Annotated in this window: 49 protein-coding genes, 1 tRNA gene and 2 pseudogenes; 22 read left to right on the top strand and 30 right to left on the bottom strand. The window is 67.5% G+C overall.

Annotation, left to right across the window (positions count from 1 at the left end):
• Positions 1–68 precede the first annotated feature (68 nt).
• The 5 genes from NF4_RS03980 to NF4_RS03965 form a co-directional block, all read right to left on the bottom strand.
• The gene (locus NF4_RS03980; protein WP_232330309.1) at positions 69–1,088 is read right to left on the bottom strand and encodes a TtfA family protein; all 1,020 of its coding nucleotides are present in this window, start codon (positions 1,086–1,088) and stop codon (positions 69–71) included.
• Between the two features lie 65 nt (positions 1,089–1,153).
• Positions 1,154–1,930, bottom strand: a complete 777-nt coding sequence (locus NF4_RS03975) for a DUF5666 domain-containing protein (RefSeq protein WP_063125935.1) — start codon at positions 1,928–1,930, stop codon at positions 1,154–1,156.
• Positions 1,931–2,306: 376 nt separating this feature from the next.
• Positions 2,307–2,870 (bottom strand): hypothetical protein, encoded by a 564-nt coding sequence (locus NF4_RS37480; protein ID WP_157119956.1) that lies wholly within the window; start codon positions 2,868–2,870, stop codon positions 2,307–2,309.
• A complete protein-coding gene (locus NF4_RS03970) occupies positions 2,867–3,733 on the bottom strand; it encodes a hypothetical protein (protein ID WP_063125934.1) in 867 nt (288 codons plus the stop codon). Before NF4_RS03970 ends, NF4_RS37480 begins: the two co-directional genes overlap by 4 nt.
• A 12-nt stretch (positions 3,734–3,745) precedes the next feature.
• On the bottom strand, positions 3,746–4,060 hold the full coding sequence (locus tag NF4_RS03965) for a type VII secretion target (protein ID WP_063125933.1): 315 nt from the start codon (positions 4,058–4,060) through the stop codon (positions 3,746–3,748).
• A 264-nt stretch (positions 4,061–4,324) separates the two neighbouring features.
• Here NF4_RS03965 and NF4_RS37475 point away from each other — a divergent pair, with 264 nt between their 5' ends.
• Positions 4,325–4,579, top strand: coding sequence for a hypothetical protein (locus NF4_RS37475; RefSeq protein ID WP_157119955.1), 255 nt, complete (start codon positions 4,325–4,327; stop codon positions 4,577–4,579).
• A 973-nt stretch (positions 4,580–5,552) separates the two neighbouring features.
• On the opposite strand, the gene clpB is transcribed toward NF4_RS37475, so the two are convergent.
• The gene (gene clpB, locus NF4_RS03960) at positions 5,553–8,144 is read right to left on the bottom strand and encodes an ATP-dependent chaperone ClpB (RefSeq protein ID WP_063125932.1); all 2,592 of its coding nucleotides are present in this window, start codon (positions 8,142–8,144) and stop codon (positions 5,553–5,555) included.
• 334 nt (positions 8,145–8,478) lie between these two features.
• Between clpB and NF4_RS03955 the strand changes: the two genes are divergently transcribed.
• A complete protein-coding gene (locus tag NF4_RS03955) occupies positions 8,479–9,636 on the top strand; it encodes a globin domain-containing protein (RefSeq protein ID WP_063125931.1) in 1,158 nt (385 codons plus the stop codon).
• Between the two features lie 65 nt (positions 9,637–9,701).
• A complete protein-coding gene (locus NF4_RS03950) occupies positions 9,702–10,484 on the top strand; it encodes an FAD-binding oxidoreductase (protein WP_063125930.1) in 783 nt (260 codons plus the stop codon).
• 18 nt (positions 10,485–10,502) lie between these two features.
• Here the strand turns inward: NF4_RS03950 and NF4_RS03945 are convergent, their stop codons facing one another.
• The 4 genes from NF4_RS03945 to dnaK form a co-directional block, all read right to left on the bottom strand.
• Positions 10,503–10,910, bottom strand: a complete 408-nt coding sequence (locus NF4_RS03945) for a heat shock protein transcriptional repressor HspR (RefSeq protein ID WP_063125929.1) — start codon at positions 10,908–10,910, stop codon at positions 10,503–10,505.
• Complete coding sequence (dnaJ, locus tag NF4_RS03940; protein WP_063125928.1) at positions 10,910–12,079, bottom strand: molecular chaperone DnaJ; 1,170 nt, start codon at positions 12,077–12,079, stop codon at positions 10,910–10,912. Before dnaJ ends, NF4_RS03945 begins: the two co-directional genes overlap by 1 nt.
• 171 nt (positions 12,080–12,250) lie before the next feature.
• Complete coding sequence (gene grpE / locus NF4_RS03935; RefSeq protein WP_063125927.1) at positions 12,251–12,961, bottom strand: nucleotide exchange factor GrpE; 711 nt, start codon at positions 12,959–12,961, stop codon at positions 12,251–12,253.
• A complete protein-coding gene (gene dnaK, locus NF4_RS03930) occupies positions 12,958–14,808 on the bottom strand; it encodes a molecular chaperone DnaK (RefSeq protein ID WP_030524812.1) in 1,851 nt (616 codons plus the stop codon). Before dnaK ends, grpE begins: the two co-directional genes overlap by 4 nt.
• A 487-nt stretch (positions 14,809–15,295) precedes the next feature.
• On the opposite strand from dnaK, the gene NF4_RS03925 reads away from it, so the two are divergent.
• The 3 genes from NF4_RS03925 to NF4_RS03915 all read left to right on the top strand — a co-directional run bounded on the left by NF4_RS03925 (position 15,296) and on the right by NF4_RS03915 (position 19,457).
• Positions 15,296–16,621, top strand: coding sequence for a hypothetical protein (locus NF4_RS03925; RefSeq protein ID WP_157119953.1), 1,326 nt, complete (start codon positions 15,296–15,298; stop codon positions 16,619–16,621).
• Positions 16,622–16,766: 145 nt separating this feature from the next.
• Positions 16,767–18,122, top strand: a complete 1,356-nt coding sequence (locus NF4_RS03920; RefSeq protein WP_063125925.1) for a S1 family peptidase — start codon at positions 16,767–16,769, stop codon at positions 18,120–18,122.
• 18 nt (positions 18,123–18,140) lie between these two features.
• On the top strand, positions 18,141–19,457 hold the full coding sequence (locus NF4_RS03915; RefSeq protein WP_157119950.1) for a S1 family peptidase: 1,317 nt from the start codon (positions 18,141–18,143) through the stop codon (positions 19,455–19,457).
• A gap of 513 nt (positions 19,458–19,970) precedes the next feature.
• Here NF4_RS03915 and NF4_RS03910 read toward each other — a convergent pair.
• Positions 19,971–20,702: a DUF8020 domain-containing protein gene (locus NF4_RS03910; protein WP_232330308.1), complete on the bottom strand. Its 732-nt coding sequence runs from the start codon at positions 20,700–20,702 to the stop codon at positions 19,971–19,973.
• A gap of 470 nt (positions 20,703–21,172) precedes the next feature.
• On the opposite strand from NF4_RS03910, the gene NF4_RS03905 reads away from it, so the two are divergent.
• Complete coding sequence (locus NF4_RS03905) at positions 21,173–24,553, top strand: (Fe-S)-binding protein (RefSeq protein ID WP_063125924.1); 3,381 nt, start codon at positions 21,173–21,175, stop codon at positions 24,551–24,553.
• A 118-nt stretch (positions 24,554–24,671) separates the two neighbouring features.
• Here the strand turns inward: NF4_RS03905 and NF4_RS03900 are convergent, their stop codons facing one another.
• A complete protein-coding gene (locus NF4_RS03900; protein ID WP_063125923.1) occupies positions 24,672–25,520 on the bottom strand; it encodes an LLM class F420-dependent oxidoreductase in 849 nt (282 codons plus the stop codon).
• Positions 25,521–25,573: 53 nt separating this feature from the next.
• Here NF4_RS03900 and NF4_RS03895 point away from each other — a divergent pair, with 53 nt between their 5' ends.
• Positions 25,574–25,993, top strand: coding sequence for a MerR family transcriptional regulator (locus NF4_RS03895; protein ID WP_063814493.1), 420 nt, complete (start codon positions 25,574–25,576; stop codon positions 25,991–25,993).
• A 74-nt stretch (positions 25,994–26,067) separates the two neighbouring features.
• On the opposite strand, the gene NF4_RS03890 is transcribed toward NF4_RS03895, so the two are convergent.
• Positions 26,068–26,499, bottom strand: a complete 432-nt coding sequence (locus tag NF4_RS03890; RefSeq protein ID WP_063125952.1) for a PPOX class F420-dependent oxidoreductase — start codon at positions 26,497–26,499, stop codon at positions 26,068–26,070.
• A 183-nt stretch (positions 26,500–26,682) separates the two neighbouring features.
• Here NF4_RS03890 and NF4_RS03885 point away from each other — a divergent pair, with 183 nt between their 5' ends.
• Both NF4_RS03885 and NF4_RS03880 read left to right on the top strand, forming a co-directional pair.
• Positions 26,683–27,459 carry a phytanoyl-CoA dioxygenase family protein gene (locus NF4_RS03885; protein ID WP_063125951.1) on the top strand — a complete coding sequence of 259 codons (777 nt, stop codon included), beginning with the start codon at positions 26,683–26,685 and terminating at the stop codon, positions 27,457–27,459.
• 54 nt (positions 27,460–27,513) lie between these two features.
• Positions 27,514–28,167 carry a Uma2 family endonuclease gene (locus tag NF4_RS03880; RefSeq protein WP_063125922.1) on the top strand — a complete coding sequence of 218 codons (654 nt, stop codon included), beginning with the start codon at positions 27,514–27,516 and terminating at the stop codon, positions 28,165–28,167.
• A gap of 102 nt (positions 28,168–28,269) precedes the next feature.
• Here the strand turns inward: NF4_RS03880 and NF4_RS03875 are convergent, their stop codons facing one another.
• From NF4_RS03875 to NF4_RS03865, 3 genes are all read right to left on the bottom strand, one after another.
• A complete protein-coding gene (locus NF4_RS03875) occupies positions 28,270–29,415 on the bottom strand; it encodes an acyl-CoA dehydrogenase family protein (protein WP_063125921.1) in 1,146 nt (381 codons plus the stop codon).
• Positions 29,415–30,647 carry an acyl-CoA dehydrogenase family protein gene (locus tag NF4_RS03870; protein ID WP_063125920.1) on the bottom strand — a complete coding sequence of 411 codons (1,233 nt, stop codon included), beginning with the start codon at positions 30,645–30,647 and terminating at the stop codon, positions 29,415–29,417. Before NF4_RS03870 ends, NF4_RS03875 begins: the two co-directional genes overlap by 1 nt.
• Before the next feature lie 219 nt (positions 30,648–30,866).
• A complete protein-coding gene (locus tag NF4_RS03865; protein WP_084532841.1) occupies positions 30,867–31,418 on the bottom strand; it encodes a YdcF family protein in 552 nt (183 codons plus the stop codon).
• Between the two features lie 257 nt (positions 31,419–31,675).
• Here NF4_RS03865 and NF4_RS03860 point away from each other — a divergent pair, with 257 nt between their 5' ends.
• Both NF4_RS03860 and NF4_RS03855 read left to right on the top strand, forming a co-directional pair.
• Positions 31,676–32,998: a UDP-glucose dehydrogenase family protein gene (locus NF4_RS03860; protein ID WP_063125919.1), complete on the top strand. Its 1,323-nt coding sequence runs from the start codon at positions 31,676–31,678 to the stop codon at positions 32,996–32,998.
• A gap of 156 nt (positions 32,999–33,154) precedes the next feature.
• Positions 33,155–34,849 carry a DUF7159 family protein gene (locus NF4_RS03855; protein ID WP_084532840.1) on the top strand — a complete coding sequence of 565 codons (1,695 nt, stop codon included), beginning with the start codon at positions 33,155–33,157 and terminating at the stop codon, positions 34,847–34,849.
• A gap of 397 nt (positions 34,850–35,246) precedes the next feature.
• On the opposite strand, the pseudogene NF4_RS03850 reads toward NF4_RS03855, so the two are convergent.
• The 3 genes and pseudogenes from NF4_RS03850 to NF4_RS03840 form a co-directional block, all read right to left on the bottom strand.
• Positions 35,247–36,509 (bottom strand): annotated as a pseudogene (locus tag NF4_RS03850) (YibE/F family protein); the annotation flags it as partial.
• Between the two features lie 323 nt (positions 36,510–36,832).
• On the bottom strand, positions 36,833–38,086 hold the full coding sequence (locus NF4_RS03845) for a pyridoxal phosphate-dependent aminotransferase (protein WP_063125917.1): 1,254 nt from the start codon (positions 38,084–38,086) through the stop codon (positions 36,833–36,835).
• 153 nt (positions 38,087–38,239) lie between these two features.
• A complete protein-coding gene (locus NF4_RS03840; protein WP_063125916.1) occupies positions 38,240–39,616 on the bottom strand; it encodes a helix-turn-helix domain-containing protein in 1,377 nt (458 codons plus the stop codon).
• 236 nt (positions 39,617–39,852) lie between these two features.
• Between NF4_RS03840 and NF4_RS03835 the strand changes: the two genes are divergently transcribed.
• Positions 39,853–40,299 carry a hypothetical protein gene (locus NF4_RS03835; RefSeq protein WP_063125915.1) on the top strand — a complete coding sequence of 149 codons (447 nt, stop codon included), beginning with the start codon at positions 39,853–39,855 and terminating at the stop codon, positions 40,297–40,299.
• 148 nt (positions 40,300–40,447) lie between these two features.
• On the opposite strand, the gene NF4_RS03830 is transcribed toward NF4_RS03835, so the two are convergent.
• Positions 40,448–40,960, bottom strand: a complete 513-nt coding sequence (locus NF4_RS03830; RefSeq protein ID WP_063125914.1) for a hypothetical protein — start codon at positions 40,958–40,960, stop codon at positions 40,448–40,450.
• 94 nt (positions 40,961–41,054) lie between these two features.
• On the opposite strand from NF4_RS03830, the gene NF4_RS03825 reads away from it, so the two are divergent.
• Complete coding sequence (locus NF4_RS03825; RefSeq protein WP_063125913.1) at positions 41,055–41,624, top strand: TetR/AcrR family transcriptional regulator; 570 nt, start codon at positions 41,055–41,057, stop codon at positions 41,622–41,624.
• A gap of 70 nt (positions 41,625–41,694) precedes the next feature.
• Here NF4_RS03825 and dcd read toward each other — a convergent pair whose 3' ends face one another.
• Entirely contained in the window at positions 41,695–42,270 is a 576-nt protein-coding gene (gene dcd, locus NF4_RS03820; protein ID WP_063125912.1) for a dCTP deaminase, read from the bottom strand.
• A gap of 148 nt (positions 42,271–42,418) precedes the next feature.
• On the opposite strand from dcd, the pseudogene NF4_RS03815 reads away from it, so the two are divergent.
• Both NF4_RS03815 and NF4_RS03810 read left to right on the top strand, forming a co-directional pair.
• Positions 42,419–42,792, top strand: a pseudogene (locus tag NF4_RS03815) (VOC family protein).
• Positions 42,793–42,882: 90 nt separating this feature from the next.
• Positions 42,883–42,956 (top strand) — tRNA-Gly (locus NF4_RS03810).
• Positions 42,957–43,044: 88 nt separating this feature from the next.
• On the opposite strand, the gene NF4_RS03805 is transcribed toward NF4_RS03810, so the two are convergent.
• Positions 43,045–43,527 (bottom strand): GbsR/MarR family transcriptional regulator, encoded by a 483-nt coding sequence (locus tag NF4_RS03805; RefSeq protein ID WP_063125911.1) that lies wholly within the window; start codon positions 43,525–43,527, stop codon positions 43,045–43,047.
• 85 nt (positions 43,528–43,612) lie between these two features.
• Between NF4_RS03805 and NF4_RS03800 the strand changes: the two genes are divergently transcribed.
• Positions 43,613–44,428, top strand: coding sequence for a class I SAM-dependent methyltransferase (locus NF4_RS03800; RefSeq protein WP_063125910.1), 816 nt, complete (start codon positions 43,613–43,615; stop codon positions 44,426–44,428).
• Between the two features lie 163 nt (positions 44,429–44,591).
• Here NF4_RS03800 and NF4_RS03795 read toward each other — a convergent pair whose 3' ends face one another.
• From NF4_RS03795 to NF4_RS03775, 5 genes are all read right to left on the bottom strand, one after another.
• Complete coding sequence (locus NF4_RS03795) at positions 44,592–45,395, bottom strand: alpha/beta fold hydrolase (protein ID WP_063814494.1); 804 nt, start codon at positions 45,393–45,395, stop codon at positions 44,592–44,594.
• A gap of 145 nt (positions 45,396–45,540) precedes the next feature.
• Positions 45,541–46,038, bottom strand: coding sequence for a flavin reductase family protein (locus NF4_RS03790; protein WP_063040833.1), 498 nt, complete (start codon positions 46,036–46,038; stop codon positions 45,541–45,543).
• A gap of 10 nt (positions 46,039–46,048) precedes the next feature.
• Positions 46,049–46,558, bottom strand: coding sequence for an NADPH-dependent FMN reductase (locus NF4_RS03785; RefSeq protein WP_063125908.1), 510 nt, complete (start codon positions 46,556–46,558; stop codon positions 46,049–46,051).
• Between the two features lie 52 nt (positions 46,559–46,610).
• Positions 46,611–47,189: a hypothetical protein gene (locus NF4_RS03780; protein ID WP_063125907.1), complete on the bottom strand. Its 579-nt coding sequence runs from the start codon at positions 47,187–47,189 to the stop codon at positions 46,611–46,613.
• A 71-nt stretch (positions 47,190–47,260) separates the two neighbouring features.
• Positions 47,261–47,596, bottom strand: a complete 336-nt coding sequence (locus tag NF4_RS03775; protein ID WP_063125906.1) for a hypothetical protein — start codon at positions 47,594–47,596, stop codon at positions 47,261–47,263.
• Positions 47,597–47,873: 277 nt separating this feature from the next.
• On the opposite strand from NF4_RS03775, the gene NF4_RS03770 reads away from it, so the two are divergent.
• A complete protein-coding gene (locus NF4_RS03770) occupies positions 47,874–48,674 on the top strand; it encodes an alpha/beta fold hydrolase (RefSeq protein ID WP_063125905.1) in 801 nt (266 codons plus the stop codon).
• 245 nt (positions 48,675–48,919) lie between these two features.
• Here the strand turns inward: NF4_RS03770 and NF4_RS03765 are convergent, their stop codons facing one another.
• Both NF4_RS03765 and NF4_RS03760 read right to left on the bottom strand, forming a co-directional pair.
• Entirely contained in the window at positions 48,920–49,684 is a 765-nt protein-coding gene (locus NF4_RS03765) for a crotonase/enoyl-CoA hydratase family protein (protein WP_063125904.1), read from the bottom strand.
• Positions 49,684–51,204, bottom strand: a complete 1,521-nt coding sequence (locus NF4_RS03760) for a TLP1 C-terminal extension domain-containing protein (RefSeq protein WP_063125903.1) — start codon at positions 51,202–51,204, stop codon at positions 49,684–49,686. The genes NF4_RS03765 and NF4_RS03760 overlap by 1 nt, the downstream gene beginning before the upstream one ends.
• A gap of 328 nt (positions 51,205–51,532) precedes the next feature.
• On the opposite strand from NF4_RS03760, the gene NF4_RS03755 reads away from it, so the two are divergent.
• The 3 genes from NF4_RS03755 to NF4_RS03745 all read left to right on the top strand — a co-directional run bounded on the left by NF4_RS03755 (position 51,533) and on the right by NF4_RS03745 (position 54,673).
• Positions 51,533–52,612 (top strand): glycoside hydrolase family 183 protein, encoded by a 1,080-nt coding sequence (locus NF4_RS03755; RefSeq protein WP_439956728.1) that lies wholly within the window; start codon positions 51,533–51,535, stop codon positions 52,610–52,612.
• Between the two features lie 95 nt (positions 52,613–52,707).
• On the top strand, positions 52,708–53,967 hold the full coding sequence (locus NF4_RS03750; protein ID WP_063125901.1) for an erythromycin esterase family protein: 1,260 nt from the start codon (positions 52,708–52,710) through the stop codon (positions 53,965–53,967).
• 40 nt (positions 53,968–54,007) lie between these two features.
• Positions 54,008–54,673, top strand: coding sequence for a class I SAM-dependent methyltransferase (locus tag NF4_RS03745; RefSeq protein ID WP_063125900.1), 666 nt, complete (start codon positions 54,008–54,010; stop codon positions 54,671–54,673).
• 196 nt (positions 54,674–54,869) lie between these two features.
• On the opposite strand, the gene NF4_RS03740 is transcribed toward NF4_RS03745, so the two are convergent.
• Complete coding sequence (locus NF4_RS03740; RefSeq protein WP_063125899.1) at positions 54,870–55,469, bottom strand: alpha/beta hydrolase family protein; 600 nt, start codon at positions 55,467–55,469, stop codon at positions 54,870–54,872.
• A gap of 319 nt (positions 55,470–55,788) precedes the next feature.
• Between NF4_RS03740 and NF4_RS03735 the strand changes: the two genes are divergently transcribed.
• Entirely contained in the window at positions 55,789–57,624 is a 1,836-nt protein-coding gene (locus NF4_RS03735; protein WP_063125898.1) for an acyl-CoA dehydrogenase, read from the top strand.
• The last annotated feature ends 47 nt before the right edge of the window (positions 57,625–57,671 follow it).

The raw sequence follows: 57,671 nt of genomic DNA, 5'->3' as shown, positions 1-57,671 counted from the left end.
CGAAGCAGGATACGGGGAGGCGTCGCGCGGAGTTGTCGCAGGTCGCGCGGAGTGCGTATCGGGGAAATCTACTGCGGGACCGGACCCTGGTAGGGGCGGAACCCCGGGTGGAACGGACCCCCGGGCCGGGGCGGCTCCTGATCGTCGCCGGGAGCCGGTTCCCGGCGCTCCCGCGGGCCGGAATCGCGGTCGGCTTCCGCACGGGCGGGCCGGTTCGCCGGACGGGCGTCGGGGACCACGGCCAGGCTCGGCCGCCGCGGCGGGGCGTCGCCGGAATCGGGGTCGCGCGGGTCCGGTTCGTCGAGATCCTCCGGATCGCCCTGGCGGTACCGGACATTGGGGGCCGGCCGCCCGTAGCGACCGTCTTCGCGGTCGTCGGCGAAATCGTCGTAGTCCTCGTCCCGGTCGTCGTATTCCGCCGAGCGGATCCGGGCACGCGGGCGCGATGCCCCGGGTTCGGGACCGTCGGGGCGGGGTTCGGTGACCGGCGGCAGCACGTGCAGCAGGCCCGACAGCCGCAGGACGGCGTCGATACCGGTCTCCCAGTCCTTGGCCGCGGTGCCGACCGGAAGCATGCCGAGGGTCCAGTTGCCCTCGCTCCACAGCATCTGCACGGTATCGGCCAGCGATTCGATGAACGCGACCATCCGCTGATCGACCGCATGCCGCGCGATCTCGGGATTGGTGGCGAAAACGACGCGGTCGCCGATGGCGCCGAGCAGTTCGAGATCGGCGTCCTTGGGCGGGTTCATCGTCTTCAGCCGCATATCGACATCGATATCCGAACCGATCTGCCGACGGACCGCGACCAGGGTCGCGGAATCCTCCAGATCCAGCAGCACGAATTTCTCGCCCTTGCGGATACCGGTCACCACGTCCACCGCGGTCAGGTACCCGAGCTTGGCCAGCGCACCGCGCCGCCACGTCGAAGCGAGCGCCGGTTCCACCGACACATAGGTGTATCCCTGGGCTTTCGCCCACACCTGGCGCGCGTGACCGGTCCGCTGCCGCTGGCGCCGGTCGAAGTAGAGCAGCACTATCGCACCCGCGAGGGTGATTGCCGCCAGCCCGAACCACATTGCCGTCATCGTCGCCTAGCCTATCGACCCGCCCGGCGTAATGCCGGGCACCCACACTGCGCGCCGCGATTTTCTCATCGCCCGCCCCCTTCGAGGGCGGTGCTGATGATGACATCGGCCTGAATGGATCCGTCCGGACTCTTCTGACCCTGCACGATCACCAGGTCGCCGGTCGGCAGCGCGTCCACGGTGGCGCCGGCCAGCGAAATCACCTGAGTGGACGGGCTGGTATGCACCGTGACCTCGGCTCCGGTGAGTGTACTGATCGTGAGCGTACCGCCGGTATTGGCGCTGATGGTGCCCATGGTCGTGCCACCGGCCTCGGGATCGCCGCTATCCGGCATATCCGGCAGGCCGGGCAGGCTGGGCAGCGCGGGACCCGAATCGCCCGGATCGGCCGGTAGTCCACGACTCGTCGGACGACTGCTGGTCGTGGTGTCGCTCGCCGTAGTGCCGGAATCACCGCCGAAGAGCATCCCGGCGGCGATACCGGCGAGCCCGATCAACACGATCACCGCGAGCGCGATACCGACCCACATCCCGGTCTTCTTCGGCGGCCGCGGCGGGTCGGGCGGCATCTGACCCGGTGGTACCTGGCCCGGCGGACCGTACCCACCCCACTGGTTCTGGTAGGGCTCGCTCGGATAGAGCGGCATCTCCCGGGTCGGGTTCGGACCCGCCCCCCAGCCGCCGTAAAGATCATTTCCCGGATAGGCCGTGGTCGACTCCCCGTAACCCGCCGGGCCGTAGCCCGCGGACAGCTTCTCGGTGGCCGATTCCCCCGGCTGACCCAGGTGCTGGGTCGGATCGTCGTCCGGCCGCCTCGCCCAGGGATCGTTCGGGTTGGTCATGCCACCCAGACTAAGCGCACCTCCGCCTCCGCTCCGGCCATGCGCGCCAACACGCAAACAATCCACCCCCAACACCCACCGATGTCAACCTCGGCGCACCTCCGCCTCCGCTCCGGCCATGCGCGCCAACACGCAAACAATCCGCCCCCAACACCGGCCGGAGCGAACAACTCGAAGGGAACCGTGCCGCATCCCGGCCGGCTCGCCGTTGGGCTGTCATGATCTCGGCGCTGCCGGTACTCATTCGATCGAGCGACCTCACTGTGTTGACCACACAGGGTCCGACCGATCGGGACCTCCGTGGAAAACCTGGCAAACCATCGCCTGCCGCGGCCCGGCCCGAAACCGCGCCGGTTCGGAACGAGGATTCGTTCTATTACGTCAATTCCCTCGTCAATTCGATCAGGAACTTCGCTGCCGCACGAACTTCATGGTCGGAAACCTCGAAGTTCGGCTGCTCTCCGGAGGTTATGCTGACTTGATTGATCTGATCCACATTTAAGTCCAGCGACCCCTCCCAGCCGTCCACTGTTGTATAAATCCGAACCGAACCAGGGGACTGGTTCAGCCACACCTTATCGTCGTACCCGGTTTGAGCAATATAGCTCGGGTCGCCTCTGACCGGGGCGGGTTCCGAATCGGGCGATAGCATTGCCGAAAGCCTCGTTCCACCCACTCCCACAGACGACTTTGTCACCGTGCACATCGCTCCCCGGTCTATTTTGTCTTCGGGGTTGATGGATCCGTATCCGATAGCCGTATCTGTGATTCCGAGAATGTTTTCGAAGAAGTTGAGCGTCCTATTACATTGGTCGCGAATTTCGTGGCTGGATTCGGTTACCCTAGTCTCTTTGCCGCCGACCAATCCGCACGAAGAAATGAGCGTGATTAATACGATCGCCGCTGCCACGGTAGATATGCGCCCGGCAACCCCGCTCATTGTGTCACCCTGTCTGTATTGACTGACCACTTGTTCGTGCCGTCCAAGACGGTTGCGTCATCGAACTTGGAGTTGCCATCGACAGCCATCGGCGGCCACTTGTTATCGGGTAGACCGTCGATATCCGAGCTGGCCTGCGCGATCTTGTTGCCGCCAATAATAGTTTCCTGTGCAGTCGAGGCTATTTCTCCGACCGCCTGGAGAATCGCGGCGTATGCGTCCGCAATGGCTGCAACAAGGTCTCCGGTTTGAGCCGCTGCGATTGGTCCTGTCGCAGCGATTGCAACTATCTCGCCTATACTGGAGATCAACGAAAGAATCGCATCAGCTATAGATTGATAAAGCGCTAATGTTTTTACAGCAACCGCCTCCAGAGAGAGTGCTATTTCTTCACATGACGCCGGAATTGCCAGTTGCCCACACGGTTTCGCTTGCCGTATACGAGAATTTTCGTATGCCTCGGCAGCGATACCGGACCAATGAGCGTTGAGTTTGGTTTCGTCGATCTGCGTCCCAGCATTGGTCACCGCGCTTGCGACATCCCTCCATGCATTCGCGTAATCGATGAAGGTTAGGGGGACCATAATACCCCTTATAAGCTCGGTCAGCTTGGCGTCGGCCTCCGCTACATATTTCAGCACCTGGTCCCGCTCGTCCCAGAGTCGGTCGACGACGGCTTCGGCAGTACCTCCGCCAACGAGTCCAAAAAAGCCCCAGCCAGCGGCGCGAACACCAAAGACAATGGTCCCGAACGCGTCGTTGGCCCTGTCCGGCTGACCCTTGAGGTCCTCCGCCTGGGTTTTAATAGATTCGATATGGGTGCTCAGGTCTGTTCTGGTTTGCGGATCCTTATCCTCAGCCATGCTGCGCCCCCTCTAGTAAAGATTGTTGAGTGCATGCGCGTTCTGCGCATCCTCGGCTTCATATGTGTCGGCCACCTGGCGAAGTGTCGCAGCGATCTCATTGAATACCGCGATACCCTCCTTCATTCTATCGGCGAAGAAGTCGGGAACACCCTTATATTTTTCGTACGCCAGAATGAATACGCCCGCCTCGAGTTGTTCGAATTTAGTCTTTTCGGTAGCAAGTCGCGCTTCTTCCAAGGCGGCAGCCGCCTCGTCCCAACTGGTCGCTGCCCCCCGGACGGCACCTATCGCCACCGTGATAGCCTGCTGTGACGGTGTGGCCATATTAACCCCCTGTACTCTCTATTAGATATTTGCGATGGCGAGAATTATGAAACTCGAGATCCTCATCCGAATATCTTGAGTAATCTCCACGAACCGGGAAGCCGGACGGAGTTCGCGGACTCTATCCGCGAGGGATAGAAGTTCATCGACCAGGTCCAGCGGGTTGGCGTTCCGCGCCCATTCCGGCCATACATATATAGATTTTATTTGAAAACAGTCCGCCGATATCGACATTCCAGCTTTGCCATCGATTACCGCTCGTCCATGAACATCGAAGGTACCCCGCGTGCGTATGCGCTTCTGGACTTCACGGTATTCCGACCAGCTCGAAGTATCGAGAAGAAGCATCAGGACCGTGCGCCGATCAGGAAACGAGCAAGCGTGCCTGAATTCACCGGTAAGAAGTTTTCCCAAACAGCTTTCGACCGACTTTTTATAGGCGCGCATCAACTCGTCGCCGGCTTCGCCGGCGTTCACGTAACGGTGCCATTGCTGACTTATGTGCAACTGTATTGGTAGAAGTCCGCGATCGACTTCAATAGTCGCGAATGAGGAACCGGGCGCGGCCGGCGAGTTAGCCGCAGCGGTCGAGCCCGAGTGCGCCCGGGGGGAGGTAGAGGCCGCACGAACCGGTTCCGGCCTGTATGTAGGACTCTGTGAAGGTCGCGGAGTCGGATGCGGAATCTGCGTGGTGTGAGAATTAACGGAACCCGATTGCCTTGGGGTCAGCGGTTCTTCGTCCCAGAATTCGTCTGGATCATCATAATGATTGAAAAATCCACCGGTATATTCTGGTGGTGGCATACTGCCGATTCCTATCTTTGCGCGCTTGCCTTTTCGACAGGGTGATAGTTGTTGGCTACTCGAGACCGATGGCACACCCCCCTTTTTCTACGCAAAGCCAGTAGCTCTGTTCCGGGGATCAGCTTCTCCAAACCATGTACGCTTGTCAACCCGGCGGACTCCCCCCTATCAGCCATGGCACTCACCGATCATGCTGCTGTGCGTACAAGTTGAGTGGCTCGCAATCAACATGTCCCCTGCCAAGTCCGCCGATCGCCTCGCAGGGTTACGAGACGAAGCTCTCGCCCGCTCAGAGCATTGCAATATCCGCTCTCGATGATCGACGGCCCGCCGGGAACCGGGAAGACGCCGACGATCCTGAACACCATTGCCTCGGTGATCTGCCGGCCGGGGCACGACCGTGGGCGTGGTGTCCTTTACCAGCTCCGCCGCCGGCAACATGTTCGAGAAGCTGACCGGAAAAGGTTTCGGGATGGTGGCGGCCGATCTGGGCAGCACCGCCGAGCGGCGGAAATTCTTCGCCCTCCGCCTTCGCTCCGGCCATACGCGTCGATACGGCGGGCTCCACGCCCACGACACCGGCCGCCCCGAACTCGACCGAACCGATCCCGGGCAACCGCGGTGGCCCGGGACCGATGCCGGTATGCGGCGCCGACGGCGAGGTCGGCGCCGCATACGCGGTGTGGAGTTACGGGCCCGCGGTGACCGCGGCGGGGTCGCGATCACGCGGCCCGACGACGAGTCCGTCGCCGTTCGGGCCGACGCCCACCTCGACCGTGTCGCCGTCGGTGACCTTCCCGGCCAGCAGTTCCTTGGCCAGGGTGTCGCCGATGGACTGCTGGATGAGGCGTCGCAGCGGGCGGGCGCCGTAGACCGGGTCGTACCCGCGCACCGCCAGCCAGAATCGGGCCGAAGCGCTCACCTCGAGGGTCAGCCGCCGCTGCGCGAGCCGCCGCTGCAACTGATCGAGCTGGATATCCACGACATGAGCGAGCTGGTCCTCGTCCAGGGCCTGGAACATGACCACATCGTCGAGCCGGTTCAGGAACTCCGGTTTGAAGGCGGCCCGCACCGCGTTCATCACGAATTCCGCGTCGGCTCCGGCCCCGAGGTTGGAGGTCAGGATCAGGATGGTGTTGCGGAAGTCCACCGTCCGGCCCTGTCCGTCGGTGAGCCGGCCCTCGTCGAGAACGGCGAGCAGGATGTCGAAGACATCCGGATGCGCCTTCTCGATCTCGTCGAACAGCACCACCGTGTACGGCCGCCGCCGTACCGCCTCGGTGAGCTGACCGCCCTGGTCGTAGCCGACGTATCCGGGCGGGGCGCCGACCAGGCGGGCGACCGCGTGCTTCTCGCTGTACTCGCTCATATCGATGCGGACCATCGCGCGTTCGTCGTCGAACAGGAAGTCCGCGAGCGCCTTGGCCAGCTCGGTCTTACCGACACCGGTGGGACCGACGAACAGGAACGAGCCGGTCGGCCGGTTGGGGTCGGCGACTCCGGCCCGCGCCCGCCGCACCGCGTCGGAGACCGCGCGCACGGCGTCGTCCTGCCCGACCACGCGACGGCCGAGTTCGGATTCCATCCGCAGCAGCTTCTCGGTCTCCCCCTCGAGCAGCCGGCCCACCGGAATACCGGTCCACGCCGAGATCACCTCGGCGATATCGTCCGGCCCTACCTCTTCTTTGAGCATTACCTCGCCGTCGGCCGCCGCACCGGATGTCTTCTCGGCCTCGGCGAGTTCCTTCTCCAGCGTCGGAATCCGGCCGTATCGCAGTTCGGCGGCCTTGCCCAGGTCACCGTCGCGTTCGGCGCGCTCGGATTCGCCGCGCAGGTTCTCCAGCTGCTCCTTGAGCACCCGGACCTGGTCGATCGCGGTTTTCTCGTTCTGCCAGCGGGTGGTGAGCTGGTTGAGCTTCTCGCGATCGTCGGCGAGTTCGGCGCGCAGCCGTTCCAGCCGCTGCTTGGACGCCTCGTCGGTCTCCTTCGTCAGCGCTACCTCTTCGATCTCGAGCCGCCGGACCGCGCGTTCGACCTCATCGATCTCCACCGGCCGGGAATCGATCTCCATCCGCAGCCGCGACGCCGCCTCGTCCACCAGGTCGATCGCCTTGTCGGGCAGGAAGCGGGAGGTGATGTAGCGGTCCGACAGCGCCGCCGCCGACACCAGGGCGGAGTCGGTGATCCGCACACCGTGGTGCACCTCGTAGCGTTCCTTGATGCCACGCAGGATGCCGACGGTGTCCTCCACCGAGGGTTCGCCGACGATCACCTGCTGGAAGCGGCGCTCGAGCGCGGCGTCCTTCTCGATGTGCTGCCGGTACTCGTCGAGTGTGGTCGCGCCGACGAGCCGCAGTTCGCCGCGGGCCAGCATCGGTTTGATCATGTTTCCGGCGTCCATCGCCGATTCGCCGGTCGCGCCGGCGCCGACGATGGTGTGCAGTTCGTCGATGAAGGTGACGATCTGCCCGGCACTGGATTTGATCTCCTCGAGGACAGCCTTGAGCCGTTCCTCGAATTCGCCGCGGTACTTCGCGCCCGCGACCATCGCACCCAGATCGAGCGAGATGACGGTCTTACCGCGGAGCGATTCCGGGACGTCGCCGGCGACGATGCGCTGGGCCAGACCCTCCACGATCGCGGTTTTGCCGACGCCCGGCTCGCCGATGAGCACCGGGTTGTTCTTGGTGCGCCGGGACAGTACCTGCACCACCCGGCGGATCTCGGTATCGCGACCGATCACCGGGTCGAGTTTGCCGGCGCGCGCGGCGTCGGTGAGGTCGGTGGAGTACTTCTCCAGCGCCTGGTAGCTACCTTCCGGATCCGGGCTGCTCACGCGGGTGTTACCGCGCACGGTGGTGAATGCCTCGCGCAGTGCGGCGGCGCCGGCGCCGTACTTGTCCAGCAGCATGGTCACATCGGAGTCGCCGGAGGCCAGACCGACCATCACATGTTCGGTGGAGACGTACTCGTCGCCGAGTTCGGTGGCCAGATGCTGGGCCGCGGTGATCGCGGCCAGCGCTTCGCGGCCCAGCTGCGGGGTCGTGGTGGCGCCGGTGGCGCGCGGGAGCCGGTCGACGATGTCCTGGGCCTCGCGCCGCACTGTCGCGGGGTCGGTGCCCACCGCTTTCAGCAGGGGCGCGGCGATACCGTCGGTCTGGTCCAGCAGTGCCACCAGCAGATGAGCCGGCCGGATCTCCGGGTTACCGGCGGACGAGGCCGCCTGCAATGCGGCGGTCAACGCGGCCTGGGTCTTGGTGGTGGGATTGAACGAGTCCACGAAGCACCTTCCTGCTAGTCGATATCTCATCCGGCATCCGCACCGATCCAGGTGTCTCGTGCCGTCCTGCCAGATTCAACGTTCGAAAGGTTGAGTCTGTTCCGCTCAACTTTAGTTTTTTCTTCGGCTACCGCCGACCACCGGGTTGCCAGAAAAGTGCTGGGTCACGGCTCATAACGACGCGTCGTTACCCGCGAACAAGATCGGCCAAACCCGGTAACCGTATTTCACACCCACCATCTTCTCTTTTTTCGGGGATACTGGTCGGGTGAAGGACCGCCGGTAACGGTTACGTCCCTCCGGGTCGGATTTCAGGGAAAGGAAGCTCCACGCCGTGGATGCGCGTTCGGCAGCGCTGGTCCGCGCCAATTTCCAGTCGGTGATCGATGCGCCGAGTGGTCCCGAGCGGTTGGTCAGCGCGTTTTACGGTCACCTCTTCGCCGCCAATCCGCGGCTGCGGGAGCTGTTCCCACCCGCCATGGATATGCAGGCGAAACGGGTGGTCACTGCGATCCAGTACATGCTCGACCATCTCGAGGACTGGGATCGCGCCCAGAAGTTCCTCGAACAGCTCGCGCGTGATCATCGCAAGTACGGGGTCGAAGCCGAGCATTACGATCTCGCCGGCCCGGCTCTGTACGCCGCTTTCCAGACCTACAACGGCCCGTACTGGACCAGAGAACTCGCCGAGGGCTGGCGTGATGTCTGTCTGCTCATCTCCGCCGCCATGGCCATCGGAGCCAACTCCGACGATTCGCCGCCCTACTGGGAGGCCACCGTCGTCGGGCACCGGCACGTCCTCGAGGACCTCGCCATCGTCCGGTTGCAGTCCGACGACCCGATCCCCTACCTGGCCGGACAGTACGTCCCCGTCTCCGTTCCGCAGCGGCCACGGATGTGGCGCTACCTCTCACCCGCCATCCCGTCGAACCCCTACGGCGAGATCGAATTCCACGTCCGCAAGGTCCGCGGCGGATGGGTGAGCCCCTCCATCGTCAACGAGACCAAGGTCGGCGACCGCTGGCTCATCGGCGGACCGCTCGGCGGCCTGCAGGTCGACCAGGACAGCGGCCGCGATGTGCTGATGATCGGATCGGGCACCGGTGTCGCGCCGCTGCGCGCCCAGCTGATCGAGATGGGCCGGCGCGGTATCAATCCCCGCGTCCACTTCTTCATCGGCGGGGTCTACCCCTGCGACCTGTACGACGTGGAGAACATGTGGCAGCTTTCGCAGAGCAACCCGTGGCTCACCATCGTCCCGGTCTGCGAGCACAAGACCAACCCGTGGTGGTACCCGCATCCCACCGAGGACGCGCCCTACGGCATGCACCGGCGTCTGGTCGGCAACCTCGGCGCCGTGGTGGCCAGTTTCGGCGCATGGGAGGATCGGCAGATCCAGATCGCCGGTTCGGCGAAGATGATCGCCGACACCCGGCGCGCGCTGCTCGCGGTCGGCACCCCGGAGGAGATCATCAGTACCGATCCGGTCTGATCGGTATCGGCACATCGAGCACCGGGCGGTATCCCGTCCGGCCCGGCCTGTCAGCGGAGTGAGGTATGACGAACGACCCGAGCGCGTCCCCCGCCCATTCGTCCCAGCGGTCGTACTGGCTGGCCGATGTCGTCGAACATCACCGGCTGCGCCACGATATGGCGGTTGTCCGCTTGATCGGCGAATACGTACCGTTCCACGCGGGGCAGTCGGTGCAGGTCGAGGTCCCGCAGTTCCCGGGCATGCGCCGCCGGTTCTCCCCCGCGCTGCCGCCGTCGCTGGACGGCAAGCTCGAATTCCATGTGAAGACCGTGGCGGGCGGCTGGTGCAGTGGCGGCATCGTCGCCGATACCGCGGTCGGGGACCGATGGAAGCTGTCCGCTCCCGAGGGACTCTTCACAGTCGATCCCGACGGCGACGAGGTGGTGATGATCGCCGGCGGCACCGGCCTGGCCCCGCTGCGCGCCCAGATCCTGGAACTGGCCCGGCACCAGGACCCGCCCACCACCTATCTGTTCTTCGGCGGCTCCGCCCCGCGCGACCTGTACGCCGCCGATATGCTCGTCCTGCTCGCCGCCGATCTGCCCTGGCTCACGGTGGTGCCGGTGGTGGAACGCCTCGAGGATCCGACCTGGCCCGACAAGTGGTACGAAAGTCACCGGGTGGACATAGGTTTCGACGAGGACGACCTGCTGCAGGGCACCCTCGCCGACGTGGTCGGCTCCTACGGTTCGTTCGACCGGCACCAGGTGCTGGTCTGCGGTTCGCCCGCGATGACCAGATCCACCGTGGAACGGCTACTCGACGCGGGTACCCCGGCCGAACGAATCCAGTTCGAAGGAGCCTGAGCCGGCGCCGGTATCCGCCTAGTGCCGCCGGTTCCGCGGCTGCCACACCACCAGGGCGGTATTGCGCTGCGGTGGAATCAGTTCCGGCCGATAATCCGGCCGGGCCCGCTCCCGTTCCAGTTGCGCGGTCAACTCGACCACCCGCTGCTGGAGTTCGGTCACCTGATTGGTGAGCTCGATGATCCGTTTGATGCCGGCGAGATTGACGCCCTCGTCCTGGGAAAGCCGCTGCACCTCGCGCAACAGCTCCACATCCCGCTCCGAATAGCGCCGGCCGCCGCCCGATGTGCGCTGCGGTGTCACCAGACCCAGCCGGTCGTAGGTGCGCAGGGTCTGCGCATGCATACCGGCCAGCTGGGCCGCCACCGAGATCACGAAATATTCAGTGCGGGCCGATTTTGCCTCGGGTCCTCGTTTCGGCTCCATTACGCACCTGCCCATCCCGCTCTCGGATCGAAGCCGCTGGCCTTCTCCGCCTCCTGCAACGCGCGCAGCGCCGCAACGGCATCGTCGTCCAGCTTCGGCGGCACGGCGACCTTCACGGTGACCAGCAGATCACCGGCTCCGCCACCACGTTTGGGTACTCCGCGGCCACGCACCCGCAGGATGCGCCCGTCCGCGGTACCCGGCGGCACTTTCACGCCGACCCGGCCCTCCAGAGTGGGCACCGATACGGTCGTACCGAGCACCAATTCACTGTAGCTGACCGGCAGTGCCAGGGTCAGGTCGTCGCCCGCCCGGCCGAAGACCTTGTCCTGGCCGACGTGCACCGTGACGAACAGGTCGCCCGAGGGCGCGCCCCGCAGGCCGGCCTCGCCCTGTCCGGCGAGCCGGATCCGTTGCCCGTCCGCGATTCCCGGGGGGATGCGGACGTTTATGGTGCGGGTGCGGTTCTGGATACCGCTGCCGTGGCAGTCCACGCACGGATCGTCGATGATCGACCCGGTGCCGCGGCACTCGTCGCACGGTTCGCTGAATCCGAACGCACCCTGATTGCGGCTGACCACACCGCTGCCGTTGCAGATCGGGCACACCCGCGGGCTGGTGCCCGGTTTGGCCCCGCTGCCGTGGCAGGTGGTGCAGGGCGACGGGCTGGTCAGATGCAGCGGCACCGTGACGCCCTTGGCCGCCTCACGGAACCCGAGGGTCGTCTCGGCCTCCACATCGGCGCCCCGGCGGGGCCGGCCGCCGGTGCGCGTGGCACCGCCGCCCCGGTTGAACAGACCGCCGAACAGATCACCGAGCCCGCCGTCGGCGCCACCGCCGGCCTGGCCGAAGATATCGCCCAGATCGAAGCTCTGGGAGAACCCGCCACCGGCACCCGGGGTGAAACCGCCGCCCCGCCCGTACCCGCCGCCGGAGAACAGCCGGCGGGTCTCGTCGTATTCCGCGCGTTTGGCGGGATCCGACAGGACGGTGTGCGCCTCGCTGACCGCCTTGAACCGTTCCTCGGCCTTTGCATCGCCGGGATTGGCGTCCGGATGCAGATCACGGGCCAGTTTGCGGTAGGCCTTCTTGATCTCTTCGGTGGAGGCGCCGGCGGAGACACCCAGCTCCTTGTAGAAGTCCTTCTCGATCCACTCCCGCTGACTCACCGGGCATCTCCTCCTCTCGATACTGTTCCGCGGCCCGCGCGGGGCCCTGCGTGGTCGTACTTTCCTACCGCCTCCGGGCCCGTCGCGCGCGGCGTGACGGGGGCGCGGCGCACGCGGATCGCTCCGTGCGCACGCCGCGCCGCCCGGTCCGTGGCTTTCGCCGCGGAGTCGTTACTTGTCCGAGCCGGCATCAGCATCCGATGCCTCCGCCCGCGCGGGTTCCGCGGTGTCCGCGGCACCCTGGTCCGCCTCGAGATCGCCGACACCGTCGGTGACGCCGACCAGCGCATGCCGCAGCACCCGCTCACCGAAGCGATACCCCTTGCGCATCACCACACCGATCACCGGATCGTGCCCGGAGCCCTCGTGCTGAACCGCCTCGTGCAGGTTCGGGTCGAAAGGCTCGCCCTCGGACCCGAATTCCTCGAGCCCCTGTTTGCGCAGGGCCTCGATCAGCTTGTCGGCCACCGAGCGCAGCGGTCCGGATTCCAGGTCACCGTGCGCCTTGGCACGGTCCAGGTCGTCGAGGACACCGAGCAGTTCGGTGACCACGGCGGCCTTGGCGGAATCGATCGCGGTCTTGCGATCGCGTTCGACCCGGCGCCGGTAGTTGGTGTACTCGGCCGTCAGCCGCTGCAGATCGGCGGTGCGCTCGGCGAGTTCGTCCGATGCTGGTGTCTCGACGGGCGCCGCGTCGACGCCGTCACCTTCGAGACCGGCCTGGGGCGCCTGGGGGGCTACGCCCTCCTCGGCCCCGGCCGGGGCGGCACCGTTGGCCGCCCCGGCCTGCTCGCGGACCTCACCGGTCTCCGGGTCGATCTTGCGCTTGTCGACGAAGCTGACCGGCTCCTCGGAATTCCCTGTGTTTCCCGAATTCGTCACTTCTTCTCCGTGTCGACCGGCTCGTCCACGACCTCGGCGTCGACCACCTGGTCGTCGCCGGCGTCCGCGCCCGCGGCGCCGTTACCGGAGGCCGCGCTCTCGGAGGCCTGGGCCTCGTAGATCGCCTGACCGAGTGCCTGCGATTCGGTGGCCAGCTTCTCCACCGCGGCCTTCACCGCGGCGGTGTCGGTGCCCTCGAGCGCAGTCTTCGCCTCGGCGATCGCCGCCTCGACCTTGGACTTCACATCCGCCGGAACCTTGTCCTCGTTGTCCTTGATGAACTTCTCGGTCTGGTGTACCAGCGATTCGGCCTGGTTGCGGGTCTCCGCTTCCTCCCGGCGCGCCTTGTCCTCGGCGGCGTGCGCCTCGGCGTCCTTGACCATCCGGTCGATCTCTTCCTTGGACAGACCGGAGCCGTCCTGGATCTTGATCGTGTTCTCTTTACCGGTGCCCTTGTCCTTCGCGGTCACGTGCACGATGCCGTTGGCGTCGATATCGAAGGTGACCTCGATCTGCGGCACCCCGCGCGGAGCCGGCGGGATACCGGTCAGCTCGAAGGAGCCGAGCAGCTTGTTGTGCGCGGCGATCTCGCGCTCACCCTGGAACACCTGGATCTGCACCGACGGCTGGTTGTCGTTGGCCGTGGTGAAGGTTTCCGAACGCTTGGTCGGGATGGTGGTGTTGCGCTCGATGAGGTTGGTCATCACGCCGCCCTTGGTCTCGATACCCAGCGACAGCGGGGTGACATCGAGCAGCAGGACGTCCTTGACCTCACCCTTGAGCACACCGGCCTGCAGGGCGGCGCCGACGGCGACGACCTCGTCCGGGTTCACGCCCTTGTTGGGCTCCTTGCCACCGGTCAGTTCCTTGACCAGTTCGGAGACCGCGGGCATGCGGGTGGAGCCACCGACGAGCACGACATGGTCGATATCGGAGACCTTGATCCCGGCGTCCTTGACCACGGACTGGAACGGCGCGCGGGTGCGGTCGAGCAGGTCCGAGGTGATCTTCTGGAACTCGGCGCGGGTCAGCTGCTCGTCGAGGAACAGCGGGTTCTTGTCCGCGTCGACGGTGATGTAGGGCAGGTTGATCGAGGTGCTCTGCGAGGAGCTCAGCTCGATCTTGGCCTTCTCGGCGGCCTCACGCAGCCGCTGCATGGCCATCTTGTCCTTGGTCAGGTCGATGCCCGAGCTGGACTTGAACTTGTCGACCAGCCACTTCACGACCCGCTCGTCCCAGTCGTCACCACCGAGGTGGTTGTCACCGGAGGTGGCACGGACCTCGACGACACCTTCACCGATCTCCAGCAGCGAGACGTCGAAGGTACCGCCACCGAGGTCGAAGACCAGAATGGTCTGTTCCTTGTCGCCCTTGTCCAGGCCGTAGGCCAGGGCGGCGGCGGTGGGTTCGTTGACGATGCGCAGCACATTCAGGCCGGCGATCTGGCCGGCTTCCTTGGTGGCCTGACGCTGGGCGTCCTCGAAGTAGGCGGGCACGGTGATCACCGCGTCGGTGATCTCCTCACCCAGGTAGGACTCGGCGTCGCGCTTCAGCTTCATCAGCGTGCGCGCGCTGATCTCCTGCGAGGTGTACTTCTTGCCGTCGATCTCCACGGTCCAGTCGGTGCCGATATGCCGTTTCACCGAGCGGATCGTGCGGTCGACGTTGGTCACGGCCTGGTTCTTGGCCGGCTGACCGACCAATACCTCACCGTTCTTCGCGAACGCGACGACAGAGGGCGTAGTGCGCGAACCCTCGGAGTTGGCGACGACGACCGGCTCACCACCTTCGAGAACGGCGACGACCGAGTTCGTGGTCCCGAGGTCGATTCCGACCGCACGAGCCATTTGTTTCCTCCTCATTTCGACTGCTTGTGTCTGTCCGGGCACTGTGCCCCTTGCGCCGTGGGCCGTGGGACCCACCGCGTGGACCAGCCCCAGGCAGAACATAGAGCACGGTCCCAGCAATACTGAGCGTGGTCGGCTCAATCCTGCCCCGCTTCCGAGGGGCCGTCAAGTCAAACTTGAGCCGACGTCACTCAACATTGTCGATCAGCTCAACCCCCGGCCCCGGCGATGTATTCCCGCCCCCATCGCACCGGCCATTCTTCCCCGGCCCGGCACCCCGAACCGGCGCGGCGCGATATCGTGACCCAGCCGTATCGCGCCGGCACCCCACCGCGGCCAGCGCCTCGATCCCCCACGACCCGCTCGTCGGCGCTATTGTCGAAGCTCCGCCCATGGTGACCGCGGCGCCCCGCGTCGTGGTACGGCGACGTGCGGGTGAACCCGTACCGTGATTTTTGGATGAGGAAGTCGAAGCGAGGATCCGAGAATGGCCACTGGGGTGGGCCTGCACATCGCCGAGTACGCGTGCACCGCGGCGGTCGTCGACGACGACGGAGATCCGCACTTCATCCTCCGTGATCCGGTGCTGTACATGTCCGAGGACGGGGACGCGGCCCTCGGCGGCGCTGTCGCCCCGCCCGGGCACAGCCATACGATCACCGGTTTCGTGGCGGCCGTGGGCGATCCGGCGGGCGTCGTCGTGGACGACGGCGAGGCCTACCGCGGCGAAGACCTGCTCGCCACCGCCCTGTTCTGCCTGATCAACCTCACTGCCGAACACCTCAACGGCCCCGCCGAGTTCTATGCCGTCCATCCCGCCGGATGGGACGCCGGACAGGTGATGGCCCTACGCGGCGCACTCGACTATCTGGGCCTGAAATCGGTGGCTCTGGTCGGCGAGGACGAACTCCCGGCCGGGCCCGCCCATCTCACCCCCGCGGATACGGGCCGGTACTTCGCCGAGAGCGCGGGCCGGGCAGCGCTCGCGGTGGTCCTGGAGACCCCGGCCGGCGCCACTCCCCCCGACCCCTCCACCGCCCAGAACTCCGCGCTGGACACCGTCGTCATGCCGAAACTGGGCGACGGCCACACCCCGGCCAAGGCGTACTCCGCGCTGGTTCCCGCCCTCGATCCCGAAGCCACCTACGGCGGCCCGAGTCTGGCGGCCATAGCCGCCGGCCTGGCGCCCGCCACCGGATCGCGCCCGGCCACCGGATCGGGGCCTGCGGCCGGCCTCCGGCCCGCGACCGGTACCGCGGCAGCGGTTTCCACCGCCACCCCGGCGAAGCCCGCGGCCGAAGCGGCGGCCGCCGACCGGAATGGCGGCCCCCGGCGTACCGCCGCGCTGGTGGCGGCCGCGGCGTTCGGCGGCCTGTTGATCGGCGCCCTCGGCGTCACCGCGATCCTGCGGCCCGGCGCGGCGGAGCCGGGTGAACCCACCACCTCGGTGACCGAGGTGCCTCCGGCTCCCCCACCGATACAGCCGCAGCCGGTCGCCCCGGCCCCCGAGATCCCGTCCTACACACCCGAGCCGACCTACGAGCCGGAACCGACCTACGTCGAGGAACCGCTCCCCGCACCGCCTCCGGTCACCATCACCGAGACGACCCCGGCGCCCACCACGGTCCCCTCGACGACCACCCCGGAGCCCAGCGGCCCGACCCTCACCGAGCCGACCACCGAGACCGAGACCACGACCACCCGGACCCGGCCGCGGATCTTCCCCTTCCCCGTTCCGTTCCGCACCGAGGACCCGGAAATGGACCTTCCCGACACCGGATCCAAGGAAGGTCGTCAAGAAGAGGCCAGATAGCGATTTGTGCCTTAGAGTGATGCGCTGACCGGTGTTATTCCGGCCACCCCGGCAACTCGGTCGAAGCTCGAGCAAACCTGTGCGCCAACGGATTCGATCTCGTGGCCACGGATTATCTGGCACACAGTGCCGACGAAGGGACTTCATGCGCAAGTCGGTGGCGCGTCGCGCCGCGGTCAAGGCTGCCGTTATCGGCTCGACCGTTCTCCTGGCTCCCCTGTTCGGCGCGACCGCGGCGATCGCCGCCCCCGAACCCGAACAACTCAGAGCCGAGGACCTGCCGGCCGAACTGGTTCAAGCGCTGTCCCGCGATCTCAATATGACCCCGACCGAATATCTGGACCGCGCCGCGCGCGCCCAGCAGCTGCAGACCTACGCGGCCGAATTCCGCGCCGAGCGCCCGGAGGTGTTCGCCGGCGCGTGGATGACCGCGGAGGGTAAACCCACCGTCGCCGTGACTTCGCCGGACGCCGCCAAGGTGGCCAGCGACGACGGATATTCCACTCGCCTGGCCCCGGTCTCGGCGGCCGCGCTGGAAACCTCGCTCACGCAGATGAACCAATGGGTCGCCGCGCAGCCCCGGGATATTTCGCAGCTGATCAATTCCATCGCCATCGACTTCCTCAACAGTCAGCTGGTCGTCAATGTCGCGAATACGCCACTGGCACATATGCTCAACCTGCCGACCCTCATCGCCAACATCAAGGTGGTCCTTTCCCCGGACGGCGGCGGCCCGGTGGAACATCACCCGATGGGCGGTGACACCTATATCAGCACCCCCGGCCCGCTCGACGACGCGGAGCTGAAGAGCGTCGATGTCTGCTCGTTCGGCTTCAACAGTGTCGATTCCGCCGGTAATGCGCTGAATATCAGTGCCGGACATTGCAATCCGAATATCGACAAAGGCGATGGGCAGGCCGCGGTATACAGCCCGAATATCCGTAATATTCCGGCGAGCCCGCAGCTGGGCACCTTCGTGCGGTCGGAACTCGGTGGTCCCAGCACGCTGGACTACTCGGTTATCCAATTGAACGAGCGCGCGGTGGGCGCGGGTATGGATCAGCCGTCGGTGCGCGGCGCCAACGGCACCACCCTGACCATCACCGGCACCGCCGATCCGGTGATCGGCGCCCCGGTGTGCAAATCCGGACAGTCCTCCACTTTCACCTGCGGTTTCGTGGTCGCCGACCGGGTGGAGACCCAGCTGTTCACCACCGAGGGCGACTCGAAGATCATCCGCGGTTTCGCCAGCTCGGCCTGCACGCTGGGCGGCGACAGCGGTGGCGCCATCGTCACCGGCACCCTGGCACTGGGTATCACCAGCGGCTCCAATGCCGCCGACGCGCCCGATTGCGAGAAGGCCAATATCGCCCTCGCCCAGTACGGCGGCACCGCTACGCTGGGCATTCCCATCCGCAGCATCCTCTCGCACGCCGACGCGGCGGCCGGAGGCGGCCTCGGCAGCGGTATCACCGTACGAACCAGGCCGAATGCCGGGTGAGCCCGATATAGTCTTCGCATGCTCATGCCACGCATAGGTAAACGAAGGTCGGCGCCGGCCAGAAAACGCATACAACGTGCCGCGGTCGCCGCCTCGGCGGCCGTCCTGTTGTTCGGCCCGACCGCGGCGCTCTCTTCGGCCGCCCCCGACCCGGGTGTCGGCCTGCCGGCCGACCTGGTGGCGGCGCTGAACCGAGATCTGCACATCTCCCCCGAGGAGTACTTGGCGCGCGCCGATACCGCGCAGCAGGTGGCGGCCTTCGCCACCACCGCCCAGCGTCAGTTCCCCCAGGTGTTCGGCGGCGCCTGGCTCGACGAGCAGGGCCGCGGAGTAGTGGCCCTGGCCAACGGCCCCGGCGGCGACGAAGCCCGCGGTGCGGCCGAATCGAGCGGATTCGTGGTCCGCAATGTCGCCAAGAGCGAAACCACGCTGCGCGGCGAGAAGAGCGCCTTCGAACGCTGGCTCGACGGCCAGCCCGAAGCGGTGTCCTCCCTGGTGCGCGGTGTCGTCATCGATACCGTGAACAACAGCATCGCGGTGCGGGTCGACAAGGTCGGTCTGCCGATGCCGAACTTCATCGATCCCGCCCGGGTCATCGTCACGGCGCCGCCGGTCGCGGCCGAGACGCTGCCTCAGGCGGCCGCGGTCGCCGAGGCGGGCGCCGCGACGGTCGGCGGGGGCGACGGCTTCGCCGCTATCGCCGGTGACAGCTCGCTGCGCTGCTCCTTCGGTTTCAACGGAATCGGCCCGGCCGGTAACACCGTCAACATCACCGCCGGCCACTGCAACCCGAACCTGGACGACATCGGTGCCGCCACCGTGCATGAATCCCTCGGCGGCAACAAGGTGGGCCCGCAGATCGCCACCTACCAGAAGTCGGTACTCGGCTCCCAGGACTACTCGATCATGAGCATCGCGGACGGTGCCGCGGGCCGCTTCCAGAACAACCAGGTCAAGGTGCCCGGCGCGGCCCCGATCGCGGTCGACGGTGTGGCCACCCCGGTGGTCGGCGCCCCGGTCTGCAAATCCGGTTCCCGCACCGGCTTCAGCTGCGGTGTGGTGAACGCCGTGGACCAGACCGTCCAGGTCGGTGACCGGCAGCTCACTCAGAGCTTCTCCGCCAATATCTGCGCCCTCCCCGGCGACAGCGGCGGGCCCATCGTGACCGGACGCCAGGCCCTGGGCATCTCGAGTGCCTCCTCGGTCGCCGATTACCCCATCTGCGAGATCCCCAACATCCTGGGCGTGCTCACCGGTAACGCCCCGCAGCTGTTCGCACAGCCGGTGAGCGTCGTGCTCTCCGACAACCCGGGCCTGCGCATCCGCACGAGCTAGAGGTCGTCCCGCTCTCCGCACCGGCCCACACGGATCGGAGCGCAGAGCGCAGGACATCGGCACCGCACCCGCGGGTGCGACTCGCACCGAGCATCGAGCAACGAGAGGGTCGGCAGCGTAACGCTGCCGACCCTCTCGTCTGTCGGGACTCCGTGCCACCGATCTGCGGCCGTCGACGCGACCCGCTGGGCCTGCCCCGCACGGCGGGCTCGGTAGCCCGGTCAGCGGAGTGCCGGCCCGGGCGGACACACCCCGTCCGCGGCTCCCGTCGCCACGATGACAGCAGCAGGCCTCTCGCCCGCGACTCCCCCGTACGTAAACAGCGGAAAGGGCCGACAGCGGCAAGCTGTCGGCCCTTTCCGGCTGTTCCGGTGAGGCGGGGACTTCTCGGCGAGAGCTACGGCCGGGCGGAGCGCCCGAGTACGACCCACTACCGAGAACAGAACTCCACCCCGATACGCGGATCGGCCCGCCCCCGGGAAGGGACGGGCCGATCAGAACAGACAGGGCGGCTTACTTCGGCGGCTCAGCGCCCTCTACCACCGGATTCCCATCATTGGCCCACTTGGTGGTGCCCGCCGGTGCCTGCAGCGTGTTGATCAGCTCGATACCCGCAGCGACCAGCGTCGGACCACCGACAGCGATGGTGCCCAGAATTCCACCGACACCCGCACCCGTGATCAGTCCGGGTACGCAGCCGGCCACGATCGTCACGACACAGCCGATAACGGCACCGATGGCGGTGCCCACGAAACCGCCGATCGCCGTCGCAATGCCGAAGTTGCTTGCGAACTCATTCTGGGCCTGCTGGTTTTCCTTCAGCGAGGCAATGGGCTTCACGGCCAAGGGCTGGTCCGTAACCAGACCGGCCGGCTTCTCCGGGGTGATCTCGAGGACGGAGCCTTCCTTCTTGACCTCTGATTTCACCGGAATTGCCACACCGTTGGCGGTGAACTCGAGCGGCATCGAGGCGACAAGGTCGCCGGCCTTGTCCTTGATCTCGAGCACCTGGGTCTTGGCTGCTTCCGCAACCGGCTCGGCCTCCGGGACGGCTCCTTCCTGCGCTACGGGCTCCTGCTCCTTCTCGACGATGGAGAAGGTTCCGCCACCCAAGGTGGCGACGACCGTCTTCTCGACGAGTTGCACGGCGTAGTTGACCGTCTCTTTCGGTGCCGGCGCCGCCGGTTCGGCGTGGGCTGTGCCGAATCCCATAGCGAGCGAACCGGTGACCAGTGCGGCGATCACGGTGGATCTCGGGAGTGTCATCCATTTCCAATCGGGTGTGGGGCGTCCCATCTCAACGCGAGGGGGTCGATGTGATCGAACCCTGTTTCCTCCCCGAGCGTTATGAGATGTCACGCTTCCTGATAGATCGGGCTGAGCGTAGTCGAATGCACTGACAAAAGGCGAGATTCGTTTCCCAAGCGTAAGAAACGACACGGGTAAGTGTTGCCTTATCACGCCCCGCACGGACGGGCCCTTTACGGTGTTAATCAGCCCTTATTCGCTTTGGGTAGCGAACTGAAAAGAGTGATATTGATCACGCCGCGATCCATGCGGATAAGCCCAGGCAGACAGCGCCACGGGCCGACGCAGATCGTACAGTGGACACCATTAGTTACTGGCGGGTAACTTACTGGCGGTTACGATACGAGCCGGACGGGGTACTGCTCAGTTCCTCGTACCTCGTGTTGCTTCGAAAGAAAGGTCGCGACATGAATGCCCTGACAGTGACGCTGGGCACCCTGGGAGCGGCGCTCAGCCTGCTGTGTTGGGCGTCGTTCTTCGGCGGCGTCCGGGATATCGTCCGCGCCATCATGCTGGGCCAGCCCGCCCCCGACCGCTGGCGGCCGTTCTTCCCGCGTTTCAAGCAGATGCTGGTGGAGTTCCTGGCGCACACCCGGATGAACAAGTTCCGGACGGTGGGCTGGGCGCACTGGCTGGTGATGATCGGCTTCCTGGGCGGCGCGATCCTCTGGTTCGAAGCCTATGGTCAGACCTTCGACCCGGCCTTCCACTGGCCGCTGATCGGCAACACGGCGATCTATCACCTGTGGGACGAAATCCTCGGCATCGGAACTGTCGTCGGCATCGTGGCGCTGATCGTCATCCGCCAGCTGAACCATCCGCGGGTGCCGGAGCGGCTCTCCCGGTTCAGCGGCTCCGCGTTCGGACCCGCCTACGTGATCGAGGCCATCGTCCTGCTCGAGGGCCTGGGCATGATCTTCGTGAAGGCAGGCAAGCTCGCCACCTACGGGCACGCCCACGCCGGTACCGACTTCTTCACCATGCAGGTGGCCAAGCTGCTGCCGGCGAGCCCGACCATGGTGTCGATCTTCGCCTTCGTGAAGCTGATGTCCGGTATGGCCTTCCTCTACTTCGTCGGCCGCAATATCACCTGGGGCGTGGCGTGGCACCGGTTCTCGGCATTCTTCAACATCTACTTCAAGCGTGAGGACGACGGTGATGTCGCGCTCGGCGCGGCCAAGCCGATGATGTCCAAGGGCCGCGCCCTGGACATGGAGAACGTCGACCCGGACACCGATACTCTCGGCGCCGGCCGGGTCGAGGACTTCTCGTGGAAGGGCTGGCTGGACTTCACCACCTGCACCGAATGCGGTCGCTGCCAGTCGCAGTGCCCGGCGTGGAACACCGGTAAGCCGCTGTCGCCCAAACTGCTCATCATGTCGCTGCGCGACCACGGCCGCGCCAAGGCGCCGTATCTGCTGGCCGGCGGCAGCAAGGACATGGGCGGCGACGAGGTCGGCCTGGTCGACGGCGAGGGCAACCCGGACGAGAAGAAGCTGGGCCGGATCTCCGAGGCCGCGCGCGCCGAGGCCGAGCGCCCGCTCGTCGGCGACCATGAGGTGAACGGCATCATCGACCCGGAGGTGCTGTGGAGTTGCACCACCTGCGGCGCCTGCGTGGAGCAGTGCCCGGTCGATATCGAACACGTCGACCACATCATCGATATGCGCCGCTACCAGGTGCTCATCGAATCGGATTTCCCCTCCGAACTCGCGGGTCTGTTCAAGAACCTGGAGAACAAGGGCAACCCCTGGGGCCAGAACGCCAAGGACCGGCTCAACTGGATCAACGAGCTGGACTTCGATATCCCGGTTTTCGGCCAGGACGCCGACAGCTTCGACGGCTACGAATACCTGTTCTGGGTCGGCTGTGCCGGCGCCTACGAGGACCGCGCCAAGAAGACCACCAAGGCCGTCGCCGAACTGCTGGCGACCGCCGGGGTGAAATTCATGGTCCTCGGCCAGGAGGAGACCTGCACCGGCGATTCCGCCCGGCGCGCGGGTAACGAATTCCTGTTCCAGCAGCTGGCGATGCAGAACATCGAACTGCTGAACTCGGTATTCGAGGGTGTCGAGCAGAAAAAGAAGAAGATCGTCGTCACCTGCGCGCACTGCTTCAACGCGCTCAACAACGAGTACCCGCAGGTGGGCGGCACCTACGAGGTGGTGCACCACACCCAGCTGCTGAATCGGCTGGTGCGCGGTAAGCAACTGGTCCCGGTGGCCCCCGTCGCGCAGAACGTCACCTACCACGACCCCTGCTACCTCGGCCGGCACAACAAGGTCTACAACGCACCGCGTGAGCTGATGGCCGCCTCCGGGTCCACCCTGGTGGAAATGCCCCGGCACGGTGAACGGTCCATGTGCTGCGGTGCCGGCGGCGCCCGCATGTGGATGGAAGAGCAGCTGGGCAAGCGGATCAATATCGACCGCGTGGACGAGGCGCTGACGACCTCGCCGGCCAAGATCGCCACCGGCTGCCCCTTCTGCCGGGTCATGCTCACCGACGGTGTGACCGCCCGCCAGGAGTCCGGCCAGGGTGAAGGCGTGGAGGTCGTGGACGTCGCGCAGCTGATGCTCGAGTCGATCGAGCGGCAGCAGCCGGAGCAGTTGACCGCCAATCTGACCGTGGTCCAGGAACCCAAGACCGAGCCGGAACCCGAACCCGAACCCGAGCCGGTGGCCGCCGAAGCCGAGGCCGCGCCCGCGGCCGAGAAAGCGGCGCCCAAGGGCGGCGGCCTCGCCATGAAAGGCCCGGCCAAAGCACCCGGTAAGGGACTCGGCATGAAGGGTGCCGCCAAGGCACCCGGAGCCAAAGCCGCGGCACCCGCAGCCGAAACCGAGGAAAAGGCGGCACCGGCCGCAAAGGGCCTCGGTATGAAGGGCGCCGCGAAAGCGCCCGGCGGCAAGGGCTTGGCGATGAAGGGCGCTGCCAAGGCACCCGGGGCCAAAGCCGAATCCGCTCCCGCTGCGGAGGAGACCACCGAGGCTCCCGCCGCTCCGCCGGTGAAGGGCCTGGGTATGAAGGGTGCCGCGAAGGCACCCGGCGGCAAGGGTCTGGCGATGAAGGGCGCCGCCAAAGCGCCGGGCGCGAAGGCACCGGGCGCGAAAGAGCCCGCTGCCGGCAGCTCTGTTCCCGCTGCGGAACCGGCCACCGCGGAGTCCGCGGACACCACCGCGAGCTCGGCTCCGACCGAAACCAAGCCCACGGTCGCTGCCAAGGGTCTGGCGATGAAATCCGGATTCAAACGCCCCGGTGCCAAAGCACCCGGCGCGAAGGCCCCGACGGCGGCACCGAAGGCCGAGCCGGCTTCGGCGCAGGCCCCCGCCACGGAATCGGATGCGGCGGATACCGAACCGGCCACCGCGGCGGCTCCCGCCGAGAGCAAGCCGTCGAAACCGGCCAAAGGTCTGGCGATGAAGTCCGGATTCAAGCGTCCGGGTGCCAAAGCGCCCGGTGCGAAGCTTTCGGCTCCCGCACCGGAGCCGGAGCCCACCGCGGAATCCGCAGCGGAAACCGGGCCTGCTCCGGACGAGGCCGCCGGCGAATCGGCACCGGACGCCACCGCCGCACCGGCTGCCGCGATCACCGCGGAATCCGCGTCGGAGACCACTGCGGATTCTTCTTCGGCGGCCACCGCCGAATCGGCACCGAAGGCCACGACCGAGACCGGCGGAGCCTCCGGCAACGGCAGCGCGGGCAACGGTTCGGGGGCGACCCCGCCGCAGGCCAAGCCGGGTGCGCTGGGCTTCAAGTCCGGCGCCAGGGCACCGGGCCGCAAGGGCTGACCGGAACAATACGAAGGCCGGCAGGGCCCGGCGGAACTACTCCGCCGGGCCCTGCCGCGTATACGCCCGGCCCAGCTGCCCGACAGCTCGACCAGCGCGGTTTCCGGCGTGCACGGACTCAACGGCCCAGCTCGTGTACCACCTCCGCGAAACGGTCCAGCCGACGTTGCGCCGCATCGGGAGGCAGCACCGGTGCGATACCCAGCAACGTCCGGTGGATGCCCAGTTCCGCCAGACGTGTGAGGTCGCCGGGGCCCGGATCGAAGAGAGTGGCGATCACCGGAACGGGCGGCCGGCCGCGGCGATCGGCGAGCGCCCGCAGTTCGTGAACCCCCCGCGCCAGTTCGGCGAAGGGGATGCCCACCGGGGCCAGCCAGCCGTCGGCGTGGTCGAGAATCCGCTCGTGCGTGGACGGCCCCCAGCCGCCCAGCCAGACCGGCGGGCGTGGCCGCTGCACCGGTTTCGGCCAAGAGTACAGCGGATCGAAATCGACGTGCTCACCGTGGAACTCGGCTTCCTGCCTAGTCCAGATGGCCGTCATGGCGAGCAGCCGTTCCCGCTGCAGGGCGAGCCTGCTGCGCGGATCGGTTCCGTGATTGCGCATCTCCTCACGCAGCCACCCGGCGCCCACGCCCAGCTCGAACCGCCCGCCCGATGCCGCGTCCAGGCTCGCCACCTCTTTGGCCGTGATGATCGGATCACGCTGGACGAGCAGTGCGACAGCGGTGCCGATCCGCAGCCGCTGTGTCACGGCGGCGGCGAAGGCCAGCGAGATGAACGGATCGAAGTTCCGGTAGTAGTCCCGCGGGATATCGCCTCCGGCGGGATACGGCGTTTCGACGGTGACCGGGATATGCGTGTGCTCGGCCACGAACAGCGATTCGAAGCCACGGTCCTCGACAGCCCGGGCGAGGTCGGCCGGGCCGATACTTTCGTCGGTCACACCCGTGAAGATTCCGATCTGCATGCGGCTACGGTAAACATTGACATCAGCGTCAAGGTCAAGTCGAGGTGAGTGGTATGCGGATCGGCGAGCTCGCACAACGCACCGGCAGCAGCACGCGAGCCCTGCGGTACTACGAACGCCAGGGCCTGCTGACAGCGGTGCGCGGCGGCAACGGTTATCGCAGCTTCGACGAGTCCGCGGTCGGTACCGTGCTCCGTATCCGGGCCCTGCTTTCAGCGGGGCTCGGCACCGAGGTGATCCGCCGGGTGCTGCCGTGCACCCGCGACGCGGTCGGAAGGATCGAGCCCTGCGCGGAAGTCGTCGCGGTCCTGCAGACCGAGATCGACCGAATGGACGCGCTGGCCGCGGATCTGGTCCGCTCCCGGGACCTACTCGCCTCGATCCTGCTCGACTCGGGTGTGCCGCCGGCCGGCCGGGATGCAGGAGCACCCGCAAGCAACGCCACCGGCGAGCAGCGGGTTTCCGGCCCTTGATTCCGTCGTCCTCATGGAGTCGAAGGCGTCGTCCGTCGCGGAACGACCGCCGTGGGAGGCCGAGACGGGGCGGCTCAGCGCAGTGCCGCGCCGTAGACGTTCTCCACTGCGAGTTTCATGAGGACCCGGCGGTCGGAGACCATGACCGCCCGATACTCGTCCCAGTCCGGGTGTTCACCGGCCGCCTTACGGTAGTAGTCGACCAGCGCCTCCACTTCCGGGCCGTGCGGGTCGGTACCCGGGCCGGTGAGGGTTACCGCGCCCTCCGCGGTCGCCCAGGCCCAGCCGTCGGCCCGGGTGACCTCCAGCGCGGCCCGCGGATCACGGCGCAGATTCACGGTTTTGGCGCGGCCCTCGGTCATCGAGACATAGATGATCTCGGCCGTCCGGTCGTAGTAGGGGGTCACCGGGGACAGCTGCGGCAGACCGCTCGATTTGATGGTGGCCAGGACGCCGAGCCGGCTCTCGCTGAGCAGGGTGCGCGGATCGAACTGCGTACTCGTCATACCCGGGTCCAAGTCGGGCCGGCAGAACGGTATTCCGGGACCGATGAAATCGGGGCCGGCAGCATGGATCGGCTCGGGTGTTCGGCGGACGAGGTGCGGCGGGCGCTGTCGTACCGGGCACATGCGCCCCGGCACGCGGGAAAATCGCTGGCGCGGGGCATCGGCACCGGCTGCAATAGGCCCGTGCTCGACGACGTACAGGTGGCCTCGTTCATCGACAACGGATATATCCACATTCCCGACGCGTTTCCGCGCGCACTCGCCGCGGAGTGCCGCGCGATCATCTGGCAGGACCTGAATGCCTCCCCCGCCGATCCCGGCAGCTGGCCCACCCCGGCGGCTTTCCGGCCGGACTACTCGAGCACGCCCTTCGTCTCCGCAGCGGCCACCCCGCGGCTGTGCTCGGCCTACGACGCGCTCGTCGGCCCCGGTCGCTGGGCGCCACGCCGTAGTCTCGGCGGTTTCGTGATCCGCTTTCCGGGTCAGGAGACGGCCGTCCTCGACGGCTGGCATGTCGACGCGAGTTTCCCCGGCCCCGATTCGTCGCCCACCGATTATCTGAGCTGGCGGACCAATATCCATTCGAAGAATCGAGCGCTACTGATGCTGTTCCTGTTCTCCGATACCGGCGAGCGGGAGGCGCCCACCCGGCTGCGGGTGGGCTCGCACAAAGAGGTGGCCCGGATACTCGAACCGGAAGGCGACGCCGGCCTCGACGCCCGCGAGCTCGCCGCCCGGGCCGACCCGGCCACCGCCGACCTCCCGACCACCCACGCCACCGGCCGCGCCGGCGACGTCTACCTCTGCCACCCGTTCCTGGTCCACGCGGGCCAGCCGAACCGCGGGTCCCACCCCCGGTTCCTGGCCCAGCCCAACCTCGAGCCGGCGCAACCGTTGCGTATCACCGGGCCCGGACCGTTCTCGGCGGTCGAGACGGCGATCCGGGCCGCGATAGGGTGACCGGGTTCCGATCGATGCGGCGAATACGGGCCTGACCAGGCATACGATGGTGCCATGTCCCTGCCGCACACCGAACGGCCCGAACTTCCCGAGTACATGACCTGGGAGGAGCTCGAGCAGCTACCCGAAGAGATCGCCGAGCAGATCGAGCTGTGGGACGGGCGCGTGGTATGGCTACGCCGTGGGCCCATGGAACATCAAGCTTTCAGCCGCCGCCTGACGAATGCTCTCGAAAGCTGCGCCCGGAAGACCATGGCAGCAGACCCGCAACATTGCTGGCGAGTCGAATCCGAGACCAACGTATTTCTGGGCTGTCACGGTAAGTCCGATTTTCTGACCCCGGACTTTCTCGTGTGCCGGTGTCCGAAGACGCCGTTCGAGGATATCCGGGCAAATACCACGCTGCTGGTCGGCGAGGTTCTGTCACCGTCGAATACTCAAACCGACATGGAGGCGAAAAAGGGGCGGTACGCAAGCGCAGGCATCCCTTGGTACTGGGAGGTCACTTTGGCCCGCGAAGTGAGCGCGATAGCGACGGTTCGCGCCTACGGGCTGGAGACCGGACCCGGGCGGCTGCCCGGAGGCGTGCGCCCGCTCCGGTCGGCCAACTATCTCCTGGCCGGCGAATGGAGCCCGGGGGACCCGGACGGCATACGCATCGAATTTCCTTTCCCCATAACCATTCCGTGGACGGAACTCGAATACTGATTCCTGTCCCGGTCGCGCGGTGATCCCCCTCTGGACGAACCACCACGCGACCGGACTTTCCGCACCGCGCCCGGGCGCACGGGTGAGCGCGGTGCGGTCCGATCAGGATTTCGTCGCCGCGATATAGCGTGCGAGATGATCGGAGCTGGAACCGAATTCGTATTCGATTGCGGTGAGGCGCTTGAAATAGTGGCCGATGGCCAATTCCTCGGTCATACCCATCGCACCGTGCAACTGGACCGAATTCTGGCCGATGAAACGGGTCGCCCGGCCGATCGTCACCTTGGCGGCCGAAACCGCCCGGGCCCGTTCGGCGGGTTCGGCTTCCACGGCGTAGGCGGCCAGATAGGCGGCGGCGATACTCTGCTCGAGTTCGATCAGCATATCGACCATCCGGTGCTGTAGCGCCTGGAAACTGCTGATCGGAACCCCGAACTGCTGCCGCTGCTCGGTGTATTCGACGGTATCGTCGAGGACCTTGCGCATCAGGCCTACGGCTTCCGAGGCAACCGCCGCGATCGCCGCATCGATGGTGGCGTCGATGGCGGGCCAGGCCCGGCCCTCCTCGCCCAGTAGCGCGCTCGCGGGCACTCGGAAGTTCTCGAAGGTGAGGTCGGCGGCGACGCGGTCGTCGATGGTGCGGTACTGGTGCGTCTCGATGCCGGTCGGCGGCGAAGCGGGATCGAATTCCACCAGGAACAGCGAGATCCCGTCCTGATCGCGACGCTCCCCGGAGGTCCGCGCGGAGATGATGAGATGCGTCGCGACGGGCAGGCCGGTCACCACGATCTTGGCGCCGTCGATCATCCAGTCATCCCCGTCGCGGCGGGCGGTCGTCGAAACATCGTGGCGCACTTCGCCGGACTGCGGTTCGAGCGCGGCGAAGACCGGCCGGACGTCACCGCCCGCGATGCCCCGCAGCAGCTCCCCGGCCTGCTCACCACCGGCGCGGCGCAGCAGACCACCGCCGACCACCACGGTGTCGACATAGGGTTCGACGACCAGGGCGCGGCCCAGCTCCTCGGCGATGATCATGCCTTCGATCGGGCCGCCGCCCGAACCCCCGGCTTCCTCCGGCAGGGTCAGGCCCAGGACATCCAGTTCGGCCAGCCCGCGCCAGATCTCGGGCTGCCAGCCGGGACCGGCTTTGACCGCGGTACGGCTTTTCGCCAGGTCGTATCGGGCGGCGAGAAAACCGGAGACCGCGTCGCGCAGCATCTGCTGTTCGTCGGTGAAGGTGAAGTCCATCAGAGCCCCAATGCTGCCTTGGCGAGGATATTTCGCTGGATTTCGTTACTGCCCGCGTAGATCGAACCGGCGCGATCGTTGAAATAGCGCAGCGGTGCGACGGCCTGCCAGTCGGCGCCGCTGAGGTAGCCGTCGGCGGGCGGGGTGTATTCGGCGATCGGGCCGCCGGGCGCGGTGGCGTGCGGCTGGTAGACCCGGCCGCGCGGTCCGGCGGCGGTGAGCGCGAGTTCGGTGAGCTGCTGGCTGAGCTCGGTGGACAGGATCTTCAGCATGGACGAGGAAGTGCCCAGATCCTTGCCCTGGGCCATGGCGGCCAGGGTGCGGAATTCCAGTACCTCCAGTACCTCGGTGCGGATCCGCGCGTCCGCCAACTGCGCCGCGAAATGCGGGTCCTCGCTGAGCGGGTTGCCATCGCGTCCGGGCTGCCCGGCCGCGGCGGTGGCGATGTTCTGGGCCATGGCCTGCAGCGCCGGGGCCATGGCCCCGCCGCCGCGCTCGTGGACGAGCAGGTATTTGGCGACGGTCCAGCCGTCGTCGATTCGCCCGAGCACATTGCTCTTGGGCACCCGCACATTGTCGAAGAAGATCTGATTCTGGATCTGCTCGCCCGAGCTCATCACCAGCGGCCGGATCTCGATACCGGGCGCGGTCATATCCATCAGCAAGAAGGTGATGCCCTGTTGTTTCTTGCCCGCGCGGGAAGTGCGGACCAGCGCGAAGATCCAGTTCGCCTCGGTGGCGTGGGTGGTCCAGATCTTGCTACCGGAGCAGATGAAATCGTCGCCGTCGGAGACCGCGGACATGTTCAGCGCGGCGAGGTCGGACCCGGCTTCGGGTTCGGAGTAACCCTGGCAGAAGAAGACCTCACCGGTGAGGATGCGGGGCAGGAAGTAGTTCTTCTGCTCGTCGGTGCCGAACGCGATCAGGGCCGGGGCGACCATCCGGATACCCATCGGCGACAGTGCGGGGGCGCCGGCCAGGGTGAGTTCCCGGCTGAAGATGTAGTGCTGGGTGAGCGACCAGTCGCAGCCGCCGTACTCGACCGGCCAGTGCGGCGCCGCCCAACCCCGCTCGTGCAGGATGCGCTGCCATTCCAGGCTCGCCTCGTGATCGGAGTAGACACTGGTCATCAGCCGGCCCGCGGTACTCACCTCGGGCGTCAGCTTCTCGGCCAGGAACGCTCGTACCTCGTCTCGGAAGGCCCGCTCGGCTTCCGACCAGTCGTAATCCATACACGCTCCCGAAGGCTTCATGCGTCGTCGCAGCAGCCCGGCGACTACCGGTGCTGGTGCGAATGTAGCCAGGTCACCGACACCGCGTCAAACTGAAGGCATATGCCCTCATAACCGGTAGGCCGACACGTTCCATTCCGGAGTAGACGGATGGTGTGCGCGGACGTCCGCCTCGAACACCTGGGTAGGCACACGGCACTGTAAGTGCTCAATGGCCGCCTATCTTTGGGCGGCCGACTGCACACCGCAGTCCTCGAAAATCGCCTTTGCGTACCCCACTGATTGATAGACATAGTCATAGGCCCAGCGCGGCACCGACAGCCGTGGGCGGGTGTCCACGAACAGCAGCTCCCCGCCCCAGCACTTCCCCAGAACGAACCTGGCCCGGGATATGTGCGGGGTGAAGGTGACCACGATGACCCGCTCCCAACCGTGCTTCCGTGCCTGATCGGCGAGATAACGTCCCTCCCCCCGCGTCGTACGCGGCGACGGATCGAAGCAGACCACCTCGAAGCTGTATCCGCCGTGACAGATCCGGTTCACCAGCGGACTGTCCTCGTAGGGGTTGGAGATCAGCACCCGCGGCGCGTATCCCGCGCGGGCCAGCCGGAGACCCAGTTCTTCCCGTCCGTCGTGGGCACCGCCGAGCACCAGGATCGCGTCGGCGGGCGCGGGCTCCTCGCGCTGCGGGCTCACATAGACCGGCCACAGGCCGAGCACCAGCACGAAGACAGAGACCACCCCCGCGGCGAGGACGAGTCGGCGGCGCACTGCCGCGATCCTAACGGGCCCGGTCCATCCACAAAGATCCACAGGACACGTATGCCCGGGCGAACGCGCGGCACGCGGACCGGGCCCGCCCGGAGCGAACGCGGAGGTACGCAGGAAACGCACGGCCGGAGCGAAGGCGGAGGTACGCCCTGGTCAGCGCTGCTCGGCGAACCGCGTCGCCCGGTGTACATCTGCTGTTGCCCGGTACCTCGCCTCGGTTTTCTGGTGTGTGCACCGGCGGGGATTACCAATCGATCATGCGATGCACAGTCTTCGGAACCGGGTACCTGGGGGCCACGCACGCAGCGTGTATGGCCGAGCTCGGGCACGATGTGATCGGGGTCGATATCGACCCGGGCAAAGTCGCGAAACTCTCCGACGGTGTCACTCCCTTCTACGAACCCGGCCTCGAGGCGGTGCTGCGCCGCAACCTCGACTCGGGCCGACTCGGGTTCACCACCTCCTATGCCGAGGCGGCCGAGCACGCCGATGTCCATTTCCTCGGGGTCGGCACTCCGCAGAAGAAAGGCGAGTACGCCGCCGACCTCAAATACGTACACGCGGTTGTGGATACGCTCGCCCCGCTCATCACCCGCCCGTCGGTGATCATCGGCAAGTCCACCGTCCCGGTGGGGACTGCCGCCGAACTCGGTCGCCGCGCCCGTGCTCTCGCCTCGGTGGACGTGGAGGTCGCGTGGAATCCCGAATTCCTGCGTGAGGGTTTCGCGGTCGAGGACACCCTGCGGCCGGACCGGCTGGTGCTCGGCGTGGACGAGCAGCGGGAGCGGTCGGCCTGGGTGCGCGAGGTGGTCGAGGAGTTGTACGCGGAGCTACTGGCCGCCGAGGTCCCGTTCCTGCTCACCGATCTGGCCACCGCGGAACTGGTCAAGGTGTCCGCCAATGCGTTCCTGGCGACCAAGATCTCCTTCATCAACGCGGTCTCCGAGGTGTGTGAGGCCACCGGCGCCGATGTCACGGTCCTGGCCGACGCCCTCGGTTACGACGCCCGCATCGGGCGCCGCTTCCTCAACGCCGGGGTCGGCTTCGGCGGCGGCTGTCTGCCCAAGGACATTCGTGCCTTCATGGCCCGGGCCGGGGAACTCGGCGCCGACCACGCGCTGGCCTTCCTGCGCGAGGTCGACAACATCAATATGCGACGCCGCACCAAGATGGTGGATATGGCGGCCCGTGCCTGCGGCGGGTCATTGCTCGGCGCGAACGTGGCGGTGCTCGGCGCGGCCTTCAAACCCGAATCCGACGATGTGCGCGACTCGCCCGCGCTGAACGTGGCCGGAATGATCCAGCTGCACGGTGCGGTCGTCACCGTCTACGACCCGAAGGCCCTGGAGAACTCCCGTCGCGTCTTTCCCACGCTGAACTACGCCACCTCGGTGGTGGAAGCCTGCGAACGCGCCGATGTGGTGCTGGTGCTCACCGAATGGAACGAGTTCCTGCAGTTGCGCCCGCAGGATCTGGACACCGTGGTGCGGGCACGCTCGATCATCGACGGCCGCAATTGTCTCGATCGGGCCGCCTGGCGCTCGGCCGGATGGGTGTACGCGGGGCTGGGCACCCCGTAGCATCGTGGGGCCGGTCGGCGCACGCCGGTGGCTGCTGCCTCCCGCGGCGACGGGGCCGGGCGGTACTGTCGACAAGAGTGGCTCGGGGGATGTGCCGTCACCATCGACCGGGCGACGCTCGCAGATCGTGAAGCGGGAAGTACGGATGGGCTGCCGATGAGTTCAGCACTGGGAGTGTCGGTGGGAACCGGCGCGATCCGCTTGGCGCGCCCATCTGCGGGCGCCGCGACGTCCGACCCACAGTCGTTCGAGCTGCGGACCTTCGTCGTCCCGAGTGAGACCCCGAGCGCCGAGCGGGCCGCGCTCTCGGTGGCCGCCGCGTTGAACTCCGACCCCGGGATAGCCCGGACCGTACTGGCCTGCCGCGACGAGCTGCAGGCCGAGGCCATGCACGCGGCGATGGCCGAACACGGGCTCGACGACTACGACATCGTGCCCGATATCGAGGCCACACTCGAATTCGCCACCGCCTCCGGCGCACTGGCCGGGATCGGCACGCTCGGCGTCTACGACCTGGGCGCATCCGGTCTGTCGGTCACTGTCGTGGAGGTCGCCGGCGGGCAGATCGTGCACACCGAACGCACCGGCGATATCAGCGGCGAATACTTCGATTCGCTGATCCGGGAGCAGCAGATCAATTCCGGCCGGATCGCCCATCCGCCCGACCCGGACGGTCTGGCGCGGCTGGATACGCTGTGCCGCTCGGCGAAGGAAAAGCTTTCGGGGACCTCCGCGGTGGCGCTGCCCAGCGATTACGGACCGGTGCTGCTCACCCAGGAGAATTTCACCGCCCTCATCGCCCGGGCCGTCGAAACCTCGGTCCACGCCACCCGCGAGATCATCGGCCGTTCGGGCCGCCCGGTGCAGGCTGTGCTCGCGGTGGGCGGCGGCGTCCGTATCCCGCTGGTCAGCCGCACGCTCCGGGAAATACTGGAGATGCCGGTGCTGGTGCCGCCGGAGCCGGAGGCGGCGACGGCGCGGGGTGCCGCCCTGCTTGCGCAGCGGGCGCCGGAGTCGCGGCCGGCTGTCGGCCCGCCGCGCTCGGACAGCTCGGTGCCGCCGCTCGTGGCCGCCGCGGCGCAGACCACCACTCCGGCATCCCCGCCCGCACCACAGGTCGGCATTTTCGGGGCCGAACTCGAAAGCCCCCCGGCGGCACCGGACGACGCGGCCATGAAAGCGACCGTCCTCGCTCCGGCCGTTTCGCGACCGAATAAGCCCATGCCACAACCCGGAATCTTCGGTCCGCCCGCCGGTACCGCGGTCGACCTGCCGGCCGACTCCGTTGCGCACACCCGTCCCGCCACCGAGCGCCCCGGCCCCGAGAAGCACCCGAGCGGCACCGCCGCGGTGCCGCCGACCGTGGCGGCGCGCCCTGTCCTGTCCACGGCTCCGCAACTGACACCCGAGGAGGATCCGCCCACCATCGCGCTGCGAATCCCGCAGAAACTACTGCCCCGGCGGTCGTTCCGCGAACCCCCGCAGCGCCGGCGCCGTGAGCTCGGCGCCGCCGCGGTGGCCGTGAGCGCACTGGTGGTGGTGGCCGCGATCGGTATCGGCCTCGGCTACGGCCAGCACTTGTTCAGCCAGGAATCGACCACCGTCGAAGGTACGACCCCGCCGCCGGCGAGCTCGGCGACCTCACCCACGGCTCGGCCCGGGATGGCGGAAGCATCACCGACCACCGCGCCGGAGCACGAATCGCTGGCCGAGCCGCCTCCGGTGGCCGCGCCTCGGGAGACCGAGACGCCCACGACCACCGCCGGCCCGAACACCTTCCAGGTGCCGGGTCTGCCGCCGATCGTGCTCCCGACCATTCCACCGCTGTTTCCGCCGCCGCCGAGCCGCTGACCAGGACGAACCGGCGTACCTTCGGGGCCGCGCCGGCAGGTCAGCCCGGGCCGGGACGCCCCGGACGCCGTCGACGGATCTCGCGTTGCTCACCGCTGTTCGGCCACTGGTCGTCCGGACGCGGCGGTCCGGGTTGCCGGTCCCCCGGCTCCGGCCGGCCGGGATACCGCTGCGCGGACCGCGGCGGCCCGTACTGCCCGCCCCGCGCGGCCGGTGTCTCACCGGTCCGCGGGCCGGGACGCTGATCACCGGAGCTGCGCGGTACCCGTGGCTGTTCCCCGGTCGTCGGCCACGGCTGATAACCACGGCCGGACCGGTTGCGCGGCGCGCCGCCCTCGGAACCACCCGGGCGAGCGACCTTACGATGCGTACCGGTATCCGAGTGCCGGGCCGCCGCGGTCCGTCGGGCCGGGGTGGCCGGACCGCCGGTGGGCTTGTTGCCGAAGGGCCGGGCCAGCATGACCGCGATACCGGTCGTCAGAGGCACCGACAGCGCCAGGCAGATACCGCCCACCGCCGACCGCGCGATCTCGATGGCCACCGCGTCGCCCACCAGCACATCCCGGATCGGCCGGCCGGCCACGCTGAACAGCAGCAGCAGCGGCAACGCCCCACCGGCATAGGCCAGCACCAGGGTGTACACGGTGCTGGCGATATGGTCGCGGCCCACCCGCATAGCCGCGGCGAACACTTCGCGCCGGGTCGCCTTCTTGTCCAGTTCCGCGAGTTCGAACGCCGCGGACGCCTGGGTGATGGTCACATCGTTGAGCACACCGAGCGAACCGATGATGAATCCGGCGAGCAGCAGGCCGGTGATGCTGACCTGCTCGATATAGGTCGCGACATTGGTGTTCTGCTCTTCGGACAGACCGGTCAGCGTCGTGGCCTCGATGGTCAGCCAGGACAGCACCGCCGCCACCACCATGGACGTGAGGGTGCCCAGTAGGGCGGAACTGGTGCGCAGATTCACCCCGTGCGCCAGATAAAGGACCGCGTACAGGATCAATGAGCCGGCGACCAGCGCCGCCGGTATCGCGGGCTTCCCGTCGAGCAGCGCGGGGAGCAGGAAGAACACCAGCACCGCGAATGCGAAAACCAGGCCGAGCAGCGCCCGTACCCCGCGCCAGCGGGCGACCACTACGATCACCACGACGAAGGCCAGCACGATCAAGGTCAATGGCATACCCCGCGCGTAATCGTCGAACGAGTACAGCGGTGTCCCGTCCGGCCCGGTCTGCCGCACGATCCGCAGGTCGTCACCGGCGGCCAGATCGGGTTGCCCGGGGCCCGGCGCGATTTCGAGCAGCGTGTGTTTACCCTCGTGCGGACCGGATTCGATGGCGATCAGACTGCGCTGGCAGTCGTAGACCTGCATGGTGGGCGGCTTGGGTTCACCGTCGAAGACGCGGCCGATGGAAGGACTGCCGCAGGCGCCGATATCCTGCCGGATCACCGTTCCGGCTTCGGTGACCACCGCGGTTCCGTCGGCGTTCTGCATGGGCAGCGGGATCTCGACCTGCTGGCGGTCGGGCCACAGGGCGATCGTGGCGAGGACGACGACGATTCCGATGGCGACCAGCAAACCGACCACGACGCGGGCCGCGGTCGCGCCGATGGCGATCGGCCGGGAGTGGTCGTGGTGGTGATGGTGGTCGCTCACCCGGGTCAGCCTAGAGGATTCGCAGAGGGCCCATGTGACCGGCAGATGCGGCTTACGCTGCGATTTCGCTGTATTTCCGAGGACCTCGGGAAGGGGCGGCGGAGAGCAGGGGGATGTCTCCGCCGCCCGCGGGCAGGCGGCCCAGGGGGGTAGGCGGCCTAACCCGAGGACCAGGTTGCCCAGGGGGGGTAGACAACCTGGCCGGGCACTTTGAGGTGCCGAGGACCACTGTACACACAGGATCCTCTTTTGTGCCAGTAGGTTCGGAAAATTGGGTTTAATCCGGATGGAGAGTCGGTTTTAACCCGGAGTTACCCGCCCGGCTACTGTCGATAGCTCGCGAGGAAATTGCCGAAACGCTCTATGGCAACGGCCAGATCGCGAGCCCAGGGCAGGGTCACGATCCGCAGATGATCATGGTGCGGCCAGTTGAAACCGGTGCCCTGCACCATCAGGATCTTCTCCTGCAGCAACAGGTCCTGGACCAGCTTCTCGTCGTCGTGGATCTCGTGTATTTCGGGGTCCAGCCTAGGGAACGCATACAGCGCGCCTTTGGGTTTCACGCACGACACGCCGGGAATCGCATTCAATCGCTCCCAGGCCACATCACGCTGTTCCAGCAACCGCCCGCCCGGCAGGATCAGATCCTCGATGCTCTGATAACCCCCGAGCGCGACCTGAATGGCGTGCTGCGCGGGCACATTCGGACACAGCCGCGACGACGCGAGCAGATCCACCCCCTCCAGGAACCCGGCGGCGTGCTCCTTGGGCCCCGTGATGGCCAGCCAGCCGGACCGATAACCGGCCACCCGGTACGCCTTGGACAGGCCGTTGAAGGTGAGGCACAGCAGATCGGGCGCCAGCGTCGCGAGCGAGATGTGCTTGGCGTCGTCGTAGAGGATCTTGTCGTAGATCTCGTCCGCCAGCAGCAGCAGCCGGTGCTTGCGCGCCAGGTCGACGAGTTGCTGCAGCACCTCCGCCGAGTACACCGCACCGGTCGGATTGTTGGGGTTGATCACCAGCAGCGCCTTGGTGCGTTCGGTGATCTTCGATTCGATATCGGCGATATCGGGCTGCCAGCCATTGGCCTCGTCGCACAGATAGTGCACCGGCGTGCCGCCGGCCAGGCTGGTCATCGCCGTCCAGAGCGGATAGTCGGGTGCCGGGATCAGCACCTCGTCCCCGTTGTCCAGCAGCGCCTGCATGGTGATGGTGATGAGCTCGGAGACCCCGTTGCCGAGGTAGACATCGTCGACATCGAGTTCCGGGAAACCGGAGACCAGCTCGTAGCGGGTCACGATCGCCCGGCGAGCGGGCAGTATGCCCTTGGACTCGGAGTAGCCCTGCGCGGTCGGCAGGGCGGCGATCATATCCCGCATGATCACATCGGGGGCCTCGAAGCCGAACGGCGCGGGGTTGCCGATATTGAGCTTCAGGATCCGGTGGCCCTCGGACTCCAGCCGTGCCGCGTGTGCGTGTACCGGTCCACGGATCTCGTAGACGACATTCTGCAGCTTCTTGGACTGCTCCAGAATCCGGGGCGCGGGGTGCGAATGGCCAGTACTCACGCGATCCATGGTGCCACCAGGGGCAAGCGGATATCCGGCCCGCCCCGGCTCGGCGCTGGACCGTTACCGGCGCCGGCCTGCGCCGGGCCGGGAAACCGGTCGATATCGCGCCGATTCCGAGCCCGTTCGATCACATCCCGCGCGCCGACACGAGAGAGCCGGCTACCCACTGCCCGGGGGAAGGCTGCGGGACGCGGTCGCTCCGCAGAATTCCTCGATCCGCTCGTCGAGAGCCCGCGCCTCGGCGACCCCACGGAAAGCCGGCGCGCAGATCCGCCGGCGCAGGCCCGTGAGGCGTTCCTCCAACTGGGCGATCCGCTTGTCCTCGTCGAGCGCCAGGACCGGCAGCAGTGCCGCCGTGGCGCCGTCGAGGCTGCCGTTGATCAGATGGGCGGCGGCCGAATCGACGCGGGCCAGGGATTCGGCGCCGTAGGAACGCTGCCGCGCCGGGCCGGTCCGGTACAGCTCGATCGTACGTTCGGTGGCCACCAGCGCGGGTTCGGCGAGGCCGAGATGGATATAGGTCGCGCCCGCGTAATAGCCGGCCTTGGCGTCGGAGAAACCGAACACCCCGCCCACCTCGTCGTGCAGGCTGTCGGTCCCGGCCCCGGAACTCGCTTCGGCGGCGGCGCGGATACACCGTTCGGTATCGGCGGCGCTCCCGATCTTCGACCAGATCCGCGCCTCGATATTGTGCAGGCGCACCGCGGCGGTGGCCGAATCCGCGTACTCCTGGCCGTGCTGCGCCAGCTGTAGCGCCCGGTGCGGCCGTTCGGACCAGTATTCGATCAGCGCGTGCATCCCGCGCGCCCATGCCCGTAACCCGTTGTGGCCGCACAGTTCCGCGTACGCCCAGGCGGCCCGGATCTGCTCCCCGGCGGCATCGAGATAGCCCAGATCGGTACTCGCGTTGGCGAGCAACCCCGACAGCGAGCCCGCCAGTAGATATAGGTGGCCGGTATCCGAGGGCCGCTGATGGCCCTCCAGCAGCCGGTACACCCGGCGCCGCACCCGCAGCATCTCGACCATCATCGGCATCGGCGGGGTGTGCACGTAGTCGTTGGCGATCCGCGTGACATCGGCGTCGAGCTGGTCCAGCGTGCTCGGACCGATATTCGAACTCTCGGCCCGGCCCGCGTGTTCGCTCGCCTCGTGCGCTGCCGCCATGATCAGATCCCTCTCCGAAATCGCCGCCAGCCCTTCCCCGCGGGCCGCACCGGTATCGATGAGGGCCAGGAGTTCGGCGTCATTGGAATATCCGCTGGGCGCGGCGTACCGGCCGGCGTCCAGGAGCGGACCGGGAACGGGTTCGGGAACGGTCAACGCCGCGAACCGGGTCCGTTCGACATCGTCGGATCGGGCGAGACAGGTGTCCAGGGCAGCCTGGTTGACCGGACGCGGATGCACCCGGTCGCCCCCGGCCTCCCATTTGGATACCAGTCGTTCGTGCACACCCAGATGTGCCGCGAACTCCCGGATACTCATCCGCTTGGCCTCGCGAAGCGCCCGGGCCTCCTTTCCAGACCACTGGCCGACCACGTTGTCACCCTTTCCGAACGATTTCCTTCTCCAGGGTACGAGCCGAATGTGACTGCAACCACAAGGAAATTCGTCATCACCGGCAAAGGCAGCGCAAGGGCAGTGGAACGGGAGCGTGTAGGCGGTTCCGACGCGCCGGTGCGGACGCGATCCTGGAAAGACAGGTCGGCGAGACCGGCACAGGCCGTGGCTCGGCACGCCAGGGAGGCTCGGCAGCGGGAGGCAAGGGGTTCACCGTGAACGTGGAAAAGCTCAGAACGGTCGACGACTGGGCCGCGTACTATCGCCACGAGTTCGGGTTACCGGTCACCGAACGCGGCGGTTTCGTCATGCTGCCGATCACCAGCCGGGCCTGCGTCGTCCACCTGCCGACCGAACGCGCGAAGGCCGTACGCGGCCTCCTGGATGCACGGGAGATCCGAGTTCCCATGCTCGCCCGCCAGATTCGCTGGAGCTTCCTGGCCTACCCCGATCGCCGGCCGGACCCGGAAGTGGTCGAGATGCTGCAGCGCATCGATATCGATATTCCGGGGGTGGGTAGCGCTGTCATGCTGCCCACCGGGCTCGGCCGCTGGAACCGTGAGGGATGCAACTGGGTCGTACCGCCGGAACGCGACGGCTTGCTGCCCCCACTGTCCACGGTGATCAATGCCGCGTTACTGGCCGGTGGCGCCGCGGAATGACCGGGGATGGGGCTACGTCCGGCAGCCGGGTCCGCCGGACGTAGCCCGCCCGGCAGCCACGGTGTGTCCGACCGGTATGCCACACGACGCGGCCCGCAGCGCCGAGCGCGTGGTCGGTCCGCCGAGCCGGACATCCCGACGGGCCGCTTCACGAACGGATCGACAGGATCCGTGACGCATCGGTAAGCAGCACCGGCGCGAAACGTCGATGCCCCGGGGATACGGCGGCCCAGACCCGTCGGCCCATCCGGCGTTCGTAGTGGACGAAGGTGGCCAACGAAGCGGTGCCGTCTGCGAGCTCGACCACCAGACGCCCGCTGATCAGCCACGACCGGGCCCCCAGAGTGATCCAGGTGGCGCCGCGTTCGACGATCGGCCAGCCGGCCACCTGCCCGGCCGCCGATCGACGCCGCAGCCGCAGGCCCAGCACGACCCGCCAGATGAACTGCCCTTGCGCACCGGCCAATTCGTCGAGAGCGGTGCGCGCCCATTCTTCCGGTGTCGCGGAAACACCGGGTTTCGTGGGAATCGTGAACTGGTCGGCGTAGTCGTATACCGCCATACCGCTGTGCGCCCGGATCGATGCGCCGATCTCGGGTTGCTGACGGGCGACCGCCTCGGCGGGCCCACCGGCCGGGCGAAGCTCGGAATTCTCGGTCATCTTCGACACCCACTTCCTGTTATACGCTGGCGTATATATGACGCTAGCGCCAATATACGGTGGCGTATAGATCTCGGCACGTGAGAGGAGACACATGGGCGCGGTACGGACGACGAGCGCCGGCTGGATCGACGAGGGGCTACGCGCCCTGGCCCACGGCGGTCCCGACGCCGTCCGCGTCGAAGCGCTCGCGAAATCGCTCGGCGTGACCAAGGGCGGTTTCTACGGGTACTTCGCCGATCGCAACGCACTGCTCGAGGCGATGCTGGACACCTGGGAGCGGCGCAGCATCGACGACGTCCTGGACCGTGTCACGCGCGAAGGCGGCGACGCCCGGACCAGGATCCAGCGGGCCGGGGCACTCACCCTCTCCCCCGAACTGCTGCCCATCGACCTCGCCGTGCGCGACTGGGCCCGGCGCGACGACGAGGTCGCGGCCCGCCTGCGCCGGGTGGACAACCAGCGCATGGCGTTACTACGCGAAATGATCGGCACCTACTTCACCGATCCCGTGGAAGTGGAGGCCCGCAGTCTGCTCGCGTTCTGCGCGCGGATCGGGATGCACTTCCTGGCCGCCGACCCGCTCGACGGCACCGACCGCGCGGCGGTGCTGGCCCGGACCAACGATCTCGTGCTCGGCCCGAGTGCCACGGACGACCCATAGCGGCATCCGTTTCAGCGATCCGCTAGGACTCGCTCACGGGCACGCCGAGCTCTCGACCGGATCCGCGCGGTCACCGACCGGACGCCGGGAAATTCAGGTACGCCCGCGACGGCGTCGGTCCGCGCTGCCCCTGGTATTTCGATCCGGCGCTCGCGCTGCCGTACGGATTCTCGGCCGGACTGGTCAACCGGAACAGGCACAGCTGACCGATTTTCATACCCGGCCACAAGGTGATCGGCAGGTTCGCCACATTCGACAGTTCCAGGGTGATGTGCCCGCTGAACCCGGGGTCGATGAACCCGGCGGTCGAATGCGTGAGCAGCCCCAGCCGCCCCAGACTCGACTTACCCTCCAGCCGCCCGGCCAGATCGTCGGGCAGGGTGCACACCTCCAGGGTGGACCCGAGCACGAACTCACCCGGATGAAGTACGAACGGCTCACCCTCGGCGGGCTCCACCAGGCTCGTCAGCTCGTCCTGGCGCTGGGCCGGGTCGATATGGGTGTAGCGAGTGTTGTTGAAGACCCGGAACATCCGGTCCAGCCGCACATCGATGCTGGACGGCTGAACCAGATTGTCCTCGAACGGTTCGAGCCCGAGCCGTCCGGCGGCGAACTCCGCCCGGATGTCACGATCGGAAAGCAGCACGCCACGAGCGTAGCGACCGCCCCGCGGGGCGGAGCCCCCGGTCCGCGCGCGGTCCCGTTTCCTGTCACCGCCCCCGGGCATACTCCACCCGATGGGCCAGGCCCATCCGCAGCCCACACACGGTCGCAGCCGATCAGGAGATACGCCCATGTCCGAGACCAGCGCCCACACCCATCACGGCATCGACTACATCGAACTCGCCGTCACCGACCTCGACGCCGCCAAAACCTTCTACCGGTCGGCGTTCGGCTGGGAGTTCAACGACTACGGGCCCGCCTACGCCGGTATCCGCCGCTTCGACGGCTCCGAAGGCGAAGCGGGCGGCCTGGCCCCCACCGACGAGGTCCGCACCGGCGGCGGCCCCCTGGTCCTGCTGTATTCCGACGACCTCGACACCACCCTCCGGGCCGTCGGAGCGTCCGGTGGCACGGTCACCGAAGGCCCCTTCGACTTCCCGGGCGGCCGCCGCTTCCTTTCACCGACCCGAGCGGCAACCAGCTCGGAGTCTGGTCCGAACGCTGACCCCGGGCACGGACGGCCGGAGCGTGAGCCGAAAGATTTAGAGCTCCGGCCCGCCCTCTGCTAAGCTGCCCTTCGCGCCTGTGGGCGCATGCCGGTGTAGTTCAATGGCAGAATCTCTGCTTCCCAAGCAGATGGCGCGGGTTCGATTCCCGTCACCGGCTCCACCATCACTTCGATTGATCATCTTTCATCCGGGCTTTCTCTTTGTGCCACCGGCCCCGAGCCGTTGCGTGCCACTTCGTGAATACGGCGTCAGCCGGGCTCGCGTTCGTCGGCCTGAAGCCGCCGCCACTTGGCCATCGACTGTTCGATCTCCGCACGCAGGAATTCGAAGAACCGGCGGGTCTCGTCCAGTCGCTGCCCGGCGGGGGAGGCGGGGTCCAGGAGGTCGGCACCCTCGGCGGCGCCGGCCTGCACCTGGACCAGGACCGGGTCGGATCGGCTGATGTAGTGACTCCAGGTGTGCTCGTGGATGCGGCAGAAGTCACGCCGGCTACCGGGTTCGCGGCCGCGTTCGACGAGCCGCACCTGCACCAGGTATTTGACCGCCCCCGAGATGGCCGGCGCACCGACGCCCAGCCGCTCGGCGAGTTCGGCGGCAGAGAGCTTGCCGGAGTCGGTGACCAGCAGTGCGGCGAACACGCGCGCGGCCATCCGCGGCATACCGGATTCAACCATGATCTGCGCGAATCGCTCCTGGAAGCCGGCGATAGCGATCTCGTCCGCTCGCGTCACTGAAGCAATCTCCTCGTCGTGGCTTCCGCAGCCATTTCGTCATCTATTTCACGAAATTCGTGAAACATCAGTAGTGTAGTCGAGCGTGGAAGACAGCGAACTCGTCGGAGTGCAGAAGACCGCCCGCCCCGTCCTCGCGGCCAAAGCGCTGGACAACCGGCTGCCGGACCCGATTCTCGGTGACGAGTACGCCGAACAGGTGATGCGCCGCCTCGACCCCGGCTACGACAACCACAGATTCGGCACCGGCCAACTGGGCCTCGTCGCCGTGGTGCGCGCCAAGGCCCACGACGATTGGGCCCGAACCTTTCTCGCCGACCACCCCGACGCGGTGGTGCTGCACCTGGGCTGCGGCCTCGACGCCCGGGTGTACCGGATCGACCCGCCCGCCACCGTCGACTGGTACGACCTGGACTACCCCGCCATGATCGAAGTGCGGAAACAGTTCTTGCCGCCGCGCGACCACTACGCCCTGATCGAATCCGATGTCACCGACCCGACCTGGCTGGACCGCATCCCCCGCGGCCGGCCGGTGCTGGTGATAGCCGAGGGACTGGTGCCCTACCTGACCGAGGCCGAGGCCCGGCGCCTGCTGACCGGTGTAGTCGATGCCTTCCCCACCGGGCAGATCCAGATCGACACGGTGGCGGTCTGGGCGTGGCGTACCTCGCGGTGGGACCCCACGCTGCGCAAGTACGACGCCCGGTTCCGCTGCGGCTTCGACGATCCGGCCGCGCCGGCCGAGTGGCACCCGCGACTCGAATACATCGATGAGGCGCCGATGAACGACTCACCGGTGCTGATGGCCAAGGCGCCCGCGAACGCACGCCGCATATTCCGCCTGTTGAATCTGCTTCCGGGCATGAAACGATCCACCCGCATCGTGCGGTTCCGGTTCTGAAAGGTGTGCGGAACGCTGCGCGCGGACCCCTCGGCGGATGGCAAGCTCACCGCCCCGGATGCCGGCCGGCGCGGGCGTCGCGCCGGTTTGCACGAGAACTGAGTACCGGGGACGAGCATGTCGTCACAAACCCTCGACCAACCTCCCTGGGGCCAGTGCACACCTAGTACAGGAACTCCGCGAGAATTCTCGCCACGGCTTCGGGGCTCGTCGACGGCGCGAAATGGGACTGCCCGGGAATCGTCTCGAGCCGCGCGTGCGGCATTCCGGTCGCCAGCCGCTCGACCGTCTCGGGCATCGGCTGCCAGGTATCGGAGCCGCGCATCAGCAACGTCGGGGTGGTCACGCTCGACCAGCGGTCCAGATAGGTCGTATCGGCGATCATCGACTCGAGGTCACGGCTCCAGCCGTAGGAGTCGTCGTGTTCGTTCTCGGCCGGTTCGAGATCCCCCGCGGCCTCCAACAGCGCCGCCGGAACCCGGGACACCTGCTCCGCCAGCAACCGGACCGCGCGGCCCCGTTCGCCCTTCGCGGTGAGTTCTTCGAACCGGGTCAGCACCGGCGCCAGCTCCGCGCCCGCCGCGTACAGCGGCGGCTCCCACAGCGCCAGCGAACGGACCGGGAGTCCGGCCGCCGCGGCGTGCAGGGCGACCGTGGCACCGTAGGACATACCTACCAGGTGTGCGGGCCGGCCGATCATATCGATGATCACCCCGAGATCACTCACCTCGTCGGTGTAGTGCTTGGGGGCGTGGCCGGGCCCGCTCGGCGCGTAGCCGCGGCGGGCCGGCAGCCACAACTCGAACCGGTCCACCAGATATTCGGCCACCGGCTGCCACGAGTGCAGACCCCCGCCGGACCCGTGGATCATGATCACCGGTGAGCCGGACCCCACCCGCCGGTAATAGATGCGGGTCCCGTCGAAGGAGTCGAAGGACGCCGGCGGCTCGCTGGTGAACTGTGCCATGCCGCTACTCTCGCAAAGCCGGGCGCACTCCTCCAGCGAATTGCCGCCGGTTTCGCCGACTTCCCCCACCGGATATCCGCGCCGCCGCGTTTCCCGGGTCACGGCCGTCCGGGGGCGCCGGACCCCCGGGCCGCGGCCGTGCCGGTCAGCTGGCGTGCAGCAGGCGGAACCGCGAACCGTGGAACACGAGGGGTTCGCGGTCGGGATGGATGGCCAGCCGGTTGATCCGCAGGATCACCACGGTGTGATCACCGGCCGGGACATGCGCTTCGGGCGACCCCTCGATCCATACCGAGGCACCCTGGATGAACACCGCTTCGCCGGTGCCCTCGTGCAGCTCCAGATCGCGGAAACGGTCTCCGGTCCGCGAGCTGAGCGAGCGTGCGGCCTCCTGCTGGTCGGTACCGAGCAGACTCAGGCCGAGATAGCCGGCATCGACCAGCTTGGGCCAGGTCGACGAGCTGTTCTGGATGCAGAACGACACCAGCGGGGGATCCAGGGAGACCGGGACGAAAGTGCTCACCGCCAGGCCGACCGGTTTCCCGTCGACCTCGGCGCAGACCGCGACGACCCCACTCGGGAAGTTGGCGAAGGCGCGCCGCAGGCCCGTGCCGTCGGCGGGTGTTTCGAAGACATCGTTCATGATCAGCCCTTCACTTCGAATGGGTCACCGTGTCCGACAGCGCCTGCGCCACCGGACGCCACCGCTCGGCGTAGGCGTCCAGTACGCCGTCCTCGGCGAAGGTCCGGTCGGAGAGATACAACCCGGGCAGGGCGGTGGTCGCGCCCAGTTCCACCAGAACCGGTTTGAGCAGCAGATCGGGGGCGAGCGCGTGCGCGGGACCGGCACCCAGCATCAACGGCACGGCCAGCACTCCGGCCAGGCCGGTACCACCGTCGAACTGCTCCAGGAAAAGCTTCAGCAGACCGGTGTAGGTGGCCTTGAACGTAGGGCTGGCGAAAACGACCAGCTCGGCGTCGGCGACGGTGCGGGCGGCCTCGGCGACCGCGGGGTCGCCCCAGCTCAGCAGGCCCGACCCGAACTCGACCAGATCGATGACCGCCGGCTCGATCTCCGGCCGCAACGCCGTGGCGAGGCCGACGGCCGCGGAGAGAGTTCGGGATGCCGGTTTCGGGTTACCGACCACAACTGCCACGGACACGCCGGAGCCTCCTGTCTCCGGCGCGGGCCGGACTCGACTGGTGCTGTGCTTCTCAGTGCACCATTCTCGGCCCCGCGGCGGGAGGGTTCGGCTCGGCGCGATCGGAACCGGTGGTCCGGGTGAGCACGTAGAGCCCCTGCAGGGACCGGGGCGAGCCCCGGTGAACAGGCCGGTCCGCGGCGGCCGGGAAGTATCCGGCGAGGCGGCCGCGGCCGGCGGCGACCAGGGTGAGATCGGTGGACGCCGCGATCGCGCCCAGCGATTCCGGGGTCACCGATTCCACCAGGAAGGCGCCGCCGCGCTCCACGAAAGAGGTGATCCGGCCCGAGGTCTCGAACGAACTGTCGACCGTGACGCCGACATACCCGTCGAAGGCGATACGGCCGGTCGGCCGCGGCGCCCGGGCGGGACGGCGTCCGCCCCCGGCCGGTCCCGTCGGCTGCGGAGCCACTGCGACGGCCCGGACACCCGGCCGGGTTCGACTGCGCAAGGCGTTCTGGTCACGATCGCTGTAGAGGGCGACGTCGAATCCCGCGTCGAGCAACCCCAGCGCGGCGGTGACGCCCGCCGGGTCGGCGCCTATCACCGCGGCCGTACGGGCCGCGGCGAAGGGCGGATTCTGTGGTGTCATGCAGGCATGCTGCTGGGAGGTGATTCCCGAAAGCAGTATTGCGCTCAGCGAGAATCATTTCCGCGCGACTGCTACTGCGCCTTACCGAGGCATTCGGTGACGATCTTGTTGGTCGCCGCCCGCGCTTTGTCGGCGTCCTCCTGGCTCATGCCCAGAGTTTCCGGGTCCGCCATCCGGGTGTCGAATTCGTCACTGACCATGGTCCGCAGGCCGTCCTGCGAAATGCCTTCGCCGATGTACAGTTTCGCGGCGCAGTCCGCGAAGGCGGGGTCCTGGAGTCCCTTTTCCTGCAGGGATTTGGACAGGTCCGCTTCGGTCAGCGCCGGCGCGGAGTCGGTATCGCTACCGCAGGCCGCCGCGAACAGCGGCAGAATGACGAACGTCGCGGCAATCAGGGTCTTCCGCACCGGGTTCCTCTCTCAGATGTATCGCACGGACGCCGCGTCGGCCGGGGAACAGCACCCGCGGCCACCCGCCGACGTCCACGCATGTGTGTAGTCGTACTCACATACGGCGTGCAACCCGGGGCCGGAATTCGGAGGTGATTCACAGTCGCCGGTCTGCTGACGGACCGGACCGAGCCGTATCTCTCCCGCGCCCGCGCCCCCGCGCGATGCGAACTGAGGGCTGGCGCCTGCTGTTAGTCTGGGATCCGAATCGCGTCCCGATCGGAGAGCGGCGAACATGACGATCCTCGAGCACCATCGCGAAGGCCGCGGTGAACCGCTGGTGCTGGTCCACGGCGTCGGCAGCCGGTGGCAGGTCTGGGAACCGGTCATCGGCGCACTGGCCGCCCACTACGAGGTGATCGCGGTGGATCTCCCCGGCTTCGGCGGTTCCGCGCCGCTGCCGCACACCACCGTGGACACACTCACCGACGCGCTCGCCGATTTCCTGGCCGAACAGGGCATCGAGCGACCCCATCTGGCGGGTAATTCGATGGGTGGCGGCATCTCGCTGAACCTGGGCGCCCGCGGCCTGGCCCGCTCGGTCACCGCATTCTCACCGATCTTCTTCTGGGACACCGCCGGCCGGGTCTGGTGCCAGCAGTCGCTGGGCCGGTCCAAGAAACTCGGCCGCGTCCTCGGCCCCGCCATGCCCAAGGTGCTCAGCACCCCGGCAGGCCGGACCGCCTTCCTGGGCCTGGTCTTCGGCAAACCGTGGGCCGTCAGCGCCCAGGTCGCAGTGGACACCGCGCGCGGCGCGGTCGACTCCCTGGGCTTCTCCCCGGCTCTGGCCTCGTTCACCGATGCCCGGCTGCACGATCCCGCCGCGCTCGCCGAAGTGCCGGTGACGATCGCCTGGGGTAACCGCGACATTCTGCTCACCTACGCCACCCAGAGCAGGCGGGCCCGCGAAGTACTGCCCTGGGCCCGGCACATCACGCTCGCGGGCAGTGGCCACACACCCTTCTACGACGACCCCGAAGGCTGCGCGCGGGTACTCCTGGACTGGCTACCCACCCTGCGCGACGACGTCGCATAGCCGGGGCCCGAGGAGGTTCCCGGACCACTATGGTGAGTCCGGCCGACAGGTGAAGGCGGGCGGCCACCGGTCACCGCGCGACCTCGCCGGACATCACATCCAGCGGTGCCGGCGCAAGTGGCCCGCGCGGCACTCCCGCCCACGTGGAGCCGGATCGCCGATTCGGCGGACGCCCGGAAGAACCGGGCCCGGCATACCCGCGCCGACCGGGCGGGCCGAACGGCGACCCGGCCCGCAACCGTCCGTCAGCGTCCCTGCCAGACCGGATCGCGTTTCTCCGCGAAGGCCAGCGCACCTTCGGCCGCGTCCTTGGAAACCAGGGCGGGCAGCGCGATCTCACCCTGTTTGGCGAAACCTTCCGCCGCGGTCCAGTCCGGGGTCTCGTCGATGATCCGCTTACTGGCGGCCACGGCCAGCGGGGCGGCGGCCGCGATCTCACCGGCCAGTTCCAACGCGACCTCCAGCGCCTCACCCGGTTCGGTCACCCGGTTGACCAGGCCCAGCTGGTAGAGACGTTCAGCGCTGACCCGCCCACCGGTGAGCGCCAGTTCGGCGGCGATACTGCGCGGCAACCGCTGGGTCAGCCGCATGACGCCGCCGGCCGCCGCGACCAGACCGCGTTTCACCTCGGGCAGACCGAATTTCGCGTCCCGTGCGGCGACGATCAGGTCGCCGGAGAGGGCCAGTTCGAAACCGCCGGCGAGGGCGAAACCCTCGACCGCGGCGATCATCGGTTTCGCCGGCGGTTTCGAGGCGATACCGAGGGGGCCGCGGCGCTCGGTCACCGGCACCTCGCCGCGCGTCATGGCGATGAGATCCATTCCGGCGCTGAAGGTCCCCTCGGCGCCGGTGAGCACGAGGACCCGGGCCGAATCGTCGGCCTCGAACTCGTCGAGTGCCGCCTCGATCGCCTTCGCGGTGGCCAGGTCGATGGCGTTACGCGCCGCGGGCCGGTTCACCGTGAGCACGGTTATCGCATCGCACCGGTCCAGGAGCACGGTCTCGGTCATCAGGCGGTCCTCTCGCTACGCAGAATGAAACGGTCGGCGGCGGTGATCTCGACGGCGGCGCCGAGACGGTCGCCCGCGGTGACCGCCGCGATGGTCTCGCTGTCCGTCGCCCGGACAAGTATGCGGGCACCGGCGGGGTTCAGCGCACTCACCACAACGGCTTCGGGTTCATCACCCGTACTGCCCTTGCGGTACGGAACCGTGTAGGCCTCGATCACCGCCGGACCGGTGTAGCCGGGTGCGGTCTTCCGGCGCGCGACCGGCACCTCGGCCTCGACGGGGCGGAACAGTGCGGCGGGGGGTTTCGCCGAGTAGACCCCCACCCCGTGTTTGGTGATGTACCAGCCGAGCGCGGTGGTCAGGCCGTAGTCGCCGGGGTTGCGCCGCAGGATCTCGGCCATGGTGGCGATGCCGTGGGTGCTGTAGTTGTTGCCGGGGCCGCCACCGAAGGTCAGGCCGCCGGTCACGGTCAGGGGACGCGCCGGATCGTCGATGCACAGTCCCAGCGCCGCCGCGCCCACCTGCACCGCCACCGGGAAGCACGAGTACAGGTCGATATGGGCGATATCGTCGATGCCGATTCCCGCCCTGCCCAGCGCCGCCCGGCCGGCCGCGGCGATGGCCGGGGACGCCGCCATATCCGTGCGTTCGGAGACGAACCAGGTATCGGTGGCGGTGGCGCCGCCGTGCGGGAAGACCCACAGATCCCGCGGCACCCCGGCCGCGTCCGCCGCCGCGGCGCTGCACAGGATCAGCGCCGCGCCCTGATCGACCGTCAGGTTCGCCATCAGCAGCTTCGGGTACGGAGTGGAGACCATTCGGTTGTCGGGCCCGGTGGTGATCAGTTCGCTCACGCCGCGTTCACGGGGCAGCCACGCGTAGGGGTTGCGCGCCGCCACGGCGGAGAACCGCGACCAGAGCCCGCCGATCCGGGCGAGATGGGTCTGTTCGTCGAGGCCGAGCCGATTGCGCATGGCAGATTCCATCAGCGCGTACACATAGATCGGGCCCCACAATCCGGCCGCGAGCTCCATCTCGGTGTTGGGGGCGTCGTCGGAACCGACGATCTGCTCGGGCCGGGCGTTCTCGTCCTGCTCCGGCCAGCCCGGGTCGGTCCCGGACCGCTTCGCCGTGTTCCACGAAGCGACCGATTCGGCCCCGCAGAGCAACGCGATATCCGATCGGCCCTCGGCGATCTCGCGGGCCAGTAGGTTGAGCAGCCGCTGCGGGGCATCTCCGCCGTAGGGGGCCGACTGCAGTGTCCGTTTCGGCGAGGCGCCCAGGTCCGCGGCGACGAGTGCGCCCAGGTCGGCGTACTGGCGGCTCACCGGGGCCACGGAGGCGATCACATCCGCCGAACGCAGCAGCGCGTCCCCGGTCCCGCTGTCCGTACCGGCCCGGCGCAGTGATTCGACCGCCAGCTCGACAGGTCCGGGCAGGCCCGGTTCACCGGATCGGTGCACAACCTGTCCGACGCCGACGAGCACCGGTGTGCGCGGGTCCATTCCGGCTGGCAGCATGCGTCCTCCGCTTCCTCGCTGAAGTCTCCCGCTGAAATCGGCGGTTAACTTCTGATTAGACCATGGAGTGGTCTATGTCGCCCGGGGACCGAGGCCGCGGGACCGTACCGCCGAAGACCGGACAACGCGGCAACCGGGGCCGGGAATGACACCGGCGCTGAACCGCCGACAATGCGTCTGATCAGGTCCTATGCACTGATAGCATGTCCGGGTTCTGCCAGCCAGTCGAAATGTTCCGTGTATCCATCGAGGCGCCGCCCATATGCCGGCGGCGTCTTTGACATGACCCGGAGGTCCGACGGACTTGAAGAGAACCCGCTCGATACTTATTTCTGTGCTGGCGGGCGCATCGGCTGCACTGATCGCAGTCACCGCACCGGCCACGGCAAATCCCAACGCCATCAATCCGATTCCCGTACTCAACGGCACCAACGGCCTCCCACAGTTACACGGAGCCACTCGGGCCGTTTTCCAGGTGACCGGTATGGCGAGCCCGAACGGGACCCACAACTACAACATGCTCGGCACCGACCTGGGCATCATGTGGGACAACGGGCACGGAGAAATGCTGACCGCTTTCGGCGATACCGCCGGGGTCGGTTTCCCCAATCTCCTCGCGGGCAGCATGTGGGCCTGGCGCAGCAATGTTCTCGTACGCAGCCATACCCAGGACCCACGGCACGGGATCTACTTCGACAGCGTCGTCCGTGATGTGTTCGGCCAGGCCAGAGACCTGATCCCGAGCCCGAAGATCCCACTTCTGGAGATCAGCCGCATTCCTACCGCCGGTATCTCGGTGGGCGGCGTGCAGTACATGAGCCTGATGTCGGTGAAAACATGGGACACCCCCGGCGAATGGACCACCAATTACTCCGGACTGGCCGCTTCGGCGGACAACGGTGAAACCTGGGCAGATCTCGCCTTCACCCGCCGGCCCAACGAGGGCGCAAACCGAAATTTCCAGATGAACGCCTTCCTGAAAGACGGTGGATTCGTTTACGTCTACGGCACCCCGTCGGGCCGCGACAATGCCGCCTATATCTCCAGGGTCCGGGAGCCGGATATACAGAATCTGGCCGCCTACGAATACTGGGACGGCGGTACCTGGAAACGCGACGTGAATGCCGCAAAGCCCATCATGCACGGCGTGGGGGAACTGTCGGTGATGTGGAACGATTACCTCGGACAATTCGTCTCCCTCACCACCGACCCCTTCAACTCGGTGGTGATGCGAACCGCGCCGTCACCGGTCGGACCGTGGAGTGAACCACGTGTGTTGATCGATACTCGTGAATTGCCGACGGCATACGCGCCGTCGATTTTTCCCTACCAAACCGGAGACGATCTCTACTTTCTCACCACTGTGCACAATCAGTACAACGTGGTCCTGATGCGCACACAACTGTGAGAGTCCCGGTTCGATTCGAGCACAGAGGTTGACCTGAACAATAGTTCAGGTATGAGGCTGGTTCGCGACACTCCACCGAGACCCCAGGAGCCCTCGTGACCACCACCTCGAACCCGACCGGCGCCACCGAAGCGGTGTACGAGTGGCTGCGCGGCGCGGCGCAGCCCATACTCGGCACCGACGCCGCCGACACCGGATCGGACCTGCGGAAATTGACCGACCGCCTGGCCGCGGCCACGGTGGTCGGCATCGGCGAATCCACCCGATTCTCCCGGCAGACCTACGGGGTGCGGGATCGGATCTTCCGGGTACTGGTCACCGAACACGGTTTCCGGACACTGGCCATCCAGGACAATGCGCGCTCCGGTGCGCGGCTCGACGCGTACGTCCGCACCGGTGCGGGAGATCCCCACCGGGCGCTGGCCGGCGCGTGGCGGCCGCTGCGCACGCGCGAAACCGCAGCGACCCTCGAATGGATCCGCGCCTACAACCTCGAACGCCCCGACGACCCCGTCGGCGTGCTGGGAGTACAGCCACCGGCGGCCGAACCGGCCGACTACGACGAAGTACTCGCCCGGATGCGCCGCTGGGCGCCCGACCGGCTGGCGGAACTCGAATCACATCTGGCGCCGATCCGCACCGCGCACCGGATCGACGAGCATGTACAACGCCACCAGGGCATCCACCCCGGGCGCCCCTTCGCCGAGGACGCCCGCGCGGCGTTCGACCTGGTGGCATCACTACCCCGCCCGGCCGGTACCGACGCGGCAGCCGAATTCACCACCGCCCTGGAACTCCTGCGCTCGATCGTGGATTTCCACGAGCGCAGTGTGGCCGGCCGGGGCGGCTTCGGCGGTGGCGACCCGGACCCGGCGCGGTCGCTGATCGATCATCACGCACGCACCGGCGCCCGGATCGTGTACTGGGACGGCACAGCGCACACCGCGGCCACCGCGCCGAGTGTCGGTGCCGCGGCCACGCAGTCGATGCGCACCGAGGGCGCCGGGCTGCGCGCGTATTTCGGTGCGGCCTACCGGTCGGTGGCGATCGGTTTCCATCACGGCGACCTCGGCGTGGCGCAGGCGCCGGATCCGCTGCCCGACCTGCTCGACGCCACTCTCGGCGCCGTGGACCTGCCCGCCTGGTTCGTCGATCTCGGCGACGACGCGCCCGCGGCGGTCCGGTCCTGGGCCGCCGCCGCCGCCCGGTTGCGGGTGATCAGCGGCGTGTACGACCCGGCCCGCGACGAGGAAGCCCGGTTCCGGGTGGAATCGCTGCGCGACGCCTTCGACGCGCTGATCCATATCCACGAAACCACCCCGGTGCGATGGTTGCCCGAGACCGGTACAGCCTGACTGCTCGGTGGCTCCCGGCCGCCTCCATACACTTGGCGGTATGAAGGCGGCCGAATGGGATGCGCGCTATGTACAGAGCGAACTGGTGTGGGGCGCACCCCCGAACAACACGGTGGTGGAGTTCGTACACGGTCTGGACCGGCGTGTCCCACGCCTGCCCGGTCCCGACGGGGAGATACCGGACCTGCCGCGGGCACTCGACCTGGCCTGCGGCGAGGGCCGGAATGCGTTGTGGCTGGCCACGCACGGCTGGCGGGTACACGGCGTCGACTTCTCACAGGTCGGTATCGACAAGGGCCGCACCGTGGCGACCCGGCTCACCCGGTCGATCCGGGAGCGGATCACCTGGGAGTGCACCGACCTCACCGATCCCGCCCTCGACCTCGGCGGCCCGTGGGAGTTGATCCTGCTGGTGTTCCTGCACCTCCCGGCACCCGAACGCCGGCGACTGCTCCGGCAGGCCGCCGACGCGCTCGCGCCCGGGGGAATGCTGCTGGTGCTCGGTCACCACAGCGAGAACCCGGCCCGAGGATACGGCGGCCCCCAGGATCCGGCGATCCTGTTCACGCCGGAGGACGTGGTGGCGGATCTGGGTGCCGATTCCGGGCTCGACATCGACACGGCGCGGGAGGTGCTACGCCCCACCGAGGGTGGGGACGCGATCGATGCCCTGGTGGTGGCGCGGAAGTCCATGCCGGAGCAGTAGCCCGGTCCGATGCCGCGCGGCTGCAGCACTCCCCGCCCCGGCTCGCCCGGCCTGCCGCGGACCTGTGGCGATCGTGCGATTGCACACCCAACGCCCACGGCCAGCGGGATCGGGCCGTATTGCCTCCGATCGGCGAGGCGGCCGGCGGCGGTGCGCGCGTCGAGCCGGTTACCGGCGTCCGCGGCCGACCGCGGCGTCAGGAACCCCAGCGCCGGAACCAGGGCACGAGGGTTTCGGCAATGGTGTCGAAACCCTTCCGGAGGGAATGCGGCTGGCCCGGTATCACCCGCACCTCGGCGGCATCGGCGGCGTCCGGGATACCGAACGGGTCGCTCCCGCCGTTGATCACCACCACCTCGGCGGTGCCGGCGGCCAGCAGTTCGTCGCGGCGGGATTTCTCCGGCTTACCGGGCGGGTGCAGCGGAAACGATACGGCGACCACTCCACGCGCGCCGACCTCGACCGCGGTCCGGCACGCCACCCGGGCTCCGTTACTGCGCCCGCCCTGAACCAGCGGCAACTGTGGCCCGAGTTGCGCACGCAGCGCGCCGACCAGTTCCACCCAGGCCCGGTCCTGGGGCTCTGGCTTGCCGGGCGCGCGACGCCCGGCCACCCGGTACGGCTGCAACACCCGCGCCACCACCCCACCGGCGGCCAGCGCGGTATCGCGCACTGTCGTGATGTCCGCGGAGTGCACTCCGCCGCCCGCGCCGTGGGTGAAGACCAGCAGAAATGCCGGGGTGTCCGGGTAATCGATCTCGGCCTCCGCGGGCCCCGAGTCCGTTTCGATCCGCACGCCACACCCTAACGGGTGATGCCCCGCCGCGAACCGCGCACCGCACGCGGGTGGAGGTACGACGACCAGGCCGTTATGTCCGCGACCCCGGCGCGCCGCCACCGAGATCGGACCGAAACCGCTGGTGGGGACGTCGCGCCTGTTCCGCGCATCACAATGCGGCGCGACTCCGTTGCCGACCGCCTTACTCGCCGGTAATATAATGAATAAGTTACCCGCGAGTAGCCTGTCGTTACACGGCAGCTACCCGACGGCAACCGACGGGCGGGAACGGTATGAACACCGACCGCACCCGACTCAACGGAGAGTGAGTATCACAATGGGTCATTACAAGAGCAACGTCCGCGACCTGGAGTTCAACCTCTTCGAGGTACTCGGCCTGGGCAGCATCCTGGACTCCGGCGCCTACGGCGATCTCGACACCGACACCGTCAAGGAGATGCTGAACGAGGTGCGCCGGCTGGCCGAGGGACCGCTGGGCGAATCCTTCGCCGACGCCGACCGCAACCCCCCGGTCTTCGACCCCGAAACACATACCGTCTCCATCCCCGAATCGTTCAAGAAGAGCTACCGCACCCTGCAGGAAGGCGGCTGGGACTCCTACGCCGTCGATCCCGAGCTCGGCGGTATCGACTTCCCCCGCGCCGCCTACTGGGCCATCGCCGAACTGGTGCTGGGCGCCCAGCCCGCGGCCTTCATGTACGCCGCAGGCCCCGGCTTCGCCAACATCTTCTACAACAACGCCACCGAAGAGCAGAAGAAGTGGGCCAAGATCGCCGTCGAGCAGGGCTGGGGCGCCACCATGGTGCTCACCGAGCCCGACGCCGGCTCCGATGTGGGCGCCGGCCGCACCAAGGCGGTACAGCAGGAGGACGGCTCCTGGCATATCGAGGGCGTGAAGCGCTTCATCACCTCGGCCGACTCCGACGACCTGTTCCCCAACATCATGCACCTGGTGCTGGCCCGCCCCGAAGGCGCCGGCCCGGGCACCAAGGGCCTGTCGCTGTTCTTCGTACCGAAGTTCCACTTCGACCACGAGACCGGCGAACTGGGCGAGCGCAACGGCGTATTCGTCACCAATGTCGAGCACAAGATGGGCCTGAAGGTCTCGGCCACCTGTGAGGTCACCTTCGGCGGCCACGGTGTGCCGGCCAAGGGCTGGCTCGTCGGCGAGGTCCACCAGGGCATCGCGCAGATGTTCGAGGTCATCGAGCACGCGCGGATGATGGTCGGCACCAAGGCGATCGCGACGCTGTCGACCGGTTACCTGAACGCACTGGACTACGCCAAGCAGCGCATCCAGGGCGCCGATCTCACCCAGATGACCGACAAGACCGCGCCGCGCGTCCCCATCACCCACCACCCGGATGTGCGCCGCAGCCTGGCCACCCAGAAGGCCTACGCCGAAGGCCTGCGCGCGGTGTACCTCTACACCGCCGCCCACCAGGACGCCGATGTCGCGGCCGCCGTCTCCGGCGCGGACGCCGACACCGCCGCCCGCGTCAACGATCTACTGCTGCCGATCGTCAAGGGCGTCGGCTCCGAACGCGCCTACCAGTACCTCACCGAATCGCTGCAGACCCTGGGCGGTTCCGGGTTCCTGCAGGACTACCCGATCGAGCAGTATATCCGCGACGCCAAGATCGACTCGCTGTACGAGGGCACCACCGCCATCCAGGCCCAGGACTTCTTCTTCCGCAAGATCGCCCGCGATCGCGGTGTGGCCCTGGCGCACGTCGCCGGCCAGATCCAAAAGTTCATCGATGCCGAAGCCGGCAACGGCCGCCTCAAGGGTGAGCGGAAACTGCTCGCGACCGCGCTCGAGGATGTGCAGGCCATGGCCGCCACCCTCACCGGACACCTGATGGGTGCCCAGGAGCAGTCCGACGAGCTGTACAAGGTGGGCCTCGGCTCGGTCCGCTTCCTGCTCTCGGTCGGCGACCTGCTCATCGGCTGGCAGCTACTGCGCCACGCCGAGGTCGCGGGCGCGGCCCTCGACGCGGGCGCCGAAGGCGCGGACAAGAACTTCTACCAGGGCAAGGTCGCCGTGGCACAGTTCTTCGCCCGCAACATCCTGCCGGAGCTGACCGCCACCCGCGCAATCCTGGCCAACCTCGACAACGACATCATGGAGTTGGACGAAGCCGCCTTCTGAGTTTTCGGCGCGCTGGCGCGCGCGGGATTGAGGCCCCCTTGGTCTCG

Origin of the sequence: Nocardia fusca NBRC 14340 (assembly GCF_001618425.1) — a bacterium.
Classification (GTDB): Bacteria; Actinomycetota; Actinomycetes; order Mycobacteriales; family Mycobacteriaceae; genus Nocardia; species Nocardia fusca.
The sequence above is the reverse complement of the archived record's forward strand: the minus strand, read 5'-3'. Positions and strand labels throughout refer to the sequence as shown.

What these genes read in the sequence shown, in the direction of transcription:
- NF4_RS03770 (WP_063125905.1), top strand. Translation starts at nt 47,874, where the DNA reads ATGACGATCCTCGAGCACCATCGCGAAGGCCGCGGTGAACCGCTGGTG.
- NF4_RS03765 (WP_063125904.1), bottom strand. Translation starts at nt 49,684, where the DNA reads ATGACCGAGACCGTGCTCCTGGACCGGTGCGATGCGATAACCGTGCTC.
- NF4_RS03890 (WP_063125952.1), bottom strand. Translation starts at nt 26,499, where the DNA reads ATGACGAGTACGCAGTTCGATCCGCGCACCCTGCTCAGCGAGAGCCGG.
- NF4_RS03970 (WP_063125934.1), bottom strand. Translation starts at nt 3,733, where the DNA reads ATGGCTGAGGATAAGGATCCGCAAACCAGAACAGACCTGAGCACCCAT.
- NF4_RS03925 (WP_157119953.1), top strand. Translation starts at nt 15,296, where the DNA reads ATGGCCACTGGGGTGGGCCTGCACATCGCCGAGTACGCGTGCACCGCG.
- NF4_RS03790 (WP_063040833.1), bottom strand. Translation starts at nt 46,038, where the DNA reads ATGAACGATGTCTTCGAAACACCCGCCGACGGCACGGGCCTGCGGCGC.
- NF4_RS03845 (WP_063125917.1), bottom strand. Translation starts at nt 38,086, where the DNA reads ATGGATCGCGTGAGTACTGGCCATTCGCACCCCGCGCCCCGGATTCTG.
- NF4_RS03895 (WP_063814493.1), top strand. Translation starts at nt 25,574, where the DNA reads ATGCGGATCGGCGAGCTCGCACAACGCACCGGCAGCAGCACGCGAGCC.
- NF4_RS03760 (WP_063125903.1), bottom strand. Translation starts at nt 51,204, where the DNA reads ATGCTGCCAGCCGGAATGGACCCGCGCACACCGGTGCTCGTCGGCGTC.
- NF4_RS03860 (WP_063125919.1), top strand. Translation starts at nt 31,676, where the DNA reads ATGCGATGCACAGTCTTCGGAACCGGGTACCTGGGGGCCACGCACGCA.
- NF4_RS03780 (WP_063125907.1), bottom strand. Translation starts at nt 47,189, where the DNA reads ATGACACCACAGAATCCGCCCTTCGCCGCGGCCCGTACGGCCGCGGTG.
- dnaK (WP_030524812.1), bottom strand. Translation starts at nt 14,808, where the DNA reads ATGGCTCGTGCGGTCGGAATCGACCTCGGGACCACGAACTCGGTCGTC.
- NF4_RS03980 (WP_232330309.1), bottom strand. Translation starts at nt 1,088, where the DNA reads ATGACGGCAATGTGGTTCGGGCTGGCGGCAATCACCCTCGCGGGTGCG.
- NF4_RS03975 (WP_063125935.1), bottom strand. Translation starts at nt 1,930, where the DNA reads ATGACCAACCCGAACGATCCCTGGGCGAGGCGGCCGGACGACGATCCG.
- NF4_RS03905 (WP_063125924.1), top strand. Translation starts at nt 21,173, where the DNA reads ATGAATGCCCTGACAGTGACGCTGGGCACCCTGGGAGCGGCGCTCAGC.
- NF4_RS03945 (WP_063125929.1), bottom strand. Translation starts at nt 10,910, where the DNA reads ATGGAGCCGAAACGAGGACCCGAGGCAAAATCGGCCCGCACTGAATAT.
- NF4_RS03900 (WP_063125923.1), bottom strand. Translation starts at nt 25,520, where the DNA reads ATGCAGATCGGAATCTTCACGGGTGTGACCGACGAAAGTATCGGCCCG.
- NF4_RS03795 (WP_063814494.1), bottom strand. Translation starts at nt 45,395, where the DNA reads ATGGCACAGTTCACCAGCGAGCCGCCGGCGTCCTTCGACTCCTTCGAC.
- NF4_RS37480 (WP_157119956.1), bottom strand. Translation starts at nt 2,870, where the DNA reads ATGAGCGGGGTTGCCGGGCGCATATCTACCGTGGCAGCGGCGATCGTA.
- NF4_RS03950 (WP_063125930.1), top strand. Translation starts at nt 9,702, where the DNA reads ATGACGAACGACCCGAGCGCGTCCCCCGCCCATTCGTCCCAGCGGTCG.
- NF4_RS37475 (WP_157119955.1), top strand. Translation starts at nt 4,325, where the DNA reads ATGAACATCGAAGGTACCCCGCGTGCGTATGCGCTTCTGGACTTCACG.
- NF4_RS03875 (WP_063125921.1), bottom strand. Translation starts at nt 29,415, where the DNA reads ATGGACTTCACCTTCACCGACGAACAGCAGATGCTGCGCGACGCGGTC.
- NF4_RS03825 (WP_063125913.1), top strand. Translation starts at nt 41,055, where the DNA reads ATGGGCGCGGTACGGACGACGAGCGCCGGCTGGATCGACGAGGGGCTA.
- NF4_RS03965 (WP_063125933.1), bottom strand. Translation starts at nt 4,060, where the DNA reads ATGGCCACACCGTCACAGCAGGCTATCACGGTGGCGATAGGTGCCGTC.
- NF4_RS03735 (WP_063125898.1), top strand. Translation starts at nt 55,789, where the DNA reads ATGGGTCATTACAAGAGCAACGTCCGCGACCTGGAGTTCAACCTCTTC.
- NF4_RS03855 (WP_084532840.1), top strand. Translation starts at nt 33,155, where the DNA reads ATGAGTTCAGCACTGGGAGTGTCGGTGGGAACCGGCGCGATCCGCTTG.
- NF4_RS03880 (WP_063125922.1), top strand. Translation starts at nt 27,514, where the DNA reads ATGTCCCTGCCGCACACCGAACGGCCCGAACTTCCCGAGTACATGACC.
- NF4_RS03830 (WP_063125914.1), bottom strand. Translation starts at nt 40,960, where the DNA reads ATGACCGAGAATTCCGAGCTTCGCCCGGCCGGTGGGCCCGCCGAGGCG.
- NF4_RS03870 (WP_063125920.1), bottom strand. Translation starts at nt 30,647, where the DNA reads ATGGATTACGACTGGTCGGAAGCCGAGCGGGCCTTCCGAGACGAGGTA.
- NF4_RS03745 (WP_063125900.1), top strand. Translation starts at nt 54,008, where the DNA reads ATGAAGGCGGCCGAATGGGATGCGCGCTATGTACAGAGCGAACTGGTG.
- NF4_RS03915 (WP_157119950.1), top strand. Translation starts at nt 18,141, where the DNA reads ATGCTCATGCCACGCATAGGTAAACGAAGGTCGGCGCCGGCCAGAAAA.
- NF4_RS03920 (WP_063125925.1), top strand. Translation starts at nt 16,767, where the DNA reads ATGCGCAAGTCGGTGGCGCGTCGCGCCGCGGTCAAGGCTGCCGTTATC.